The organism is Enterobacter cloacae complex sp. P13B (assembly GCF_014895915.1).
Taxonomy (GTDB): Bacteria; Pseudomonadota; Gammaproteobacteria; order Enterobacterales; family Enterobacteriaceae; genus Enterobacter; species Enterobacter bugandensis.
Map to the genome: position 1 here is coordinate 57,126 of NZ_JADBQN010000041.1, position 55,923 is coordinate 113,048.

Sequence of the window (55,923 nt, forward strand, 5' to 3'; positions counted from 1 at the left end):
GCATTGACCATATTGACGGCCTGGCCGATCCGCTGGGTTATTTGCAGAAGCTGCGGCAGGCAGCCGGACCTGACTGTTACATCACGGTCGAAAAAATTCTCGCGAAGGGAGAGCAGCTCCCCACCGACTGGCCGGTTTCCGGCACCACCGGCTACGAGTTTATCGCCTCGCTGGCGGAGGTGCTGGTCGACGACGATAACCTCTCGCGCCTGGAGACAATCCACGACGAGACGCTGGGCGTCACGGTCGATCGCCACGCCGAACTGCGCGATGCCAAGGGTCTGATGACCGATCGTAATTTTGAGGGCGAGTTCACCACGCTGCTAAACCTTGCGGACGATCTGGCCCGCCGCAATGACGTTGCGCTGCCGCGCGAGGAGATCCGCCACGCGCTGCGCGAGCTGCTTATCGCCTTTCCGGTATACCGCACCTACGGCACTCGCGAGGGATTAACCCCGCCTGATGTGGCGCTGCTTAGCCGCGTGGTCGCCGGCGTAAATACGTCCGAAGCGGCCCTGAGCCTGATTGTCCGCATTCTTACCGGCGATCTGCCGGAAGATTGCCGCGACTGCGCCGCGCTTTTCAGAACCCGCTTCCAGCAGCTGACCGGGCCGCTGATGGCGAAGTCGGTGGAAGATACGCTGTTTTTCCGTCTGAACCTTGAGCTTGCGCTCAATGAAGTGGGCGCTGACCCGACGCCGCGCGCGTTCTCGTTATCCCGCTTTCACCAGGAGATGCGCATTCGTCTCGCCCGTCAGCCCGACGCGCTGCTGGGCACCTCCACGCACGATACCAAGCGCGGAGAAGACGCCCGGGCGCGGCTCTACACCCTGACGGAGGCGCCGGAACGCTGGGGAGAAAATCTCGCCCGCTGGCGGCAGATGAATCAGACCCAGGTGCGTTTTCTCAACGACGGCACCGCGCCGAACGCCGCCGATACCTGGATGATCTATCAGGCGCTGGCGGGCGTCTGGCCCGCCACGCTGTCGCCTGATGATGCCGAAGGGCTTGCATCGCTGGAGACGCGTTTCCTCGGCTTCCTTGAGAAAGCGCTTCGCGAGGCGAAGCAGCGCACCGACTGGATCGACAGCAACGAGGGCTATGAGAGCGTGGTGCTGAGCTACGCGCGGCATCTGCTTTCCCCGGATAACGCCCCGTTCCTGCACGATTTCAGCGAGGCGATGCAGCCCTTTATCCGCGCCGGGCTGATGAACAGCCTCAGCCAGACGGTCATCAAGCTGACGGCGCCCGGCGTGCCGGATATCTATCAGGGCAGCGAGGCGCTCAACTTTAGCCTCGTCGACCCGGATAACCGGCGGGAGCCGGACTTCAACGCGCTGGTGCAAAACCTCAGCGCGGCGGATGCTTCAGTGTTTGAACACCCGGCCTGCTGGCGGGAAGGCAGGGTAAAGCAGTTTGTCACCGCCACGCTGCTGCGGCTTCGACCGCATTACGACGCGCTTTTCCGCTACGGCGACTGGATGCCGCTCAAGGTTTCCGGTGAGCGCGAGGAGAACCTGATTGTCTATGCGCGCGTTAAAGACGAGGAGGCGCTGATCGTTGCCGTGCCGCGTCTGGTTTTTGGCATCACCGATAATCATCAGCTGTGGGTCAATACCACGGTAGCGATACCCGACGAACTGGCCGGGAAGCGCTATCGGGATCTGTTCAGCGGTGAAAGCCGCATTCTGCAAGAGACGCTGGATTTAACGTCAGAAAAGGGATGTGTACTGGTTCTGCTTACCTGCGAATAATCGTGGAGAACGAAAATGGCAAAGGAAACTACGTTTGAAATTCGGGCCGGTCATGGCCAGCAGTTGGGGGCGAATTATGACGGGAAGGGCGTTAACTTCGCGCTGTTCTCCGCGCACGCGGAGCGGGTGGAGCTCTGTCTGTTTGACCCGTCCGGGAAAACAGAAATCGCCCGGCTGGAGCTGCCGGAGTATACCCATGAGGTCTGGCACGGCTATGTGCCTGACCTGAAACCCGGTGCGCTGTACGGCTATCGCGTCTACGGCCCCTACGATCCGGAAAACGGTCACCGCTTTAACCCGCATAAGCTGCTTATTGACCCGTATGCCCGTGAACTGGTGGGCGATATCGACTGGAACGACGCCCATTTCGGCTATGAGCTGGGGCATGACGAACTGGATCTTAGCTTCGATACGCGGGACAGCGCGCCGTTTACGCCGAAATGCAAGGTTATCGACCCGAACGCTTTCGACTGGCAGGACAACAACCGGCCAAACGTGCCCTGGCCACATGCCGTCGTCTATGAGAGCCACGTGAAGGGCTTTACCCAGATGAACCCGGCCATCCCGCCCGAGCTGCGCGGGACGTTCGAGGGGATGGGACACAAAGCCTCGGTCGACTACATCAAAAGCCTCGGCATTACCTCGGTGGAGCTGCTACCCGTTCACTGGTTCCCGGACGACCAGCATCTGCTCGACCGTGGCCTGAAGAACTTCTGGGGCTATAACACGCTCGGCTTTTTTGCTCCGGCGTCGCGCTACTATGGCCCGGCGGGGATCCAGGGCTTTCGCGACATGGTGCGCGCCTATCATGACGCGGGCATCGAGGTGATTCTGGACGTGGTCTACAACCACACGGCGGAAGGTAACGAGCTGGGGCCGACGCTTTCATTCAAGGGCATTGATAACTACAGCTACTACCGCACGCTGCCGGACCAGCACCGGTATTACATTAACGACACCGGGACGGGGAACACGGTGAATACCTCCCACCCGCGCGTGCTGCAGATGGTGATGGATTCCTTGCGCTACTGGGCCGAATCCATGCACATTGACGGTTTTCGTTTCGACCTGGGGACGATTCTGGGCCGCGAGCCTGAGGGGTTCGACCCGCGCGGGGGCTTTTTCGACGCCGTTACCCAGGATCCGGTGCTCTCTAAGCTCAAGCTGATTGGCGAGCCCTGGGATATTGGCCCCGGCGGTTATCAGGTCGGTGGCTTCCCGCCAGGCTGGGGAGAGTGGAACGACAAATACCGCGATACCGTGCGCGAGTACTGGAAGGGGGACAACGTCTCGACGGACTTTGCCGCGCGTCTGCTGGGCTCCGGGGATCTGTACGACCTGCGCGGGCGTCGCCCGTGGGCCAGCGTCAACTTTATCACCGCCCACGACGGCTTTACGCTGAATGACCTGGTGTCGTACAACGAGAAGCACAACGCCGACAACGGCGAGGACAATAACGACGGGCATAACGATAACCGGTCGTACAACTATGGCGAAGAAGGGCCGACGGAGAACCCGGACATTATCGCCACCCGCGAACGGCAGAAGCGTAATTTCCTGACCACGCTGCTTTTCTCCCACGGTACGCCGATGCTGCTGGCGGGGGACGAGTTTGGCCGTACGCAGAAGGGCAACAACAACGGCTACTGCCAGGACAGCGAGATCTCATGGATCGACTGGAAGGGGCTGTCCGAAAACGACGCGGCGCTGCGCGAGTTCACCCGCCGGCTCATTGCCCTGCGCGCGCAGCAGCCGCTGCTGCGTCGTGAGAGCTGGCGCGACGGGCTGGAGATCCGCTGGTTCAATGCCGGAGGCGGTCCGCAGCAGTCCGAGCAGTGGGATGAAGGATCAACGCTCGGGGTCTCCATCAGCAGGCCGGATCTTCAGCAGGAGGACGGTATCTGGCACGACGTGCTGATGCTGTTCAATCCGTTTGAAGGCACCGTGCCGTTCCAGATCCCGCAGTTTGGCGAAGGGGGATGGGTGCTGGAGCTTTCTACGGCGGATGACGCTGCCGCCGGGACAGCGTTCACCGAAACCGTAGAGTACGAACTGGCCGGACGCAGCATTACCCTGTTCAGACGTCCGTAATTCAGAGTGATGCCGCCGCGCGGGCGGCGGTGTCATACAGGGAGGAGATCGCGCGTAGCAGCTGCGCGGTTTCGCCGATGGATTTCCCGGAAATGCCGCTCTCCGCATGAATGGCGATCAGACACGCTTCACGCACGTCCCGGTACTTCATGCACAACGCTTTCCCTTCCTCCGTGGTGGAGAAAAAGAGCTCTTTACCCGCTTTCTCGCTTGTCACGTAGCCCGCTTTGACCAGCTTTTTCAGGGCATAGGTCACTACATGCGTATCTTCCACGTTGAGAACAAAGCAGATATCGGCCAGCTTTTTCTTGCGGTCGCGGTGGTTCACGTGATGCAGCAGCGAGACGTCAAAAGCGCCCATATCCGGCTCTCCGGCTGCGGCCATGCAGCGCACCATCCACTTGTTAAACGCGTTGCCGGTCATGATCAGCGCGTACTCCAGCTCTGACAGTTCCGCGCAGCGCTCCGACACCAGATGGCGGGAGGAGACGATCCGGCCATCGTTGATATCATTGCAATCGGGTGAAGCACTCTTTTTCGAGGTCATAACGTTCCTTAGCCAGAAATGTAAACTCGTCGATAAAATAAGAACATTTTATTGATAATTTGTTTACATGTTTTTGAGGTTCAGATATAGCTTTTTAGCGCAGGTTTTGTGAAGCCTGGCGAAAAACACAACATCGCTCGCCGCAAATTAAAAAAATAGCCGTCGGCGCGCAACGCTCACTTTCGATAGGGTAAACGTTATGGACGGTACTACGCTGTTGCCGCTGATCGGGATACCGATCGTGGTCATTGGTTTTGCACTGCGCTTCAACCCGCTGCTGGTCGTCGTGGTGGCGGGTCTGGCGACGGGCCTGCTGGTCGGGATGGATTTCGGGATGCTGCTGGAGACCTTTGGCGAGAAGTTCGTCAATAGCCGATCGCTGGCGACCTTCATCCTGATCCTGCCGGTAATTGGTCTGCTGGAATATTACGGGCTTAAAGAGCGCGCCCAGGCCTGGGTGGCGAAGATCGCCAGCGCCACCTCGGCGCGTATTCTGATGCTCTACTTCGTGGCGCGTGAAGGCACCGCCGCGCTGGGGCTGATGTCGCTGGGCGGCCATGCCCAGACGGTACGCCCGCTGCTGGCCCCGATGGCCGAAGGGGCAGCGCTGAACGAATACGGCGAACTGCCGCAGCACATTCGCGACAAAATCAAGGCCCATGCCGCGGCGTGTGACAACATCGCGGTCTTCTTTGGGGAAGATATCTTTATCGCCTTCGGTGCGGTGCTGCTGATTGACGCGTTTCTTAAGGAAAACGGGATCGAGGGGATCGAGCCGCTGCATATCGGCCTGTGGGCCATTCCCACCGCCATTGCGGCATTGATTATTCATATGACGCGCCTGCTGCGCCTGGATGCCAGCATCCGCCGCGACGTCATGGCCTGGCGTGCAGAGCAGGGTACGCAGGGGGCCGCGCAATGATGACGCTTATCACCATTAACCGCGTGTATTACCTGATCGGCTTTGTTGTGATGCTGCTGGTTGTCATGACCCTGCGCGACCGCGCTAATCCGAAGCGTTTTACCACCGCGCTGTTCTGGTTTTTATTCGGCGGTATCTTCCTGTTCGGTGACCTGATGGTTCAGGAGCTGGGCAAATCGCTGGCGTACCGGATCGTTGGCGGTTGCGTTATCGCAATCGCGCTGCTGGCGGGTTTTGGCCTGGTCGGGAAAGGCCACTATAAAATGGCCTCCGACGAGGAGCGCATTGCCTCGTCAAACCGCCTTAAAAACTGGCTGTTCCTGCCCGCGCTGATGATCCCGGTGGTGACGGTAATCGGGACGCTGTTCCTGAAGGGGGTGTCGATTGGCGGTGTTTACCTTCTCGACCAGAAACAGCTCACTCTGGCGGCGCTGTGCGTGGCCTGCGTCGCGGCGATCCTTACCGGCTGGTGGCTGACCAAAGGCACGCCGCTGCACGCCATTCGCCAGTCACGTCGTCTTGTCGATACCATCGGCTGGGCGGTGATCCTGCCGCAGATGCTGGCCATGCTCGGCGGCGTGTTCGTGGCGGCCAATACCGGTGATTCGGTGCAGAAGGTGGTGAGCCTGTTCGTGAACCCGGACAGCCGCTTCATGCTGGTGGTCATTTACTGCGTGGGGATGGCGCTGTTTACCATGATCATGGGTAACGCCTTTGCGGCCTTCCCGGTGCTGAGCGCGGGGATCGCCTTGCCGTTCCTGATCAACGTGCATCACGGCAACCCGGCGCCGCTGCTGGCGATCGGCATGTACGCGGGCTACTGCGGCACGCTGATGACGCCAATGGCCGCGAACTTCAATATCGTTCCCGCCGCGCTGCTGGAGCTGAAAGACAAATATCAGGTGATCAAGATCCAGATCCCGACCGCGTTAACCCTGCTGGTGGTGAACGTGTTCCTCATGTATTTCCTCGTGTTTCGCTAAGGAGCTGTTATGGAATTGACGCAACATCAGGCTGACGCGTTTGCCCGCATGCCTTTAACCTATTTGCGCCAGGAATACCCGAACCACATCATGCATCTGCTGAATGATGACGGTGACGTTCTGCCGCCTCGCGAGCTGCACCCGATTTTCTACGGCTGTTTCGACTGGCACTCGGCGGTGCACGGCTACTGGCTGCTGCTGCGCTGCGTGCGCCTCTATCCTGAGCTACCGTGTCGGAATGACATCGTCGCGCTTTTCGACGAGCACCTGACCGACGAGAATGTGGCGAAGGAGCTGGTCTATTTCACCGCGCCGTTCCGCGCCTCGTTTGAGCGGCCGTATGGCTACGGATGGCTGCTGGCGTTGGCCCAGGAGCTGAAGCAATCGTCGCTGCCGCAGGCCGCAGGCTGGTACCAGACGCTGGAGCCGCTAACCCAGGATATTCGCAACCGGCTGGTGGATTACCTCAGCAAGCTCACCTATCCGATCCGCGTCGGAACGCACTACAACACGGCGTTTGCCCTCGCGCTGGGGCTGGACTACGCCCGAGCCGTGGAAGATAGCGCGCTTGAGCAGGCGATTGTGACGGCGGCGGAGCGGTTTTATCTCGCCGACACGCGCTACCCGGCCCACTACGAGCCGGGTGGCGATGAGTACATCTCTGGTGCGCTGACGGAAGCGCTGCTGATGAGCAAGGTCGCAGAGAATTTCCCGGCCTGGTTTGACGCGTTTCTGCCGGATATCGGCTCCATTGCGGCGCTGATGAACCCGGCGGAAGTGAGCGACCGTACCGACCCGAAAATTGCCCATCTGGATGGGTTAAACCTCAGCCGCGCCTGGTGTATGAAGCATATCGCCAGGGCGCTTCCGGTAAACCACCCGGCTCAGCAGGCCCTGCGTGATGCCGTGGCAAAACACCTGGCGGCAAGCGTCGGGCACGTGGTGGGCAGCCACTACAGCGGCGGGCACTGGCTTGCGAGCTTTGCGCTACTGGCTCTGGAGTAAACAAATACGCCGTCTTTCCTGCCGGGTGGCGCTGCGCTTATTTGCCCTAAATTGTGAAATGCACAATTCCTGTAGGCCCGCGCAAGCGTAGCGCCGCCTTAATTTTTTTGATTTTTAATGCGGTTAATACCTTAGTCGGATATTTTTCCGTCATTTCTCTGTAAACAGATATCTTTTTTACCATCGCAAAGGTGTACGATATGCGGCCATATACCCACATGAAATAGGTGGTTAATATGGCTGTTATACCTTTGTTACCCAAAGAAGGAATCGCTCTTGTGTTGGCAAACATGAGGATTGCAAGAGCGCATGGTATGAGCAGAAACATGGCTATCCCTACAACCTATCTTTGGTTTTATCAAAAAGTAAGAAATAAGGGACCGTGGGATTACAAGCAAGGACACCCGGAGTTAGCAAATTTTGGGAACTTCAATTATGGTTCGGCTGGCTATGCTGCCGGGATACCATCAGAAACGCTATTGATGGGTGCTGGATGGGCGCAGGAAAGAGCTAAAACCTCCAAAAAGAAATGGGGGCACTGGTATCAAAAACCGCCTTATGGGGATGATCCACACGATCAGTTTTGGATAAGGCAAGGTATAGAATATGCAAAGAAATACGGTTATTAAACGGCTCCATTGCTTACTCACAACGATTCTGTTGCTCGTTGTTTGTGGGTTTCTGACATATCAATACTATTTTAATGCATCTCCTCACGATAGCTTTGTCAGCAAACAGAAACTCTCTGATACCGTCACACTGTACATAACTAAGTATGATGATGGAGACGCTACGGTGTCGGATGTTTACCGCTTCTATTTAGATAAAGACAACAGCGGGAACATTATGAAAGCCCTTGAAGAACGATCACCCTTCCTGGAAGCCGATACAAGCAATGTCACAGCTTCAGCTTATGGGAACACGGTAAATGTAAAAATCACGGGCAAGGTTTATTCATTCACTAATTCTGATCTGTTCTATGCCGATGGTGTAGCGATCATGCCTGTAATTAATCTCATAGCCAATGGAATAAGAAATTAATTAACATAAGGAGTTTTAAAAATGGCTGTACCAGTACACCTCTTTTTGAAAGACGATGGCGGAGCAATGATCCGTGGTGGTTCTGATGTTGCAAACCGTGAAGGAAGCATAGAGCTTAGAGATCTGATCCATAACCTGAGCATTCCAACAGATGAGGCAACAGGTAAACTTACAGGTACAAGGCAACATTCAGCCTCAGTTTAACAAAGGCAATTGACTCATCTTCACCCTATCTATACAAAGCAGTGGCTACAGGTCAGACGCTTCAAAGTGCCGAATTAAAGTTCTATCACATCAATGATGCTGGTCAGGAAGTGGAATACTTCAACATCCTGATGGAAGGCGTGAAAGTCATTTCAATAACTCTAATAATGCATGATACAAGAGATTGTCCCGGTACTGGTCACATGGAAAATGTATCTTTACGATATGCAAAAATCACATGGAAAATTCTGGACGGAAATATACAGTACACTGATGCGTGGAACGAACGTCCTACAGCGTAGTTGTTATAAACAAGCAGCGCCGAGAGGCGCTGCACAGCGTTACGCTGATGCCCGCACCCCAGGGCGCAGCCTGCTCAGGCTAAACAAAACCGATCCCGTCGAGGCGATGACGGCGATCCACAGTGCCAGATGCACGGCCCGATCGTGGTCTGATCCGGTCGTCGCAAGCAGCACCCCCACCGCGGCGGCCCCCAGACATTGCCCGAACGTCCTGACGATAGACAACACGCCGGAGGCATAGCTGGCATATTCCCGCGCCACGTTAGCGAGCATCTCCCGGTTATTGGGGCTCTGGAAGCAGCCAAACCCAATCCCGCAAACCAGACTGCGCAGGCAGATATTCCATACGGACGGATTTTCCGGCAATGTCGCCAGCAAGACCAGCCCACCGACAAAAATCATCAGCCCGATAGTCGAGATCAGCGGCGCGGAAAGGGTATCTGCCCAGCGCCCCGCGTGCGGCGCGATCAGCACAATGCCAATTGGCCACGGGGTGAACAGCAGCGCCGAAACCACCGGGCTGAAGCCATACACGCTCTGAAACAGGAACGGCAGCGCGACAAAGGTGATGCCCTGGCTGACAAACGAGGCCAGCGAGGTCAGGGCGGCGAGGGTGAAGCGTCCGTTTCTGAACATAACTGGCGGCAGTATGGGACTGCGCGCGCGCCGAATACGCCAGACGAAGGCGATAGCGCTGACCAGCGTGAGAAGCCCCCAGCCTGCGGCTGCCGGGTTAATGCCTTGCGTTATGTGCTGAAGGCTGTCGGCCAGCATGATTGCAGAACCTAACAGCACGGCGGAGAGCGCGGCGCCCGGCGCATCAAAGGGGGAGCGGTCAACGTCCGACTGGCGCGGCAACGCCTGCCATGCCAGCAACAGGGCAATACTGCCCGGAACAAGGTTAATGGCGAACAGCCACTGCCAGCTCAGCGCGTCCAGTATCGTCCCGCCCAGCACGGGGGCAATTGCCGTGCTGGCGGCAATAAGCAGGGCGTGCAGCCCCAGAATGCGGCCAAGCAGTCGCCCCGGAAAAACGGAACGCAGGATCGCCGGGGCGATACTCAGGGTAGCCGCGCCGCCGATGCCCTGCAGAATACGCATCCCGATCAGCATGTCGGGCGTTTTCGCCAGCGCGCAGCCGAGCGAGGTGAGCGTAAAGGTGGCAAGCCCGGCAAGAAAAACCGGTCGAAAGCCCACGCGCGCCGCCAGCGCCGCGAAGATGGCCAGCGTCATTGCCGCCGATAGTAGATAACCGTTGGCAAACCACACCGCAACGTTCGCGGGGACCTGCATCGCCCTTGCCATGGAGGGCAGCGCGATGTTGATCATGGTGCCGTCAAAGACGCCCATCAGCGTGGTGGTCATGACGGCGGCCATCACCCGGGCGCATTCATGACCGGGTAAGCCTTCATCGCCGGGCTGGTTTGAAAAGAGCGTCATCGTCGTTACTCCGCATAAGAATAGTGATGACGAAACTATAATCATGGGGTATACAGGGCGGAAGACGCAGCGCTTGCACTTTATCGTTGCATATAACGCCTTATCTGAGGAGCCATCGTGTCCGATCCTGACTTTAACCTTCTGGTTGCGCTCGACGTTCTGCTGGCCGAAGCCAGCGTGGCTGGCGCGGCGCGGCGCTTAAACCTGAGCACCTCCGCCATGAGCCGTACCCTGAGCAGGCTGCGGGAGGTGACAGGCGATCCTATCCTGGTGCGGGCCGGTCGGCAGATGGTGCTGACGCCCTGGGCCGAAGCCACCCGGGATCGGGCCAGAAGCGCCGTGCATGAGGCAAGGGCAGTACTGCAACCCTCCACGGAAACGCTGAATGTTGAGCGTATGGAGCGCCTGTTCACCATCCGAGCCAACGACGGCTTTGTGGTGGCGTTTGGGCCACTGCTCATTGCCGCAGTGGCGGCAGTGGCGCCCGACGTCTGCATTCGCTTTTCGCCGAAACCTGAGAAAACGTCGCGCTATCTGCGTGAGGGGCTGGTTGACCTGGAGATCGGCGTGCAGAGCAATATGGGGCCTGAAATTCGTCTGCAACGGCTCTTTCAGGACCGGTTTGTGGGCGCGGTACGCCAGGGGCATCCGCTGGCCTCGCTGTCGTCAGTCAGCCTTGAGGATTATGTCGCCTGGGGGCACGTGGTGGCCTCGCCCGACGGCTCGTTACACGGATTTGTCGATGAGGCGCTGGCGGAACGCGGGATGAAGCGCAAAATTGCCAGCGTGGTGCCAGGGTTCCCGACGGCGTTATCGGTGGCGCTGGTCTCCGATCTCGTTGCCATGGTGCCGGCGCTCTATCTGCTCAATCAGCCGATGACCGAGCGCGTGCACGTCTTTGAACTGCCGTTTAAAACCCGGAGCATTATGGTGTCACAGATGTGGCATCCGCGCATGGAAAAGGACCCGGCGCATCGCTGGCTCAGAGAAAAGGTGCTGGAGGTGTGCCGCGCTGTACGCTGACGGCTCAGGCCACTTTTTTCGGCACGGAGAGAATGAAGCGCGTCGATACCGCATCCGATTCCACGCGAACGTTCGTTCTAATTGTGTGATGTGCGTCAGGTTTTAGTGTTCAATAATATTACCTTTTACTCGATGAGCGATTGCTTAATACCTCTCCGACAACAGGAGCAGCGGTAAATGCGTTTGGCCAGCCAGCGTAAAACGCGGCTTGGGTAACGATCTCCCCAGCTTCCTCAGCAGAAAGTCCATTATCCATCGCCCTGTTAAGGTGATAGCCAATCTGCGCACTCTGTCCGGATGCGATTAACGCGCTGACCGTAATCAGGCTTCTGTCGCGGGGTTTCAGCGCGGGTCTTTGCCAGAGATCCAGGAACAGGGGGTCAGCAGTAAATTTAACCACGCCTGGAGATATTGGGCCTACATTTTTTTCCACTGTCTCTGAACGCTGCTTTTCTGCTTCCTGATTGAGAGGAAGCAGGTCCGGAGAAGCTTCAGGAAGTGCATCTGCCGTGACGCCACGAGTTTCAAATACTGCTTTGGTCACGCTGACGGCTGACATTGCATTTGGCCAACCTGAGTAGAACGCCAGATGGGTAATGATTTCTGATAATTCCGCTGGCGTCACGCCGCTATCGAGAGCGACGTCAATATAGTGCTTAAGCTCGGCAGGCTGGTTACGGGCAATCAGCATGGCGACGGTCACCATACTACGATCTCTGGGCGAGAGGGCATCGCGTGTCCACAGATCTCCAGTAATCGCTTCTCGACCAAAGCGCGCAAGAGCCGGTGAGACGGAACGAATATCAGCTTCAGGAATCGCTGAAGGTTCAATTTTCATCATAGCTTTACCTCTTGTTTCCTCAGCATTAGCAAAATCAGAAATAACAAGCGACATGGCCGCCGCTGCAATTACGCTTTTCATGTTAATCCTCACTGGTCAACGGTGCGGATCCTGTTTGATTCCGCCTTTGTTACGAAGAAATACCGGTTTTACCGGGATAGCGTCCTTCCTGGCGCTCATATGCGCCGTTTGCTTGAGATAGTCCAGGAAGTGCGGCGTTTGTCGGTGCAGTTGATAATCCTCCTCACTGGCGTAAATCTCATAGAAATACCAGCGGTTCGGACTCTGTGAGTCTGTAGCGGCATACATGGCTAACACGCCTTTCTCTACTTTGAGCGACTCGGCCATTTCAGGAAGGACGATGTTTTTAAATTCGGTCTGAAATTCAGGCTTTACCTCGACGATCACCAGATTATTAATGGTTCGCTCATTCGGTATGATGTGTTTGTCCCCCAGAAACTGTGGCTCCAGAGTGATTTTATTTTTCCGATCGATAATGTCAGGTGCCCGGGCAGCGAATGCCTTGTATGGTTCGGCATTCAGATGTTTGCGGTAAGCACTCTCGTTTTCATAGAGTTCGACCATGAATGCCTTACGTGGATTGTCGCTTCGTTGCAGGGCGTACATCGCCAGCGTACCTGCTTCATGATCAACCGAAGCGGAAATCGTCTGCCTGGCCACGTCTTCAAACTCTTTGTCCCGATCGGGTCTGACGCCGAGCTCAAAGATATTCATCACTACCTTATCCGGCGCGTCCGGTTTTGTTGCAAAGACAGGGCTGCTTATTAGCATGCAAATTAAAAGCATAAGGGGCTTTTTCACGTTGATCCTTTTACTGAAATGACTGTTTGCTACCGCGTCCAGACCTGCTTAACGTCTTTCGTTTGCGGCGTGTTTTGCGCCATAATCCCCGTCAGAACGTGCGGCTGGTAGGTTTCTTCCAGAAACCGGATTTCCTCAAGGCTCAGTTGAAGATTTACGGCGTTTACCGCGCCATCAACGTGATCTTTTTTTGTGGCCCCTACGACAGGTGACGTGACCTTTGTCAGCAGCCAGGCGAGTGAGATTTCCGTCATGGACACCTGATGTCGTTCAGCAAGTTCGGCGACGCGCTCGATAATGATCCGATCCTGTTCAGCCGTGCTGTCATACTTCCCGCGCGCATAATCATCCTCCGCGGCTCGCCGCGTGTGGCCTTCTTTCCGGGCGAGACGACCGCTGGCCAGCGCGCTATAGGGGGTCATGGCGATATCATCTTCAGCGCACAGACCGAAGAGCTCTCGTTCATCTTCACGCATAATCAGGTTGTAGTGGCTTTGCACGGAAACAAAGGGCGTCAGCCCTTCGCGTTCGGCAAGGGCGTTCGCTTTCGCCAGCTGCCAGGCATAGCAATTGGAAATACCAATAGCGCGCACTTTGCCCGCAGTAACGGCGGCATGCAGCGCTTCAAGCACCTCAATAACTGGCGTGTTGTAATCCCAGATGTGGTAGATGTAGAGGTCGATGTAGTCCATCCCCAGATTCTGCAGGCTCTGGTCGAGCGATCGGGCTATTGCCTCTTTTCCGCCGATCCCCGCGGCAATTTGCGCGGCGGTTCGTGGCAGAAACTTGGTGGCCAGCACCACGTCCTCGCGTTTTGCCATCTCCCGCAGCGCCCGACCAACGTATCGCTCGCTGGAGCCGTTCTGATAGGCGATGGCGGTATCGTAAAAATTGATACCCTTTTCGAGACCGTAGCGGATGATGTCCCGGCTTGCTGTTTCGTCCAGCGTCCAGCGATGCTGGCCCGTTAACGGGTCGCCAAATCCCATACATCCCATACAGATGCGGGAGACCAGTAAGTCACTTTTACCGAGCCGGGTATACTGCATCGTTATTCTCCCTCTGGATTATTCACGACGGAATTGAGCAGATCGACAAGCCTTGAAGCGTGTTCCCGGGCAAGCGTTTTTTGCTGCGCGATTTTGTCGGCATCCCGGTCGGCATAGCTGATACCGCAGGTATAAACCGGCGCCAGGAGCTCAAGATTGCACAGTCTTGCCGTGGTCTCGAACAGAATAAGATACTCTTCAATGGCATGGCCAAAGAAACCGTCAGCGTTATAGAGCGCCTGTGGCGCCCCTGTAGTGAAGGAGAGGATCAGCTTTTTACCGCCCAGTTTCGCCGTTGAGCCATGCGCGAAGCCGTGGACAAAGACCTCGTCCAGCCATTGTTTCATTAACCCGGGCAGCCCATACCAGGAAAAAGGAAACTGCCAGACAATCACATCGGCCCTGAGCAGGCTTTCCTGCTCCGAAGCGATATTGAATTTGCCGTCCGGATAGAGCCAGTCCAGACGACGAATTTCAGCATCGGGAAGGGCGGTCGCCACTTCATCAAGGATAGTGGCGTTGGCGACGGAATGGTTCAGCTCAGGATGACCTGAAATAACAAGGATATTTTTCATTTCAATACGTTAAAGAGGCTGGTGAATTTTCAACCCAGTATAGAGTGACACCATTATTTTTTTTAGAGCAGTAAAGGCTCATTCACTTTTAGACAAAAACTAATAATGGTCGACTGTTCTCATTGTGCCCGGTCATCATGAACCCGTGAACTACGCCATGATGCCCAGTAAACGTTCTGCATTGCGAAACGCGATGGCCTCTTTTTCAGCCTTGTTGACGGGCAGACTGTCGATAAATGTTTTTACACCGTCCAGGGTCTGATAGGGGTAATCAACGGAGAACAGGATCCTGTCTGCCCCCATTAACGCGTAGATAAACTGGAAGTGCGGCAGTGTCAGCATACCTGACGGGGTAACGTAAACGTGTTCCTGGAAGGTTCTCGTTAGCGTGCGTGACAGACCCGTTGCAGCCAGCGGAAGGCTGTCATCAAGACGCTGCAGCCAGAAGGGCAGCATCTCCCCCCAGTGGCCACTGATTACCTGCAGGTGGGGATATTTATCAAATGCGCCCGATAACATCAGCCGTAACAAATGGATCCCGGCTTCGTGATGCCAGCCCCAGCCAAACATAGAGAGCCGGGCGTTGACCTCTGCGCTGAAGCCCGTGAAGTAGGCCTGTTGCACGCTTTTAACCGGTAATCCGGGATGAAGATAGAGTGGCACATTCAGTTTATTAAAGCGGGAAAGCAGGGAGTCATAGGCAGGATGATCGAGAAAGCATGAAGAGGGTCGGCCATTCAGAAGTGCCCCCTTAAACCCCAGTTTTTCAACTGTGCGGACAAGCTCTTTTTCAGCCTCTTCTGGCTGTGCCCAGGGAAGTGTGGCAAATGCCGCGAAGCGATCCGGATGATTTCTTACCGCCCCGGCAAGGCGGTCGTTTGCCGCCGTATTTAATGTTACCGCTTTATCACCGGGAGCCAGCTGGGGGAATCCGCCCACAGAGAGGATCTGCAGGGTAATTCCAGCCTCATCCATATCCCTGAGGCGGCGGCTTCCCAAATCAGCGCCTTTCGCGTTTATCAGCGCATTCTTTTCTATCTGCGGCCGGCTTCGGTCAGGATTATGACCATCAGCGACGGTTTTCCCCCAGTCGCCAAGGAAAGGTGCCTGCTCAAGCGCAACAGGCATACACGCTCGCCCTAACTCGCTGTCGAGATAATGTTCTTCGAGGCAAATGATTTTCATATTCTCACCCTTCATACAAAGCAGTAAAAGTGATGTAGATTAGGATCGCCCGGAACAGCCCGTTCGTGAGTGTCATTCATGACAGTCTGTCCCGGACAGGGTTTACACCATCGGTTTTTCCCAGGCGCCTCGTGTATCCACTCTGGTCTCTGTGGCGAGTTGTTCCAGCAGGATGATTTCCTCATCGCGTAACTGGATGTCTGAAGCGCAGGCGGCGTCCAGAACGTGATGGACTTTAGTCGCACCAACGAGGGGAAAGGTACCTTTTGCAATAGCCCATGCGATGGCTATCTGTGCAACGCTGGCATTCCTTTCGGCTCCCATTTTTTTCATGGCGGCGGTTAATCTTTCTATCTGCGGCAGTACTGCGTTATAACTTTCGGCCCGGCCACTCCCGGCAGGCATGGGATGATTTGAATCATAACGACCACTGAGCGCGCCTTGCTCCAGGACCATGTGCCGAGCGCGACGGGAGGAAGAGTTTTCATATTCAGTTCCTGAAAAAAGGCCGGAACGTTGCTGACGTAAACCGGCCAAAGAGGGTGAGTAACGATGAAAGACAGATGAATGAATTAAGTTGGCTGGCGGAGGGCATTTAACAGCGCCACACCGACACCGTGCGCTGAAGCGGGATTCTGCCCCGTGATAAGGCGTCCGTCGGTAACCACATTTTCAGACCAGTTCGGGGCTTCATGATGAAGCGCGCCATGCTCGCGGAGCGCAGTCTCAAGCAGGTAGGGAACCACATCTGTGGTGTGAACTTCTTCCTCTTCGTTGTTGGTAAAGGCCGCCACGTTTTTGCCTTTCACCAGGTATTCGCCGCTGCTGAGCTTTGCGTCAACCAATGCCGCAGGCCCGTGGCAGACGGCTGAGACAATCCCATCACTTTCATACACTTCGCGGATAATACGCTGGGCATCCTGGCTGTCGCGGAAATCCCACATGGTTCCATGCCCGCCCGCAAAGAAAACGGCGCTGTAATCGGAACCGTTCAGCTCGGATAACGCAGGCGTTGTTGCCAGGCGCTGCTGAAAATCGGTTTCGTTCCAGTACCAGGCGTTGACAGGATCACTGAGGTCAAATCCATCCACCGGCGGCTGTCCCCCGCGAATGCTGGCTATCATCGTTTTTAGTCCGGCATCTTCCAGTACTTTCAGCGGATGCGTCAGCTCAGCCAGGAAAAAACCGGTTGGTACACCGGATGCGCCTTTAATCGGATGGCTGGAAACGACACACAGCACGGGTTTATCTGCAGGTTTCATATCGGGCCTCACTCTTTATTTTTAAATTCAGCGGCAAAGAGATTTTCCCAGTTAATAAAGGAGCCAAGCGGAATGCACTCAAAGCTTAATAAGCCTGCTTTTGCCAGCGGGAATTCGGCCATTACGTTCATCGCTTCATCGACAGAGTCACATTCAAGAAAAATAGCGACGCCAGGTCTGTCCTGACGGAAGTAGATGTCGCGGATGAAGCCGGATTTATACAATCCCCAGGCGTGCAGCGCTTCAGCGTTAAGGTGTGGAGCATACTTTTCCAGCGATGCTCCAGGTGCGGGGATGTCCAGACATAAAATTCGCATAAGTGTCTCTTGTTCTCAGGTTTAAAGGGAAAGAGAGAAGAGTATATGAGCGCCATTTTGAGAAGATTAGGTGGCCATTGGCTTAAGCATATTTAGTCTGTACTTAATAATCAGGTGAGGAGTGCGACAGGGTAAATCTATGCCAGACATATTTGTTCCTGCATCTGTATATGAATAGTCTGGCTTAATCAGTCTAAAACTCGGGCTGGCTTTCATATTCAGAACGTGCCTTTTCAACCTCGCCCTGATGAATCAAGGACCAGTCTATAAGTGTCATAACTGGCCCCATTAATGTCCGTCCAAGTGGAGTTAGCTCATATTCAACACGTGGCGGGATCGAAGGGAATACCGTCCGCGATACTAACCCGTCTCGTTCAAGACTTCTCAGTGTTAACGTCAGCATTCTCTGAGAGACCTGACCGATGGTACGTCTGAGTATATTAAACCGCAAAGGTCCCTCGGCAAGATGAGCAATGATTAAGATACTCCACTTATCACCAATCCGACTGAGCAATTCGCGGGTGAAAATATTGCAGGTGGGTGCTGTCCGTTTATCTGACGGTATCATGAATGTGCCTTCTTGCGGGTAAAATAACGGTATGTAATATAGCCCTGGTTACAAAACAAAACGACTCGTTTCTTACTGAGAATAAAGGTACCGCTCCTTGAAAAATGCACCCCTTACGCTTTTATCCCCATATAACATCGGGGAATTGACACTAAAAAATAGAATGGTAATGGCCCCAATGACCCGCAGTCGGGCCGTTACCGGTAATGTACCTAACCCTCTGGCTCCTGTTTACTATGCGCAGCGGGCGCAGGCAGGGTTGATAATATCTGAAGCTACGCAGGTTAGCCGTCAAGGTACCGGATATATAAGAACACCGGGAATATATTCCCTCGCTCAGATTGAGGCATGGCGTCGCGTAACAGATGCAGTTCATGAAGCCGGGGGAATTATTTTTGCGCAACTGTGGCATGTCGGACGCGTTTCGCATCCTGAGTTCCATGATGGTGTCCTTCCGGTTGCCCCATCTGCAATTAATGCAGAGGCAGACGTTTTTACGTCTAATGGACTAGCACAAACTCCTGTTCCTCGCGCGCTTTTAACAAGTGAAATCGCCGATGTCGTCTCACAGTTTCGTCAGGGTGCTGAAAAAGCTTCTGAAGCCGGTTTCGATGGAGTAGAAATACATGGTAGTTCAGGATATCTCCTTGACCAGTTCCTTCGTGACGGTTCTAACAAACGAGAAGATCATTATGGTGGGACTATTATAAACCGTGCACGTTTTCCTCTGGAGGTCGTCAGTGCAGTGAGCGAAGTGCTCGGCGCCGATCGCGTTGGTTTCAGGGTTGGTCCAAACATGTCGCTACATGGTATGTCTGATTCTTCGCCGGTTGAAACATTCAGTTATTTAGCGACTCAACTCGACGCTATTGGCATCGCCTACCTTCACGTAACAGAAGGTATTGCCGGGCCCGATGCTCCGCTCGCAGGTTCACAGCGGATTGCACCTTATCTTCGTCAGTGTTTCTCGCGAACTTTTATTCTGAATGGTGGATATGATGCTCAGACCGGTGAGGATGCAATTAACAAGGGTGAGGCCGATCTCATCGCCTATGGTGTTCCATTTATTGCCAATCCCGATTTACCCGCAAGATTTGCGTGCGGCAGCGATCTCAACGTTCCGGACCCTGCAACCTTCTATGCGCCGGGACAGAACGATGCGGTGGGCTACACTGACTATCCCGCACTAAACAATAGTTAAAAAACATGAATACCTTAATGTCTTATGCCTATTGGCATCCATTCTGTGCCGTGAATGTCATCTGAATGAGTACAGGTGTATTTCAAAATACGTGGTTAACAGTGGATCGCAGCATCAGTAAAAACGAACTAAAGGGATATTATTGACTTAAGCATCTTTAGGCTGTAGTTAACAATTAAGCAGTGATTGCTTAAGGAACACATTATGAATAACGCCCTGTATAACCAGATACGGATCTTTCAGAGCATTGCACGTGAGAGCAATATTTCGGCAGCCGCAAGAAAACTGGAAATTACGCCTCCCTCCGTCAGCAATGCGCTTAAGCTGCTGGAAGATCATATTGGCCATCCGCTTTTTGTGCGTACGACCCGCCGTATTGAGCTGACGGAAACCGGGCAACTGTTGCTGGAACAGACCGCTGCGGCGGTGGAGTCGCTGGAAAATTCGCTTGAAAGCATTCGCGACCAGAATCAGGAGCCCTCTGGTATCGTGCGTATCACGCTCTCGCGTTTTGCCTATCTGTTAATTCTCAAACCTGCAATGGCGGAATTCTGTCAGCAATACCCGGGTATACAGCTGGAAATTTCGGTTTACGACGGTACCGTGAATATCATCGAAGAACGTTTTGATCTTGGGATCCGTTTTGGCGATATCCTCGAGGGTGGGGTGGTAGCGCGGCCGTTAATGAAACCCTTTCGTGAAGGGTTATATGCATCCTCAGCCTATCTCCGCGAGCATGGAACGCCTGAGGTGCCGTCAGATCTCAGTCAACACAAGCTGATTGGCTACCGTTTTATTACTAACAACCGCATCCTTCCGTTGATCCTGAACGACCGCGGAGAGCAGTTGACGGTTGAGATGCCCGGGCAGTTAATCAGCAACGATATTGACGTTATGGCAGACGGGATCCGTAACGGCCTGGGAATTGGACGCCTGTTTGAACCCATCTGGCAGTTACAGCCCGACAGGGAGCGCTTTATCCCCGTGATGGAGAGCTACTGGAAAACCTACCCGCCAGTGTATCTCTATTATCCCAAAAACGCGGGCAAAACGAAAAGAGTGAAGGCCCTGATTGATTTTCTGATATCCGCTACGGGGCGATAAAGACGATAACGCCTCGTTCAGTATGGAGGTGCTATTTCACAACCCCAGCGGCCTGGCCTCCTGTATGAACTCAATCAGAAGGCGAAGCCCGGTCGGCAGTTGCCGGCGGCTTGAATAATAGATATAAAAACCTTCCTCCAGCGGGGACCATTCCGTAAGCACCAGGCGGAGCCGTCCATCCTTCACATAGGGTGCAACAAGAGGCTCCGGAAAATACATCAGGCCGGCCCCGCCTAATACGGCCACAAGACCCGTTTCAGCCTGGTTGACCGTCACTGAGCCAGGCACAGTGATTTGGTACGTTTCGCCATCTCGCTCAAGTTCCCAGCGATAAATCCGATCGTCGCCGAGACGATTGCTTATACAGCGATGGTGTAACAAATCATCCGGATGTTCAGGCGTTCCGTAGCGTTCAAGGTAGTCGGGGGATGCGGCGATAACCCAGCGAATATCGGCAGATAAACGCCGGGCAACCATGTCTTCCGGGACGGTGCCACCATAGCGGATACCGGCATCGAAGCCCGCATCAGTGACGTCAACCATACGGTTGCTGGCCACAATATCGATTTCAATATCGGGATAGCGATCCATAAACGCGGGCATAACCGGTGCAAGCAAAAGATTGGCCGCTTCAACGGCTGCATTGATGCGGATACGCCCGGTAGGCGTATTACGATACCGGTTAAGCGATTCAAGCGCGCCTTCTATCTTGTCGAAAGGCTGAAGGACAGACTGAACCAGTTCTTCACCTGCAGCCGTAGGGGTAACGCTCTTGGTCGTGCGATTAAGCAGGCGAACCCCGAGCCGGGTTTCCAGTCCCTTCAGGGCATGACTAAGCGCTGATGCACTGACACCTAATTCAATCGCCGCACGGCTGAAACTGCGATGACGTGCAATAGCCATGAAATAAATGAGATCGGCGACATCAGCTCTGCTTATTTGCATACAGAATCGTTTTCCTTGTGCGTTAAGGCCCGAATGCGTTGATAGGGAAATGATATACACCATAGACCGACCACGGCTAATCCGTTGCTGAATTTTTTTCACAAGTCCATCCACCCATCGCCTCTCACTGAACATATTGTGCTTCGTTATTCTTGAAAATTATGCGCTCTGGCCGTCGGTCAGGGCGGAACATTCACCTAACGGAGCCGTGTATGAACTATACGCATCTTGGCCGCACCGGCCTGAAAGTCAGCCGCCTTTGTCTCGGAACCATGAATTTTGGTGATGTCACCGACGAGAAAACCAGCGCCCGCATTCTGGATGAAGCGCTTGAGGCGGGTATCAATTTCATTGATACAGCAGACGTGTATGGCACCGAGCAATCACCCGATATCCAGCAAGGTTCGGGGCTGTCTGAAGAGATTATTGGTCGCTGGCTCCAGCAGGGTGGCCGCCGTGACCGTATCGTTCTGGCGACGAAAGCCTATCAGCCTATGGGACCGGGTCCGAACGATCGCCGTCTTTCTGCTTACCATATTCGCAAGGCCTGCGAGGACAGCTTGCGACGGCTTAAGACCGACCATATTGACGTCTATCAGATGCATCACATCGATCGTTATACACCATGGGAAGAGGTCTGGCAGGCCATGGAGCTCCTTGTTCAGCAGGGAAAAGTGCTTTATATCGGTAGCAGCAATTTCGCAGGCTGGGACATTGCGACTGCGCAGTCAGTTGCCACGGCTCGTCATTCCCTGGGCCTGGTTGCTGAGCAAAGTCTCTACAATCTGACTGCCCGAACCGTTGAGCTGGAGGTCATTCCCGCATGCCGTCATTTTGGCCTGGGACTGATTCCCTGGAGTCCACTTGCCGGAGGGTTGCTTGGCGGCGTACTGAAAAAGATGGCAAGCGGGCGCCGTGCGAGGCCCGCGTTTGCCCGTCTAATCGAACAGTATCGTCCGCAGCTGGAAGCCTACGAAGGATTATGTGAGGACCTCGGCGAAACCCCTTCCGATGTGGCGCTTGCGTGGCTCCTGCAGAATCCTGTTGTTACTGCTCCACTTATCGGGCCTCGTACGGTCGAACAACTCCGGGAGGCGCTTCACGCAACGACAATCACGCTATCAGACGACACCATGAGCTGTCTCGACGAAATCTGGCCCGGACCCGGGGGAGAAGCGCCCCAGGCTTATGCCTGGTAATGACCACATTAATGAATCCTTTCTTCGCTATAGGGGGTTCCAGTTTATGAGCAAGATGATGCATGACCAGCATTCTGCTTCCGTACCCGCTTCCCGGGATCGTCGCAATTTTCTGATCGCCGGCGCCGGTCTGGCGTTGGCCGCTACCACCCTTGGCAGGAGCGGTGCAGTGATGGCGAACCCGGCTGGTCAGGACTCGTCGAACGCCCCTTCGGATGCTGTTCCCGTCCAGAAGGAGACCTTAACCACGCGTAAACTCGGCTCGCTGGAGGTTTCCAGCATGGGACTGGGGTGTCTGCCTATGGTGGGGTATTACGGCGGTGGTCCGCGCGATCGTAAAGCCATGGTGTCGCTCATCCGGGCCGCCTTCGAACAAGGCATTACGTTCTTTGATACTGCCGAGGTGTATGGTCCCCATCTCAGTGAAGAATTTGTCGGGGAAGCACTGGCCCCCGTTCGCGATCGTGTGGTGATTGCCACTAAGTTCGGTTTCGGCGTGGAGGAGGGGAAGCCAACCTCTCTTAACAGCCATCCTGATCATATCCGCCGCGCCGTAGAGGGCTCGCTAAAGCGTCTGAAAACGGACCATATCGATCTGCTTTATCAGCATCGCCCCGATCCGAATGTGCCGATCGAGGATGTGGCGGAAACCGTGAAGGCGTTGATCCAGGAGGGTAAAGTGAAACACTGGGGATTGTCGGAAGCGAGTGCCAGGACAATCCGCCGCGCACATGCGGTACTCCCTGTGACTGCAGTGCAGAGTGAGTATGCCATGTGGTGGCGTGAACCGGAGACGCGGATATTTCCAACGCTCGAAGAGCTGGGTATCGGCTTTGTACCTTACTGCCCGACCGCCCGGAGTTTCCTTGCCGGGGCAGTCAATCCAGATCAGCGGTTCGACAGCACAGATCGGCGGCATAACCTGCCACGTTTCCAGCCCGATGCCCTGGCCAAAAACATGGTACTGCTTGAATTTGCGCAATCGTGGGCCCGCCGCAAAAACACCACTCCGGTTCAGTTCGCGCTGGCCTGGGTGATGGCTCAGCGGCCATGGATAGTCCCCATCCCGGGTACGACGCAATATCCGCACCTGATAGAAAATAGCGGTGCACCGCAAGTCCGGTTGACGGACAGCGAGTTACGCGAAATCGATGCAGCGCTTGCCAGGATCCCATTGCAGGGTGGTCGCGCAGATCCGTTTACCGAAAGTCAGTTTGATAAAAGTTAAACGGTGATGGCCACCTTTATACTTACTGTCACAGGGAGACTGTAGGTAAAGTCTCCCTGTCTGGCGATCCGACCCGGACATCAAGAGTTGTTCATTGTCACCAACAGCGGGACCGAACCAACGCCGGGCCAGGGTAGGGCATTAACAGTCCTGTATTGCTGAAGGCGGCGTGAGTGAAGGTGGCGTATCCGGAAGCGGGGGAATGATCCCGTCGACGGGGTGCGGCAGATAGCGTGCCTCGAGTTCCATGATTTCGGCGTCGCTAAGTGAAAAGTCCAGCGCGCTGATAGCCGTGGAAAGATGTTCTGGTTTCGTCGCGCCGATGATCGGTGCTGTGATGACCGTTTTTGATAGCAACCAGGCAATTGCAACATGGGCTCTTGGCACATCGTGCTTTTCAGCAATGCTGGCAACAACATCAATAACGGGCTTATCCAGAAGGGCTGCGTTCTCATACATTTTTAACGCAAAGGCATCGTTTTGCGTTCGTCGGGACGTGACACTCCAGTCGCGCGTGAGCCTGCCGCGTGCCATCGGACTCCAGGGGATCACACCAACGCCCTGGTCTTCACACAGGGGCAGCATCTCGCGCTCTTCTTCCCGGTAAAGCAGGTTGTATTGCGGTTGCATCGTAATAAATCGGGTCCAGCCGTTACGCTCTGCCGTATGCTGCATTTTTGCAAAGCGCCAGGCTTCCATAGATGATGCGCCGATGTAACGTACTTTTCCTGATTTAACGAGGTCATGCAGAGCCTCCATGGTCTCTTCAACAGGCGTGGAGTGGTCAAAGCGGTGAATCTGAAAGAGATCCACGTAATCCATGCCTAAGCGCATCAGGCTATCGTCAATAGACTGAAAAATGGCCTTGCGGGAAAGAAACCCGGTATTGGGGGAGTTGCGCCACGGAAAGAAGGTCTTTGTCGCCACAACGATCTCATCGCGTCTGGCCATTTCTCTCAGCGCTTTTCCAGTGATCTCTTCAGAACTTCCGCCCGAGTAGATATTCGCGGTATCAAAAAAATTAATTCCTGCTTCAAGCGCCTGACGGATGAGCGGACGTGACGCCTTTTCATCCAGGGACCAGGGTTGAGGCAGACGTTCAGGTTCACCATAGCTCATACAACCGAGACAAAGACGGGAGACTTGCAAACCGCTACGACCCAGATTCACATACTTCATTCTGTGTTCCTTCTTTTATTGCCAGCAATTCTGTATGTGAAAGGGTATTGCACTGACATGAAGGGAACCAGCATGCGCCATCGAATGGTGTTATGAGTTTTTTTCACAGATGGGCGTAATCGTCAGTGGGTTTTACATACAAACTGCGTGGCCAACGGTGAATCCTCAAGACTGAGGAGGGATACCTCCTGAGGCACGGCAATATTCTTATTTAACATAATATACATTATGCGCACCAACGTAATGCCAGTCAAAATCTGCCTTCCTACGGTCGTGATTCCCCTGGGCATTGATAGTTTGTGAAATCCCAACTTCTACGTTTATCCAATGTTAAAAGACGTTTTGATATACTCTTGGCTTTGACCACCGCTGTGTAGACTTATGGAAATCGAGCTCAATAAAAGCTTCAAAGAAAGGATTTTCCACGCTGTCATTTTTGAAGTGACGGCCAACGTTATCATCGCTCTGTCTCTTGCGTGGCTGATGAACGTTTCGGTACTCCAGTCGGGTTCGTTGTCGGTGATATCAGCGCTTACCGCAACGGTCTGGAATTTTGTCTTCAATAAGTTCTTTGACTCCCTTCAGAAAAAACATCAGTTCCAACGAACGTTTCTCGTTCGCGCCATCCATGCCGTTGGGTTTGAAACGGGCCTTATCATCTCCTTAATCCCTGTGGCCATGTTCATGCTGAATTTAACGATCGCGGAGGCATTTTTTGTTGAGATTGGCCTTGTACTGTTTTTCCTGCCATACACGATGCTTTTTAACTGGCTCTATGATTATCTGCGTTGGATATTCGTAGGGAGTAAACGGTCTGTTGTGTAGCGAGTATTGATATCGGTCACATTCGCAACCCCTTGATCGTGTTGGACTCCACTCTCTTTCTATACTTCTCATTTCACCATCACTTTTGAGGAGTCCATAATGTTTGATCATGTAAAATTCGGCGTCAGCGATTATGAGAAAAGTAAAACCTTCTTCCTCATGTCGCTTCAACCGCTCGGTGTCGAACTCGTCGATGAAGGCTCTCCAGACTATGGCGTCGAAATGAGTTCCGGCGATGTTTCTCTTTGCCTTTTTCAGTCGAATGATAAACCCGCTCCGCTTCATCTGGCCTTTGTGGCCACGACACGCCAGCAGGTTGATGACTTTTACCATGCCGCACTGCGCGCAGGCGGACGCGACAATGGCGCACCGGGATTGCGCTCCTACGGTAAAAATTACTATGCCGCATTTGTCATTGCGCCTGATGGTCATAATATCGAAGCGGTATGCCATGCCCCCGAAGAAAGATAACTTAATTTCACCCGCTTGCGAGTACCCGCGCCAGCCAGTTTTCTGGCTGGCTCACGCTCAGGCCAATACGACCGATACCCCTTTTTCCGATATCGCATTGACCCAGCCGCGGTCGGTATCGCCTTCGACGACAATCGTATTCGCCAGCGCCACATCGCCAATAACAAATGATGACGCCGTATTTATTTTTTCCGGCGACGCCATGACAACCGTCTCGGCGGCTCTGCCGGAAAATGCACGTTTGATGCACGCCTCTTCGAAATCTCCGGTCGTCAGCCCTGCTTCCGGATGGATACCGGTCACGCCCATAAAGAACAGATCCGCATGAATGTTTTCGATTCCTTCGATGGCCGCCGCGCCGACGGCGACAATCGAGTGTTTATACAAACGGCCGCCGATCAGAATCACCTCAATAAAAGGATGATTAACAAGCCCCAGGGCAATGCTCGGACTGTGCGTCACCACGGTAATACGCAGGTCATGCGGTAAAAAGGCGATCAGTTCTGAAGTGGTAGTTCCACCGTCAACGATCACCACCTGGCCCGAAGAAATCAGCTGCGCCCCCTTCTGCGCCACCTTTCTTTTGGCATCCATTTTAACGGACTGTCGTTCCGCGAAAGGCACAGTAGCGGAAGACGACGGCAGCGCGCCGCCGTGAACCCGCTGTAAACGCCCTTCTGCCGCCAGCTCGCGCAAATCGCGTCGGATGGTGTCTTCAGAGACGTCGAAGAGAACGCTAAGCGCTTTAGACTGGACCTGTCCTTCGGCGCCGAGTTTTTCAAGGATCAACTGTTTTCGCTGACTGGTGAGCATGACGTATTCCTGATGTTGCATGTTTAATCTTGAAAATGCACGATAATGCTGATATTGATAGTTACTCTACGTAAGGAGGACGAAACGTGCAATCAAAACGTGCAGATGTGCGCATCATTGACAGTGAAACCCTGTCCGATAACTGGTACTTACTTAAAAAATATACCTTTGACCTGCAAAGACGCGATGGCGAATGGCAGCGGCAAACGCGTGAAGTTTATGACCGGGGGAACGGCGCCACGATCCTGCTCTACAACCGTGACCAAAAAACGGTGATTCTGACCCGCCAGTTCCGCTTCCCGGTCTTCATAAATGGCCATGAAGACAATCTGATTGAGGCAGCGGCCGGCCTGCTTGATAACATGGATCCGGAAAGCCGCATTAGAGCAGAGGCGGAAGAAGAGACCGGGTTTAACGTGTCGAGCGTGCAGAAAATCTTTGAAGCCTACATGAGCCCAGGCTCCGTCACGGAGAAACTCTATTTCTATCTTGCCGAGTATCAGCCGAAGGACAAAACCAGCGCAGGCGGCGGGATCAAAGCGGAGGGAGAAGATATCGACGTGCTGGAAATGCCCTTTGAAGAGGCCTTGCGGGGAATTGATACGGGCAAAATCGTCGACGGAAAAACCATCATGCTGCTCTACCATATTGCACTGAAAGGCATTCTGTAACCTGCCGGTCGCCCGACGCCTGTCCAGGTGCAGGTGTCGGCCTGTGCTATCCTTGCTGAAACACGCAAAACGGAGATCTGAAGATGGCCGACTGGAACCCTTCGCTTTATCTGCAATACGGCGCTGAACGAACGCGCCCTGCCGCCGAGCTGCTTGCCAGAATTCCCCTGAGTGACGTTGCCACCATCGCCGATTTGGGCTGCGGGCCGGGAAACAGCACCGCGCTGTTGCAGCATCGCTGGCCTAAAGCGCAGATTGTCGGCGTCGATAACTCACCGGCTATGCTGGAAGAGGCGCGCAGCGCACTGCCCGACTGTCAGTTCGTTGAGGCCGATATCCGCCAGTTCAGGCCAGGCCAGCCGTTGAACCTCATCTATGCGAACGCATCCCTACAATGGATACCTGACCATTACGATCTCCTGCCGCATCTGGCGTCACTGCTCGCGCTCAATGGCGTGCTGGCGATCCAGATGCCGGACAACTGGCTTGAGCCCACGCATGTGGCGATGCGTGAAGTGGCGCTGGAGCAAGGCTACCCGGACCGTGGGCGCGAGCCGCTGCCTGGCGTGCATGCCTATTACGATATCCTGTCGGAGGCCGGCTGCGATGTGGATATCTGGCGGACAACCTATTTCCATAAAATGAGTTCGCACCAGGCCATTATTGACTGGGTCAGCGCGACCGGTTTGCGCCCGTGGCTCCAGGAACTGAACGAGAGTGAGCAGCAACGTTTCCTGAAACGCTACCATGAACTGCTGGAAGAGCAGTATCCGCTCCAGGAAAACGGGCAGATACTGCTGGCTTTTCCTCGACTGTTTATGGTTGCCCAGCGCCAGCCCTGAACGGCGCTATGAACGGGCCTCTTTGAGCAGCTGCTGGATAATCTTTTCCTGCTGCTCATAATTCCCTTCGCCAAACGAGGTATAGCGTAGCTGACCTTTAGCATCGAAATAGTAGTGCGCGGGCCAGTACTGGTTGCCAAAAGCGTTCCAGATCTGATAGTTGTTGTCCGTCACAACCCGGTACGGCAGTTGCCATTTATTTACCGCGTTTTTCACCGAGGCGATCGGTTTCTCCCAGGGGTATTCAGGCGTGTGTACCCCTATGACGACCAGGCCCTGAGACTGGTATTTTGTTGCCCAGTCGCGCACGTGCGGAAGCGTATGCTGGCAGTTAATGCAGTCCCAGGTCCAGAAATCGATCAGAACCACCTTCCCGCGCAACGATTCAGACGTGACAGGGTCACCATTTACCCACCCTGTTCCACCGCTTAATGAAGGCAGCTGGCTGCTGGGCTCGGTCATGACGACCGGTTGAAGCTTCGCCGGTTGCGCGGCGGGCTTTGCCAGATTCAGCAGCGCGATTTCAAGACGATTCGCGACGCCGTTTGCGCCTTGCAGAGCAGACGTCATCCCCGTTGCGTTGAAGACGACTGCCGCTAACATCACCACGCCTGCCCCCTGACGTAATTTTTCCATCAGCGCCGATCTTGCTCTCAGCGGCGCCATCAGCGTGCGGCCTCCGAAAACGAGCAGGCCCAGCATCAGCGCGCAGCCGCTACCATAGGCGGCCAGCAAGGCTCCTGTGGCAATGGCCGAGTGTCCGGCAATATTGATGCTGAAAATGGCGCCCAGAATCGGTCCCGCGCAGGGAGACCAGAGCAGCCCGACGGCAAGGCCGGCCAAAAAAGCCGATGCCATACCACGCGTTTGCCCGCTTCGGGTGTTGAGGACATTTCCCGCGCAGACTGCCGGCCCGGCGATACGCTGGGCAAAGACCGGAAAAATTAAGGCCAGCGCGGCCGTGGCCAGGACGATAAGCGCGATCCAGCGCCCGACGATAGTTGCCTCTGCTATCCACTCGCTGGCGACGGTGACGACCATCGCCACCAGGGTGAACATGACGATCATCCCCGCGAGCAGCGCCAGAATATGTCGCCGCTGCCCCTGAAAACCGGCGAACAGGAGAGGAATTACCGGGAGCGTACATGGACTGAGCAAGCTTATCATCCCGCCCAGGAAAGCAATTATCAGAAACATAGACACCTCACAATACAAGTCCTGCGACGCTGCAGTGAGGCTATTTCATCGTGCGGATGTGTTCAGCATATGTGTAAAAGCGTGGGTTTTGTCTGGCTCTGTATCGGCCTCGCGGGGAGATACAGAACCGTACAATTAAAGGCGCGGGAGAGTAATCGAAACGTCCAGCCCGCCCTCTGCGCGGTTCTCCAGCTTTAGCTTTCCGTCCAGCTGAGCGGTAAGCTGCGCTGCGATCGCCAGGCCGAGCCCTGTCCCGCCGGTGTCGCGGTTGCGTGATGTTTCTACCCGATAAAACGGCTGTAATACCGCCTCCAGCTCGGCATCCGGTATCCCCGGCCCGCCGTCCATGATGTGAATCACCACCTCTCCGGCAACCGAGTCATCAATGCTAATGATGGCGTAGTCGCCAAATTTCAGGGCGTTATCCAGCAGGTTGGTCAACACCCGGCGCAGCGCCTGTGGACGCGTGACGATGGGCAAACGGTTTTCGCCTGCCTGAAACTGCACGTTTTTACCGATGTCCTGATAATCGCAGGCGATGCTGTTTATCCAGGCGTTCAGCTCCAGCTTCAGCGAGGTCTCTTCCAGTGATTCTGATGACCGGGCATACGCAATACCCTCCCGCACCAGACGCGACATGTTATCAAGGTCGTTTAAGAGCTTGTCGCGCAGGTCAGGCTGATCCGCCATTTCAACACGAAGCTTCATGCGGGTAATGGGCGTCTGGAGATCGTGCGATATGGATGCCAGGATCTGCGCCCGCTCCCTGAGATAGGACTGAATGCGCGCCTGCATCGCGTTGAAGGCATGTGCTGCCCGCTGCACCTCGACTGGCCCCTTTTCCGTCATTGGCGTGTTGGCGGCCGGGTCCAGGGAGTCTACCGCGCGGGTAAACTGTGAAAAAGGCCGTATCACCTGGCGTACGGCGATCCAGGAGCAGGCAGCCAGCACGAGCAGCTGCAGAATAAGAACAACGGGCAGCCAGCTGGCGACCGGAGGCATCCGAGGGATCAGGTCAATGGTCAGCGGCGCGCCATCATGTAACGTTAGATGCGCCTGGATATGTGAAATGGCGCCGGGAACGGCGGTGAAGCTGAGCGGGTACTGTGCTGCAAGCGTCGCTTTTAAGGTTCGGATGGCGTCCCGGGAGCGCTTGTCCGTCGGCGCGTTGCCAGGATCTCCCGGCCCCAGAATATAGCGGTAGTTACCCCGTTCAAGGCGCGGCAACCAGGCCGCGCGCTCGCTGGCGGGTAAGCGGTCTAAAATAGCCACGCTGGTCGCGACATCGTATTCCAGATTACCGAGCATCACCGTTCGGGCGCTGTGCATTCGCTCTATCATGACCAGCGTCAGGCTCAGGGCATTGGCGAGCAACAGGCCGGGCAGCACGACGATCAGCAAGCGGGCCAGCAGCGAGCGAGGCCAGAGCGTCATTCGTTAGCCTCTATGATGGTGACCGGCATGGTAAACACATATCCCTCGCTGCGCACGGTTTTGATATACGCGGGCGTGCGGGCATCTTCATTCAGACGCTGGCGAACCCGGCTAACCAGCAGGTCGATTGAGCGTTCAAACAGCTCGGCGTCACGGCCCTGCGTCAGGTTGAGCAGCTGATCGCGGGTCAGCACCCGCTGCGGGTGGTCAAGGAAAACGCGCAGCAGGCGATACTCCGCCCCGCTGAGCGCCACAATCACCCCTTCCGGATCGATCAGGTGGCGGGCAACGGTATCGAGCTGCCATTCGCCGAACGTTACCAGCCGCCCTGCTTCCGTCACCTGTAAATTGGGCGGCATCGTGCGAAAACGGCGTAAAATCGCTTTGATACGCGCCAGCAATTCTCGCGCGACGAAAGGCTTTACGACGTAATCGTCGGCTCCCATTTCCAGACCCAGGATCCTGTCCGTCTCCTCGTTGCGCGCCGTCAGCATCAGGATGGGCAGATCTTTATATTTCCCGACGCGTAATTGCCGACACAGCGTAAGCCCGTCGTCGCCGGGCATCATAACGTCCAGCACCACCAGGTCGATATGCTGCTTGTCCAGCACGACGCGCATCTCTTTGCCGTTTGCCGCGCCAGAGGCGCGATAACCGGACTTAACGAGATAGTCGATAATCAGTTCACGAATATCCCTGTCGTCATCGACGACAAGGATATGATCAATATGCTCCACCGAAATCTCCAGACCGAAGGGTAACGTACTGAAAATAGCACATTTCAGAGTTTGTCAGCGTCAACAACTGCCTTGACGAAATCCTGCGGATCTTCCTGAGGCGGATTGTGCCCCACGGTTGCGCCGAAGGTACGGTGTTCATACTTACCGGTGAATTTTCCCGCGTAGGCCTGCGGTGCCGGATGCGGCGCCCCGTTGTTTCCGCCTTCGATGGTGATCGTCGGAACGGTGATATTCGGCAGCGTGGCCAGTTTTTGCTCGTAGGCGTCGTATTTGCGCTCGCCTTTTTCCAGCCCTAAGCGCCAGCGATAGTTGCTGAGCGTTACCGCAACGTGATCCGGGTTATCAAGGGATTTGGCGCTGGCGTTAAAGACAGCGTCGCTAAATTTCCAGTCAGGTGAGGCCTGAGACCAGATCAAACGAGCGAAGTCATGCGTGTTTTTGGCATAGCCTTCAGCGCCGCGCTCGGTGGCGAAATAGAACTGATACCACCACTGCTGCTCCGCTTTTGGCGGCAACGGCTGTTTACCAATCTGCTGGCTGCTGATGAGATAACCGCTTACCGAAACGAGCGACTTAACGCGCTCTGGCCACAGCGCCGCAACGATATCGGCCGTACGGGCACCCCAGTCATAGCCTGCAAACACCGCCTGCTTGATATTCAGGGCGTCCATCAGGTTCACGATATCTTTCGCCATCGCGGAAGGCTGGCCGTTGCGCGGCGTTTTTGCCGACAGGAAGCGCGTAGTACCGTAGCCGCGCAGAGAAGGCACAATCACGCGATAGCCTTTTGCCGCCAGCGCAGGCGCGACTTCAGCGTAGCTGTGAATATCGTAGGGCCAGCCGTGTAACAGAATGACCGGTTGGCCGTCTTTAGGACCAATGTCGACATACCCGACGTTAAGATCGCCGGCGTTAATTTGCTGTGGACGATCGAAAGCCGCCGCTAAGTTAGTGCCGGTGACTTCGGCCTGACATGACATGACGGTGCCAAGGGAAACGGTGAGAGCAAGCGTTGAATAAGCGAGTTTGCTGAACATGTTGGTATCTCCGGTTGAGTACAATTCACGGGGATATAACAACAGTTCAATGTATAGCGGATATGTGCGGAAACGCGTTTATTGCAAGCCTGTGTATGTATCTGGAACACGGATACAGTGTGATACAAACACAGGCATTTTTGCCTTAAAGGGAGAGACGATAGCGGACGTAATCGTCAGCGTCACCGTATCGATCGTAGAGTTTACGTGCCGGATTGTTCTCCCGGGTAACCCAGTAGAGCTTTGACCACCCTTCGCGCTTGCCTTCCGCTATCAAGGCATCAATCAGCGCCTTACCCGCTCCCGCGCCGCGCTCGGCTGCATCAACAAACAGATCTTCCAGGTAGCAGATGGGCGCGGTTGACCAGGTTCCTTCGTGCAGAACACACATTGCGAAACCGATGACCTTTGCGTCTCTCTCTACCACGCGGCAGAACATCGGTGAATGCGCTGAGAGCGCCCTTTCCCATGTCGATGCGGTAACGGACTCCTCGAGGTAGCAATCATAAAAATGGGTATAGCCATCCCACAGCGGTCGCCACTGGGGATAGTCGTCTTCGCGTAGAGGTCTTATCGTGACAGCCATGCGTTCCTCACATTACAAGTCGATTGCCATTTCAAAACAGCGTAAATCAGCCCCCGCCATACGCGAGTGATGATAGTTTCCATTTCTGGTAGTGAATAACCACAGCACGCCTCACCAGAATGTGATAGAGATGAAAATACCAGAACGCAAACAAAAACATAACGCTTAAATAAGGAGATCCGCAGATGACAATACCGACCCTCACGACAGAACGTCTCCTGCTGAAACCGCTGGTCGCCGAAGATGCGGTTCAGATTCAAAAGCTGTATCCGCGCTGGGAGATCGTTCGCTATTTGGTCTCTTCCGTGCCCTGGCCCTACCCGGATAATGGCGCGGAAAACTATGTGAATAACGTCGCGCTGCCGGATATGGCAAAAGGGATAGCCTGGATCTGGAGCATCCGCCGTCGTGAGGTGCCGGATGCGTTGATGGGGATTATCTGTCTGTACGATGTTGACGATAATAACCGCGGATTCTGGCTGGCGCCGGAGTTTCAGGGACAGGGATATATGCGTGAGGCCAGCATTGCCGCGACGGATTACTGGTTTAATACGCTCAACAAACCCGTTTTGCGGGCGCCGAAGGCCGCCGCGAACAGCCGCTCCCGTCGTATTTCAGACAGCAGCGGCATGCGGCTCATCAGAACGGAAAAGAAAGCCTACGTCAGCGGGATATTGGACTCCGAACTGTGGGAGATCACCCGCGACGAGTGGAACGCCAATCAGGTCAGCTGATAGTACTTATCCGGCATCAGCCTTTCCGGAATGTTCTCTTCATCGTTCATCTGCAGCAGATCGCGTTCCATCATGTTGCAGATGGCGTCCAGCGGAAGGTCGTTATCTTCTGTGCCAAACGGGTCTTCCAGCTCTTCCGCCAGGGTGTCCAGCGAGATAAAGGTGTATGAGATCAGCGCCGAGACAAACGGCGTCATGTAGTGCAGATCCACAACCAGCGCGAACGGCAGCATGATGCAGAACAGATACACCGTGCGGTGCAAAATCAGCGTATAGGCAAACGGCACTGGCGTTGTCGCAATCCGTTCACAGCCGGAAAGGACGATGGACATATCGTTCAGGCGGTTGTTAAGGCTGTGGAACAGGATGTCCGAAAGCTGCCCGTTACGCCGCCGCACGGCCAGCCACTCCCCCATGACCAGCAAAATACGGTTCGCCGGCGAGTTGGCGCCCATTACCTGAGCTAAAACGTCCGGGGCAAGATAGCGAGAGAGCTGATCAGCGTTCATTTCCCGGCGCAGGGTCATGCGCAGGCAGTTGGCAAAGGCGATCTGCAGGCGGACAAATTCCCCCAGGTGCTTATCGTCCGGCAAGGTGTTTTTTACCTCGCGAAACAGCGAGCGTGCCGCTATCATCAGTTGCCCCCACAGCTGGCGAGCTTCAACGTAGCGTGAATAGCAGGCGTTGTTTCTGAAACCAAGAAAGATTGCGATCGCCACGCCGAGAATGCTAAATGGCGCCACGGTAAATTTGATGCCCAGCGAGGTATACCACGGCAGCATCAGGATAACGGCGATAGAAAGCAGGAAGTTGAGCAGCAGTCGGGTATAGATTTTGGGGAGTACCGAACCGTGCCAGACGAAAATCAGTTGTAGCCAGTGCTGTTTAGGACGAACAATCATAGTGAGTTTCAGGCAAGAAAAGAGCGTGGCTATTAAACGTGATCCCCATCACGGTTGCAAGCATGTTAACGGAACATTGCATTCTCTCACCTGAAGAATGAAAACCGCACGGTGCTGCATTTGATTTTAAAAACAGGGCAAATAGTATGTTGTAACTAAAATAATGCCTGTTTAAACCCGGCCGAAGCCGGGTCACGTAATTAGCAAAGCGGCTTCACCGCTGCGCGCATGCCCTTCAGCAGAATGGCATCAAGATCCCGCGTCACCTGGTCAACCAGACCGTCCACCTTCGTCAGGTCCTGCTCCCAGTGCGCTTCTACGCTCAGCACGGCGTGCACCAGTTCGCGGGTAGCGAGCTGATTATCGCGATGCTGCGCCCATAGCTGTTGATAACGTTCCAGCCAGAACGCATCATCCTTCACCGGATAGTTCTCTCCGTTACGCTCCGCGCGATAAAATGCGATCAGTGCCGCTAACGCAAACGTCAGACGCGCTGGCAGTTGACCTGAGGCCTTCTGCCCTGCCAGCAGCTGCGGCAGAATACGCGTGCGATACTTGGTCATGCCGTTGAGCGCGATGGAAAGCAGCTGGTGTCTGATGTAGGGATTTCGAAAACGCCCCGTTACCGCGCTGGCGAACGACTCCAGTTCGTCGCAGGGCAAATCGAGAACCGGAATAATCTCCTCATAAATTGCTTTTTCGACGAAAGCGCACACGTCTTCATCATTCATCGCCTCGCCAACCGTATCCAGCCCGGCCTGATAGGCCACTGGTACCAGCGCCGTGTGCGCACCGTTGAGAATGGCGACTTTACGCTCTTTATAGGGCTTGATGTCGTCGACAATCAGCACGTTTAACGGGTACTTATCCAGGCGCAGTTCACCAGCCAGCGAGGCTGGCCCCTGAATTACAAACAGATAAAAGTGTTCAGCCGTGTCCAGGAACCCATCGTGATAACCCAGCCCGGCCTCAAGCGTGTCCACTTCATCGCGCGGGTAACCGGTTACGATACGGTCAACCAGCGTTGAGCAGAAGTGGTTTACCTCGTTAAGCCACTGGATAAAGGCGGCAGGCAGCGCCCACTCCTGGGCATAGCGCAACACAAGTTCACGCAATGCGTCACCGTTGTAGTCAATCAGTTCACACGGAATGATAACCCAGCCCTTGTCAGGCGCGCCGTTAAAGTGGCTAAAGCGCTCAAACAGCAGGCGCGTTAGCTTCGCCGGGTAGCTGACGGCAGGCGCATCGTCGAACTTATCCCCCGCGTGATAGCTGATACCGGCTTCGGTGGTGTTCGAGAAAACAAAGCGCATATCCGGACTGTGTGCCAGTTTCAGAAAGGCGTCGTAATCGTCGTAGACGCTGATTTCACGGTTAACAGAGCGGATAAGTCGGGCTTCGCTCACCTCTTCGCCCTGCTCATTCAGGCCACGAATGATGGTGGTGTACAACCCATCCTGCGTGTTCAGCGACGGCGGGAAGTCGCTCTGAATAGGACGAACGATAACCACACCGGCGTTGAGATCGGTATGTTCATTCAAAAGGTCAATTTGCCAGTCGACAAACGCACGCAGGAAATTGCCTTCGCCAAACTGAATAATGCGTTCGGGATACTGCGCACCGGGAAAATCACGACGGTTGAGCGTGTTCACAAGAGGGTTCCTTTTATGATTAGTCATACAGCCTGATAAGATTGGTACGATAACTTATCAAAACTTTACGACCAGAAACCCTGTTTCGATCAATCCCCGGCGTGGTTGTGAAAAAATTATAAGAATTTATAGAACACCGACGTGGCCGTCATAGCGCCGTCCGGCATCAGGGCGTAGCGCGGGATCTCACCGACCTTTTGCCAGCCGGCACGCTGGTAGAAGGTTTCGGCGCCGCTGCCGGTGGAGGTATCGAGCACCAGAACCGAAATGTTTCTGGCCTGGGCCTCAGCTTCCAGCGCTTCCATCAGCGCCATTGCGGCCCCTTTTCGACGCGCTTTTTCATGAACCAGCAGCTTTGCCACGTCCGCACGGTGCGGCTGGTTTTCCGGCTGGTCGGTAATCAGTTGCACCGTGCCAATGACGCCCTCCTGCGGATCAATACTGGCCAGCACCACGCGCTCGTTGCGCCCTACGCTGTCAGCTATGCCGAGCCAGAATGAACGGGCCTTCTCCAGGTTAAAGGGCAGCATAAAGCTGACGGATGCGCCGCCGTTTACGCAGTTTTCGAGGATCCCGGCCAGCGCATCAAGATAGGTGAGAATGTCGTCGCGGGTGAGGTTTTTGATTTGCAGTGAGGTATTCATTTTTTTGTCCTTAGGATGAATACCCTCACTTTGCATTTAACATTTCATTAACGCAAACGGAACGGTCATACGCTTTTGTTATGTCATCTGGCCCGCTGCCGCTGCTGCTTCATGGCATACATTTTTTCATCGGCATCTTTGAGCCACTGCTGCAGGTCGTTGCCGTTATGATCGAATTCGCTCAGCCCCCAGGAGAACAGAAGCGACCACGGATGTAGCTTGCGTGCATTGTAGTTTTCGACCTGCTCGGCGAGATACTGCATGGCAATCCACGCGCCCTTCTCATCCGTATCAGCAAACAGCACGGCAAACTCATCGCCACCAAAACGAACCAGCATATCCGCTTCGCGGAAAGAGGCGCGCATCAGCTGCGCCATGGTCTTTAACGCCTTATCCCCCTCTTCGTGCCCGTAGCGATCGTTAATCTCCTTGAAACGATCCAGATCCAGCCAGCCGAGCGTTAACGGCTCCGCCCGGCGACGGGCGATGGAGAGCGTGAACCGCACGAGCTGGTTAAAGCCCCGTCGGTTGAATAATCCGGTCAATTCATCCGTGGTCGCCGCGCTGATTGCCGCAAACTCATCTTCAGCCAGCGCGCCCAAATCCCCCAGCACGGCGAGATCGGTCGCTGAGAACTCCCGCGGTGCGTAGTCAATCAGGCAAAGCGAGCCAACGCTTGCGCCGTTGCGTAAACGCAGCGGAAAGCCTGCGTAAAACCGCACGCGAGGTTCGCCGGCCACCAGCGGGTTATCCGCAAAACGATCGTCCTGAAGCATATCCCCGACGATCAGCGGTGCTTCGGTGAGGATGGTATGGCCACAAAAAGAGATGTTGCGCGGAACGGAATCGGGTGCCTGCCCATCCGCCGACTTAACGATCAGCGTATGCTCATCAATAAGGTTGACCATGGCCAGCGGTACCTGGAAAAAACGTTTTGCCAGACGCGTTAAGCGGTCAAACGCCGGGGAACTGTCAATCTCAAGCAGACCCGATTCGCGCAGCGCGTTAAGTCTGTCAATTTCATTTTCAGGTGTTGCAGGTGCTTTCATAATGTCTCCTGACGTAAAGCGTTACTCAAAGCGTAGCTTAAACCGAGACATTGTCAGCGTTCGACGTCCTGTTAAGCCGCTATCCATTTCACGTCAATGCGTTATGACGATTTGCTCGTCCGCTAGCCGGGTACGAAGCTGCAGGCGGTAAGCGCAGAACGCATTAAATATCATTTTTGGGCGTTCATCTGTATCACCAGCCAGCGGTGGATCACGCTGACGATATAATGTTGCTGCTGCGCGCTCAGCTGCACGCCCTGGGGAATGTTATGCCATTTTGTCAGACAGCCCCGGCAGCAGGTCGCGGTGGCATGCTGGGCGATAAACACCGGGTGGCCACGCATGGGCGTCTGCTTGCCGTCGTTTACGGGTTGCGCGGGTGCAAGGCGTTTAGCGACAAAATCGGCGGCATGCTGGTCAATGGTTTCGGGGCCTTTGTCCCAGCAGTAATGTCGTTCCTTATTGCCTAAGCGGAAGCGCGAGCGAAACGTCGATCGCGCCAGGCGGGAAAAAAGGGGATCCAGGTCAGACATCAGTATACAGAACGTCCCAGGCGCTGGGTCAGCTTCTCCAGAACCGCCACGCCGGCAAGTGAATTTCCCGTTTCATCCAGCTCCGGGCTCCAGACGGCAATCGCCATTTCATGTGGCACAATCGCCACCACCCCGCCGCCAACGCCCGATTTGGCCGGAAGGCCAACCCGCCAGGCAAACTCCCCGGCGTTCTGATACATGCCGCTGGTAGCCATCAGGGCGTTAACCTGACGCGCCTGAAGCGGGGAAACCACCTCCTGATCGAGATGCGGTGCGTGCCCCTGGTGCGCAAGGAACAGAAACGTCTGGGCCAGCTCAACGCAGTTCATCTTCAGGGCGCAGTAATGGAAGTAGTTTTGCAGCACGGTCGCCACGTCGTTGTGGAAGTTACCGAAGGATTTCATCAGCCAGGCGATAGCCGCGTTGCGGGCGGAGTGTTCAAACTCCGAGCGCGCCACCACTGAATCATAGGCAATGTCGTCCACGCCAGAAAGCTGACGAACAATCTCAAGCATTCGCTGACGCGGTGCGCTGAGGCGGCTTTGCAGCATATCGCAGACCACCAGCGCCCCGGCGTTGATAAAGGGGTTACGCGGTTTACCCTGCTCGATTTCGAGCTGAAGCAGTGAGTTAAAGGGCTGGCCGGACGGATCTTTTCCCACGCGCTGCCAGATCTCTTCTTCCTCATACTGGCGCATCGCCGCGACCAGACTCAGCACTTTAGAAATAGACTGAATTGAAAAGCGTTCAGTGGCATCGCCTGCCTGATATCGCTGTCCGTCTATGGTACAGATAGCGATGCCCAGCTTATTCCCGCTCACCGAGGCAAGGGCCGGAATGTAGTCGGCCACCTTCCCCTTTCCCAATAACGGACGAACCTGCGCCAGAATCTCGTCCAGCATCTCATTATGGATGACCGCAGCCACTCTTTGCTCCTTGCCCTCAGGCTAAAACGGGCTGCGAGTATAACAGAGGCTAATGTATTGCGTCAGGCGCTAAGACGAAAACGCGAAACGGCCTGCAATAAAAGCTCGGACTGCTTTTGCAGGCGTTCAGAGGCCTCCGAGGCGTCAGACACCAGCAGATCCGTCTGGCGCGAGACCTGATTCAGCGCCTGAAGCTGGCGCGTCATCTGGTGAATACTTTCTCCCTGACTGAGCGTGGCGGTCGAGATTTCATTCAGCAAACTGCTTAAATTGCCCACCAGACCGGTGACCTGCTGCAGGTTCTCTTCCATCAGATTCACGGCGCGGGAGCCGTCTTCAATGCCCTGCACGGAGCGGTTGATCAACTCCTGAATGGTCTGCGTCGAGTGGCTGCTCTTTCGCGCCAGGAGCCCGACTTCCCGGGCGACGACGGCAAACCCGCGCCCCTGGTTTCCGGCATGGGCGGCCTCAATGGCGGCGTTGAGCGCCAGAATGTTAGTCTGAAACGCCACGCTGTCGATCATCGCCACGATCCCGCGCATCTCTGACGATCGCTCGACGATCGCCTGCATGGAGGCATTCACGGTCGACATCATCTGGTCGCCTCCTACGGCAGCCTGACGCGCTTCATCCGCGCGCGAGCTGGCGAGGCGGGCATAGCCGGTATTCCCTTCCACGTGGGTTTCCAGCGCCGCGATATGCGCTGTAACCTCCTCCAGCTCCTTTGCCTGACGCGCCGACTGCTGGTACAGCTTCTGGTTTCCCTCCGCGAGGGAGCCAATGTTCTCCACCATCGTGGCTGTGGCGTGGCTGACCTGCGTCACCAGCTGCTGCAAGCCGCGCTGCATGGTGGCCACGCTGTCGCTAAGCTGCCCCGTCTCCCGGTTAAAGCGCATCACGTTTGGCGGCGTGCCGGAGAGATCTCCAGCGGCCAGCCGGTTAATATGCGCAATAAGCCGACGCAACGGCGTAATCACCCACCTGGACATGCCGAACCAGACGGCTGCGGCGATGGCGAGTAGCAGAACCGGCGCCAGCAGGAACAACGTTTGCAGACCGGAGAGCTGCGCCATTAAGGCCTGACGCCCCTGCATGGCCTGCTTCTCGCTGGCCTGCTGATAGCGCGCGTAGTTGTCGTTAAAGTCGGTCTGAAACGCCTGTGCCGGCACGGCAAAAAAGGCATCAATCGAGTTGGTTCTGACAAGCGCTTCCGATTGCTCCTTAATGGCATCGTAGAAAAGCTGGTAACTGTTAATCAGCGCCTCATCTTTTGGCGGGCTGAGCGCCAGCCAGGCCTTCCATGCCTGCTGAGAAACCGCCAGCGACTTTTGTGCGTCGTCCATCAGGCTGTGCCAGCTTCCTTCCGAGCCGGTTTCTTTATCCTGCATAAACCAGACGCCGGAGCGGTTGAGCAGATCGCTCGCCGCCAGCAGGGAGACGCGCGCCAGATCCAGCTTGCTCTGCTGCTGATACGCCAGCAGGTTTTGTCGTTCATTGCGCTGAGCTTCCTTCAGGGAGGCGTTCAGCAGAAAGGATGAGGAGAGCTGCAGCGCGGAGAAAAGGCCAATAATACAAAAGATACCCGTCAGCAGGCCAAACTGGCGAGGGATAAGACGCTGCGCAATACGGCGAAAAATTTGCGTTAGGTTCATAATTTTCTTCAGTAACAAGACGTTAGACGCGTGCGAGTCTACGAAACGAAAATGACAGAACCATTGCAGATAAATGACAACGGCCCTCGTAATGAGGGCCGAATAAATTACACGCGATCCTTCCACACCGTCTGCACATTACAGAATTCGTGCAAACCAAAATGGGAAAGTTCGCGGCCAAAGCCACTTTTCTTCACGCCACCAAAGGCCACGCGCGCGTCGCTGGCGCTGTATCCGTTGATAAACACCCCACCGCACTCCAGCTCGCGAGAGAATTTATCCGCAAGCGCTGCGTCGGAGGTGAAGACCGTGGCAGACAGGCCAAAGTCGCTGTCATTGGCAAGCGTCAGGGCGTGCGCCGCGTCTTTCGCAACGGTAATGGCCGCGACCGGACCAAACAGCTCCTGGCGGAAGGCCGTCATCGACGGGGTGACGTTCGCCAGCACGGTTGGCGCGTAATAATTCCCCTCACCGCTGATTTTCTCTCCCCCCAGCAGCAGCGTTGCCCCTTCTGCCAGGCTCGCCTGCACCTGCTGATGCAGTTCATCGCGCAGATCATAGCGCGCCATCGGGCCAAGGTAGTTCTCTTCTTCATCCGGCGAGCCCATCTTTAACGCGGCGACGGCGTCAACGAAGCGTCGGGTAAAGGTGTCTGCAATACCCTCTTCCACAATGAACCGTTTGGCCGCCGCGCACACCTGCCCGGTATTCTGGTAGCGCCCTGCTACCGCCGCCTTCACGGCAAGATCCAGGTCGGCATCGTTGAGAACGATGAACGGGTCAGAACCCCCAAGTTCAAGAACGCATTTTTTCAGCGCCGCCCCCGCCTGCGCGCCAATGGCTGCCCCGGCGCGCACGCTGCCGGTGACGGTTACCGCCGCAATGCGACGATCGTTAATCGCCTGGCTTACGCCGTCATTGGTGGCGTTCACCCAGCCGAATACCCCTTCAGGGAAGCCGGCGTCCGCAAAAATCTGCGCGATAAGTTCCGCCGAGCCGAGCACGTTGGGCGCGTGTTTGAGCAGATAGCTGTTACCTGCCAGCAGGATCGGCACCGCGCCGCGCAGCACCTGCCAAAGCGGGAAGTTCCACGGCATCACCGCCAGAATTGGCCCCAGCGGACGATACTCGATGACCGCGTTGTTATTCTCGACCTGCGTGGGTTCAGCATTCAGCATCGCCGGGCCATGTTCGGCATACCAGTCGCAAAGGCCCGCTGATTTCGCCACTTCCGCCCGCGCCTGCTGAATGGGTTTTCCCATCTCGCGGGACATCATCCGGGCCATCTCTTCCGCGCGACCGCGCAGCGCGGTGCCGAGATCGCGCAGCTTCTGCGCCCGGTGGGCTACGCTTTCGCACCGCCAGTGACGAAAGCCCGCATCAGCCAGCGCGATGGCACGTTCAACCTCTTCCTGCGTCGCCCACGGATACGAGGCGAGCGTTTCGCCCGTTGCAGGGTTAACGGACAGAGCATGTGTAGCAGATGAATATTTCATGATGTTCTCCACGCATTTCGGTTGATTAAGTGTGGCTCACTCTGCTATTTCTTAAAAATGAATAATACTGACCACCTTATTCACGAAACGAGAATACTATGGACTTAACCCAGCTTGAAATGTTCAACGCCGTCGCGCTGACGGGCAGCATCACCCAGGCGGCGCAGAAGGTGCATCGCGTTCCTTCGAATCTGACGACCCGCATCCGCCAGCTGGAGGCCGATCTTGGCGTGGAGCTGTTTATCCGTGAGAACCAGCGTTTGCGCTTATCTCCCGCCGGACATAACTTCCTGCGCTACAGCAGGCAGATCCTGGCGCTGGTGGATGAAGCGCGCATGGTCGTCGCGGGCGATGAGCCGCAGGGGCTGTTTGCCCTCGGCGCGCTGGAGAGCACCGCCGCCGTGCGCATCCCTGAGACGCTGGCGCAGTTTAACCAGCGCTATCCGCGCATCCAGTTTGCCCTTTCTACCGGGCCGTCCGGGACGATGATTGATGGCGTACTGGAGGGAACCCTGAGCGCCGCCTTTGTCGACGGGCCGCTGTCGCACCCGGAGCTGGAGGGGATGCCGGTCTACCGGGAAGAGATGATGCTGGTCACCCCTGCCGGGCAGACAGAGGTAACGCGCGCTGCGCAGGTGAGCGGCAGTGATGTTTATGCCTTTCGCGCAAACTGCTCGTATCGCCGACACCTGGAGAGCTGGTTTCATGCAGACAGAGCCGCGCCGGGACGCATTCATGAGATGGAGTCCTATCACGGCATGCTCGCCTGCGTCATCGCGGGCGCGGGCATCGCGCTGATGCCGCGCTCAATGCTGGAAAGTATGCCGGGCCACCATCAGGTTGAAGCCTGGCCGCTGGCGGAAAACTGGCGCTGGCTCACTACCTGGCTGGTGTGGCGACGCGGGGCGATGACCCGCCAGCTGGAAGCGTTTATAGCGCTGCTAAACGAACGTCTTCAACCAGCGCCTTCTCCATAAAAAGGCTAAGCGGATCGTCCACATACGGGGCAAACGCCGGACGCCGATCGTAGCCGCTTCGTTCATAAAGACGAATCGCGGCATGCTGTTTGATGCCCGTTTCCAGCCGTACGGTATGGCAGTGACGGCTCAGGGCCTCATCTTCCAGCGCGGCCAGCAGCTTCTCAGCCAGATGTTGCCCGCGATGGGCCGGATCGATATAAACCCGCTTCATCTCCCCCGTTCCGTCGCCGTTGAGCACGATAGCTCCACAGCCAACGGCCTGAAGCTGCGGGTCGCGGACGATCATCAGGATAAGGGATGCCGCGGGCAGTTCTGAAAGATCGAGCAGATGGTTGCTTTCGGCGGGATAGAGTTCGCTCTGATAACGGTCGAGGGCCGCAATCAGCATAAGAATGTCCGGATGACGTGCAGATTCAGAGGTAATGGAATACATGGCAGGCTCCTTGCTTTATTTGTGAAACTCAATGTCAACATAGCGCAGGCCTGCCAGGCTGCTTCATAGTATTAACTTATCGCGCAGCCGCTAGCGTAAAAAGATCCGCCCTTTCAGGTACAGGGTGGCCTGACCGGCAATGAGTACCCGGTCGCCCTTCAGCTCGCAGCGAAGATCCCCGCCGCGGTACGACACCTGGCGGGCGTTAAGCGACGTCTTACCCAGCCTTTCACTCCAGTAAGGGATCAGCATGCTGTGCGTGGACCCGGTAACCGGATCTTCCGGCACCCCTTCGCCCGGGCAGAAAAAGCGGCTGACGAAGTCATATTCCCCTTCGCCCGGCGCGGTTACGCAGACCATTTTGCCCAGCGGAACCATCGCGCCAATATCCGGCATTAATGCCTCCACCTGCTGCTGGCTCTCCAGCACCACGCAGTAGTCTCGCCCGACGCGCACCTCTTTTGCCGCCGGGATGCCCAGCGCGCTAAACAGTGCAGGCGGTGGGTTATCGACGACCTCCGTGGACCATGCGGGGAAATTCAGCGTCAGCCAGTCGCCGCTGCGTTTGACCGTCAGCTCCCCAACGAAGCGCGTGGTAAAGTGGATTTCCGTATGCGGATAGTCCAGATACTCAAAAATGACGTGTGATGCCGCGAGGGTCGCATGGCCGCAGAGGTTAATTTCATGCAGTGTGGTGAACCAGCGCAGTTCAAATCCACCGTCGGTTCGCACAAAAAACGCGGTTTCCGACTGGTTATGCTGCTGTGCCATTTTGAGAAGCGTCTCGTCCGGCAGCCACTCTTCCAGAGGACATACCGCTGCCGCGTTGCCGCCAAAGGTTTTGTCGCTGAAGGCATCCACCAGATAAAAATCAATTTCCCGCATTGTCTCTTCCTCTTTTGTTATCAGTTTTAGCGCAGATACACAGTGCCTTTCAGGTAGCACGACGCCTGACCGCTCATCAATACGCGCTCCCCTTTCAGCTCGCAGCGCACATCCCCGCCGCGCGCCGAAACCTGACGGGCAAACATTGCCGTTTTCCCCAGCTTTTCGCTCCAGTAGGGGATCAGCATCGTGTGCACGGATCCGGTCACCGGATCTTCCGGAACGGCAACGCCCGGTGAGAAGAAGCGGCTGACAAAGTCATATTCCCCTTCACCCGGTGCCGTCACGCTCACTTTATGCTCGCCCGGCGTCATTGCCGAAAAGCGCGGCGCAAGTGCTTCAACCTGCCGGGGATTTTCCAGCACAATCACCCAGGCGCGGCCTTTACGGGCTTCAACGTAATGGCGGATACCGAGCGCCGCGAGCATCTCCGGCGGCGGCGTCTCTTCTCGGGTCGGACACGCCGGGAAGTCCAGCGTCATCCACTCTCCCTCCCGGCTGACCGTCAGTCGGCCAGAGGCGGTATCAAAGTGGATCCGCGAGTCGGGGTAATCGAGTTCATTAAACAGAACGTACGCGGCGGCCAGGGTGGCGTGACCGCAGAGATTGACTTCAGTGAGCGTGGTAAACCAGCGTAGCTCAATGCCGCCCTTAGTGCAGACGAAAAATGCGGTTTCCGACTGATTATGCTGCTGCGCCATTTTCAGTAACGTTTCATCCGGCAGCCATTTGTTCAGCGGGCAAACCGCTGCCGGATTGCCGCCGAACGAGATATTGCTGAATGCATCTACCAGATAAAAATCAATCTCCTGCATTGTCTTAACGCCTGTTTTTGCTGTGTCGTACTTTTATATTCAATGAAAACAACGCCCCCGGCTACCGCTTTCATAAGGTAAATATTGAGATCTGCGTCACATAATGGTTGAGTTTTCGCCGTATGGCGTTTTAAGATCGCCTTCTCATCTTTCCAGCAACGAATCTCCGACATCCCTATGACAACGAACACAGTTTCCCGCAGGGTCGCGTGGCTACGCGTGGTCACGCTGGCCATTGCCGCATTTATTTTTAACACCACAGAATTTGTTCCGGTTGGGCTGTTGTCTGACATAGCAGAAAGCTTCCAGATGGAAACGGCGCAGGTGGGGATTATGTTAACTATCTACGCCTGGGTGGTGGCGCTGATGTCTTTGCCGTTTATGTTGCTGACCAGCCAGATGGAGCGGCGCAGGCTGTTGATCGGCCTGTTTGCCCTGTTCATTGCCAGCCATGTCCTGTCGTTTATGGCGTGGAATTTTACGGTGCTGGTCATTAGCCGCATCGGCATTGCCTTTGCCCACGCGGTGTTCTGGTCGATCACCGCGTCGCTGGCTATTCGGCTCGCGCCGGCGGGTAAACGCGCCCAGGCCTTGAGCCTGATTGCCACCGGCACCGCGCTGGCGATGGTGCTGGGGCTGCCCATTGGCCGCATCGTAGGACAGTACTTCGGCTGGCGTACCACCTTCTTTGCCATCGGCATGGGCGCGCTGGTGACGCTGGTGTGTCTGATTAAGCTGCTGCCCGCGCTGCCAAGCGAACACTCCGGCTCGCTGAAAAGCCTGCCGCTGCTGATGCGTCGCCCGGCGCTGCTGAGTATCTACCTGCTTACCGTTATCGTGGTCACCGCGCATTACACGGCGTACAGCTACATTGAACCGTTTGTGCAGGTGGTCGCGGGCTTTAGCGCAAACTTTGCCACCCTCTTACTGCTCATTCTCGGCGGCGCGGGCATTATTGGCAGCGTGCTGTTTGGTAAACTGGGTAACCAGCATGCCTCCTTGCTGGTGAGCAGCGCCATCGGCCTGCTGCTGGCGTGCCTGGTGCTGCTGCTGCCTGCGTCAGGCAGCGAAAGCCAGCTGGCGATCCTGAGCCTGTTCTGGGGCGTGGCGATCATGATTATTGGTCTCGGCATGCAGGTGAAAGTCCTGGCCCTGGCGCCGGATGCCACGGACGTGGCGATGTCGCTGTTCTCGGGGATATTCAATCTGGGGATTGGCGCGGGGGCGCTGGTGGGCAATCAGATTAGCCTGCACGTATCGATGTCGGCGATTGGCTATCTGGGGGCGATTCCGGCGCTCGTCGCGCTCGTCTGGTCGGTACTCATCTTCCGCAAGTGGCCGGTTGCGCTGGAGGAACAGGGGCAACACGGGTGAGGTACGCTTGTGCCGGGCAAGGCGTAGCCGCCACCCGGCAATGACATCAGTGGTAGGTCTTAATAATCTCCAGCACGCCGTTAATAATAAACTGCACGCCCATACAGACCAGTAAGAAGCCCATCAGACGGGAAATCGCCTCGATTCCGCCCTTGCCCACCCAGCGCATGATCGCACCGGAACTGCGCAGAGACGCCCACACGATAACCCCAATAAGCGCAAAAATTAGCGGTGGCGCAACGGTGAGTACCCAGTCCGGGAAGGTAGAGCTGTCGCGCACCGTCGATGCAGAACTGATGATCATCGCGATGGTACCCGGCCCGGCCGTACTCGGCATGGCCAGCGGTACAAAAGCAATATTCGCGCTCGGTTCGGACTCCAGCTCTTCAGATTTGCTGGTTGCCTCCGGAGACTCGTGCGCTTTCTGCGCCGGGAACAGCATGCGGAAGCCGATAAAGGCCACAATCAGCCCGCCCGCAATACGCAGCCCGGGAATTGAAATCCCGAAGGTGTTCATCACCAGCTGTCCGGCGTAGTAGGCCACCATCATAATGGCAAACACATACACCGAAGCCATCATCGACTGATGGTTGCGCTCGGCGCTGTTCATATTCCCTGCCAGCCCCAGGAACAGCGCCACCGTCGTTAACGGGTTAGCTAACGGCAGCAGTACCACCAGCCCGAGACCAATTGCTTTAATCAAATCCAACATAGTGCGTTGTTGTCCTTATCCATGTTTAACATCGCAATTATAGGGTGAAAGTGTGACGTTCAGCCATCGGCGCAACGTAACGATAGTTTTCCTTTGGGAACGATACTCATTAGTTATCTTCCTGATTTGAAAGGTTGCAAAAATCGTTCATGAAACGTTTTAGCAATTCGTGGCATCGGCTGATTCATTCAGTTGACTTATACTTGCCTGAGCAATAATATCTGCCGTGATTAAACTACTTGCCAGGGCAACCATTGTGAAAAGCACCAGTGATATCTTTAACGACGTTGTTCCGCTGGGTCGTCTTATTCATATGGTTAACCAGAAAAAAGATCGCCTGCTCAATGACTACCTGTCACCGCTGGATATCACCGCAACACAGTTCAAAGTGCTGTGTTCCATTCGCTGCGAAGTGTGTATCACGCCGGTTGAGCTGAAAAAGGTGCTCTCTGTCGATCTGGGTGCGTTAACCCGCATGCTCGATCGTCTCGTCTGCAAAGGATGGGTAGAACGAAGCCCTAACCCGAATGACAAACGCGGCGTACTGGTCAGGCTCACCAGCGATGGTGCGGCTATGTGCGAGCAATGTCATCAATTAGTAGGACAAACACTGCATCAGGAACTAACAAAAAACTTAACGGCAGATGAAGTGGCTACCCTTGAGCTTTTGCTGAAGAAAATACTGCCGTAAACAGAAAAAGAGGTATGACGATGTCCAGACGCAATACTGACGCTATCACTATTCATAGCATTTTGGACTGGATCGAAGATAACCTGGAATCGCCGCTCTCCCTTGAAAAAGTGTCTGAGCGTTCAGGTTACTCCAAATGGCACCTGCAACGGATGTTCAAAAAAGAGACCGGTCATTCATTAGGTCAATATATTCGCAGCCGCAAGCTGACGGAAATTGCCCAGAAACTGAAAGAAAGCAATGAACCGATCCTTTATCTGGCGGAGCGTTACGGATTTGAATCACAGCAAACCCTCACGCGTACGTTCAAGAACTATTTTGACGTGCCGCCTCATAAGTACCGAATCACCAGCGTGCCGGGTGAATCCCGTTACCTGTATCCGTTAAAACACTGTAGTTAATCATCGCCTGTAAAAGACGTAACCGAGGAAAAAATGAAAGTTACCGCCTCCGCCGCCCTCGCCTTGCTGGTGCTGTTTTCCAGCCAGACCTTCGCGGAGCAAACCCCAGGTGCAACGCAGCAAAATAATCATGACACGATGATTTTGCCGTCAGCACATGACCAGTCGCCTTATGATTTCAACCACATGGGTGCTGGTAGCGACAAATCCGACGAATTAGGCGTGCCTTATTATAATCAGCACGGCCTCTGATTCGTTTTTGCCCCGCAGCCGCGGGGCTTTTTTATGCCCTATCCCCTTACCCGCGCCGCCCGGCGAACCCGCAGGCCAAACACGTTGATGTACAGCCCGGCCATGATCAGCACGGCACCGAGCAGCTGCAGCGCGCTCAGCGTTTCATCCAGCAGTATCGCCGCACTGGCAAGCCCCACTACCGGAACCAGCAAAGACAGCGGCGCGACGCGCCAGGTCTCATAGCGCCCCAGCAGCGACCCCCAGATCCCGTAGCCCACGATGGTGGCGACAAACGCGAGATAGATAAGAGAAAGGATCGTGGTCAGATCGATCTCGACCAGGCTGTTCAGCATCACCTCCGGGCCATCCAGAATAAACGACGCCACCAGAAACGGGATTATCGGAATCAATGCGCTCCAGACCACCAGGGACATCACCTGAGGCCTCGCCTCGTGCTGCATAATCAGCTTGTTGAAAATATTGCCGCACGCCCAGCTCAGCCCCGCCGCCAGCGTGAGCATAAACCCGAGCAGCGCCACATCCTGACCGTTCAGGCTGGCTTCAATCAGCACCAGCACGCCAAATACCGCCAGCGTTATCCCCGCCAGCTGCTTGCCCTGCAGGCGTTCGCCAAACACAAATGCGCCGAGAATAATGGTAAAGAACGCCTGCGCCTGTAACACCAGCGAGGCCAGACCGGCCGGCATGCCGAACTTGATGGCGCAGAAGAGAAACGCGAACTGGCCAAAGCTGATGGTCAGACCGTAGCCCAGCAGCAGTTTTAACGGGATTTTCGGACGGGCGACGTAAAAGAGCGCCGGGAACGCCACCAGCATAAAACGCAAACCGGCCAGCATCAGCGGGGGCATGTTGTGCAATCCCAGCTTGATGACCACAAAATTGAGTCCCCATACCACGACCACCAGCAACGCCAGCAGTCCGTCTTTACGCGTCATACCCTGCCCCTGAATTATTAATAATTTGTTAACACTTCAAGGTAACAGAAAAAAGTGTGCCGCGAGAAGATCATTATTTCTGGCAGGCAGCTGAAGCACTTAGGGATAAATCGGGTGCTATACAAGCCCATTATGTCATGGTAATCCTGTTAACACTCGTCTAAAAAAAGCATAAGCAACCGTCGGGAAGGAATATGAAACCATCTCTCAGGCGCTCAACCGCAGCGCTGCTGGCATCGTCATTGTTATTAACCATCGGTCGGGGGGCAACGCTGCCGTTCATGACCATTTATCTCACGCGCGTGTTTAATATGAGCGTCGAGAATATTGGTTATGCCCTGACGATTGCGCTGACCGTTGGCGTGGTGTTCAGCCTGGGATTTGGCATTCTGGCCGATAAGTTTGATAAAAAACGCTATATGCTGATCGCGATCGTGGCTTTTATCGCCGGTTTTGTCGCGATTCCGCTGGTGGATAACGTCACCCTGGTAGTGCTGTTCTTTTCCCTGATTAACTGCGCCTATTCCGTCTTTTCGACGGTGCTGAAAGCCTGGTTCTCGGACGTGCTGACCTCCAGCCAGAAAGCGCGCGTCTTCTCGCTCAACTACAGCTTCCTGAACATTGGCTGGACGATAGGGCCGCCGATTGGCACCCTGCTGGTGATGTACAGCCTGCAGCTGCCGTTCTGGCTGGCGGCCTTCTGCGCCGCGCTGCCGCTCGGGTTTATACATTTCTTCGTGCAAAAAAGCGTCGCGCTGGATACCGCCGAGGAGAAGATGCCCTGGCAGCCGTCGGTGCTGCTGAAAGATCGCGCCCTGTTCTGGTTCACCCTCTCCGGCCTGCTCGCGTCTTACGTGGGTGGATCGTTCGCCAGCTGCATTTCGCAATACGTACTGGCCGCCAATGCCGACAGCGATTTTGCCCAGAAGGTGGTCGCCGTGGTGCTGCCCGTTAACGCCGCCGTGGTGGTAACGCTGCAGTACGCGCTGGGGCGGAAGATCTCCGCCAGCAATATTCGGCCTTTAATGACCGCCGCAACGCTGTTTTTTATCCTGGGGCTGGGAGGCTTTATGCTCTCCGGGGAGAACCTGATTTACTGGGGCATCGCCGCCGCCATCTTTACGCTGGGTGAGATTATCTACGCACCGGGTGAATACATGCTGATCGACAACATCGCCCCGCCGGGGATGAAGGCGAGCTATTTTTCCGCGCAGGCGCTGGGCTGGCTCGGCGCGGCGGCAAACCCGATGATCACCGGCATTATCCTGACCAACCTGCCGCACTGGTCGCTGTTTGCAATCATGATGGTTGCCATCGTCGTTGCCTGGCTGATGATTTTGCGGGGAATGAGCGTGAAGGCGTGGAACGAATCCCCCAAAGCGGCGTAAAAAATAGTGGCCGGGTAAGGCGAAGCCGCCCCCCGGCAATAACGCATCAGTGGTGCAGCATCTCCTCCACCACCTGCTCTTTGTACATCTCGTTTGGATAATAGGTCGGCCAGTTGTCCATCTCTTTTAGCAGCGCCTCGTGGGAGGTATTGCCCATAAAAATATGGAAATGCGATGAGGCTTTCGGCCCGATGATGTGGTCGCTGAACTGCACGAACTTCGGCGCCTTGCTGTCGGCATCCTTACACTCAAACAGATAGCGAACGCCTTTTTTGCCCGATGCGTAGGTCAGAATTTTGTAGCCACTGTAGTCATACTGACAGCTGCTGACCGCCTTGCCTCTGTGGAATTCCATTACGTTATTTTCAATGCCGATGGCATCCACGTCCGTGGCATATCCCTTGCGGTAATACGCTTTCACCTCGTCAAAGGTTTTGCTTTTATCCTTCTGCGCTTTCTGTTTGAAGACCGGATCCAGCGAACCGTCCAGCAGGAACGGATACACCGACTGCCAGGTGCCGTCCCAGTCGGACAGCGTTCTGTCCTTCACGTATTTATCCTCAAACACGCCGTTCGCCGCTTTCTGTTCCGCTTCGGTCATCTGATGGCCGTGCGAGTGAGCAAACAGCTGGCCACTGACCAGCAGCGCCCCCAGAGTCATGGCAAATTTTCCAATATGTGCAGCCAAAGTAACGCCCTCATTCCGTTTTATAAGAATGAGGATGTTATATTATAACATTTCAGATCGCAACCAGCCCGCGAACGCCCTCCTGCTCCATATTTTCGCCCCTCCCGCGCTGAATGATAGTGCCGCGGGACATCAGGAGATAGCTGTCGGCCAGCTCGGCGGCAAAGTCGTAAAACTGCTCGACGAGCAGGATTGCCATGTCGCCTCTGTTTGCCAGGGTGCGGATCACCTGGCCAATCTCTTTGATGACGGAAGGCTGTATGCCTTCCGTCGGTTCGTCCAGAATCAGCAGCTGCGGACGGCTCGCCAGCGCGCGACCAATCGCCAGCTGCTGCTGCTGCCCGCCGGAGAGATCGCCCCCGCGGCGGTGCTTCATCTCTTTGAGAACCGGAAACAGCTGCCAGATCTCGTCAGGAACCTGCTTTGCCTCGCGGGCGGAAAAACGCGACAGCCCAAGCAAAAGGTTCTCTTCCACGGTCAGGCGCGGGAAAATCTCGCGGCCCTGCGGGACATACGCCACGCCGGACTGCACCCGCTGGTGCGGCCTGCTGTGGGTGATCGTTTTACCCTGCCAGATGACCTCCCCGGTTTTCGCCGGGATCAACCCCATCAGGCACTTCAGCAGCGTGGTTTTCCCGACGCCGTTGCGTCCCAGCAGACAGGTGACTTCACCGGGAGCGGCTTCGAAGCTCACGCCGCGCAGGATATGGCTGCCGCCGTAGTACTGATTCAGTTCGTTAACCTGTAACATCATCGCTCCTTAGCGGCCCAGATAGACCTCAATCACCTGCTCGTTGGCCTGCACCTCGCGAAGCGAGCCTTCCGCCAGCACGCGCCCCTGATGCAGCACCGTGACGTGGTCGGCAATCGTTTCAACAAAGCCCATGTCGTGCTCCACCACCATCAGCGAATGCTTGCCCGCCAGGGTTTTGAACAGCTCGGCGGTGTATTCCGTTTCCGCATCGGTCATCCCGGCGGCGGGTTCATCCAGCAGCAGCAGGTGCGGGTCCTGCACCAGCAGCATGCCGATCTCCAGGAACTGTTTCTGCCCGTGCGAAAGCAGCCCGGCGCGACGGTCCCGCTCGCTACCAAGACGCAGAAGAACCAGCATCTCGTCAATGCGGTCCCGCTGCTCGCCGTTGAGTTTTGCCCGCAGGCTCGCCCAGACGGATTTATCGGTTTTCATGGCGATCTCAAGGTTCTCCCACACCGTCAGCGCTTCAAAGACCGTGGGTTTCTGGAATTTTCGGCCAATCCCCTGACGGGCAATGGCCGCAGGCTCCAGCCCGGTCAGGTCGATAGACTGGTCGTAAATCGCTCTCCCGCTTTTGGGCCGGGTTTTGCCGGTGATCACGTCCATAAGCGTGGTTTTACCCGCCCCGTTGGGGCCAATCACGCAGCGCAACTCGCCCACCCCGATATTCAGGGTGAGATCGGTCAGCGCCTGGAAGCCGTCGAAACTGACGTTAATAGCCTCAAGCTGAAGCACCGGGTCAGTCTGGTCCCGGTAGCGATCGCCGGGCAACTGGCGGGTAAATAACTCTTCCGTTGGCTGCATTATTTCTCTCCCTTACGCAACAGACCGTAGACGCCGCGCGGCAGGAACAGCGTGACGGCGATAAAAATCAGCCCCAGAAACAGCTGCCAGTACTCCGGCATGGCAACGGTAAAGAAGCTTTTCGCCCCGTTAACCAGAGCCGCGCCAATCACCGGCCCCACCAGCGTGCCTCGCCCGCCCAGCGCCACCCAGATGGCGGCTTCTATCGAGTTAGTCGGCGACATTTCACCGGGGTTAATGATGCCCACCTGCGGAACGTACAGCGCCCCCGCCAGGCCGCACAGCACGGCGGAGAGCGTCCACACCAGCAGCTTGAACCCGCGCGGATCGTACCCGCAGAACGTCAGGCGGTTTTCCGCGTCGCGCACGGCGGTCAGGATGCGGCCAAACTTGCTCTTCGCCAGCGCAAATCCGGTGCCCAACGCCAGAAGCAGCAACAGCACCGTCGCCAGGAACAGCGCGATGCGGGTGGTCGTTTCCGTCACCGAAAACCCGAGCAGCGTGGTGAAGCCGGTAAAGCCGTTATTGCCGCCAAAGCCGGTTTCGTTGCGAAAGAACAGCAGCATGCCCGCGTAGGTTAGCGCCTGGGTCATAATCGAGAAGTAAACCCCTTTGATCTTCGAGCGGAAGGCAAACCAGCCAAACACCAGCGCCAGCAAACCCGGCACCATCACGATCAGCACCAGCGCCCAGGCAAAGTGCTGGGTGCCCCACCAGAACCACGGTAGCTCGCTCCAGGAGAGAAACGACATAAACGCGGGCAGGCCGTCGCCTGACGCCTGGCGCATCAGGTACATGCCCATCGCATAGCCGCCCAGGGCGAAGAAGATGCCGTGTCCAAGAGAGAGCATGCCGGCGTAGCCCCACACCAGATCCAGCGCCACCGCAACGATGGCATAGCAGAGGATCTTGCCGATGAGCGTCAGCATCCAGGTCGACAGCGCCAGCGGATGCGTGGCGGGCAGCAAGGCGAAAAACGGTAATATCAGCAGACACGCCACCAGCAGGCTGCCTGCAATCTGTGTCGTGCGCGGCGCTTTACGCGCCAGCGTTAAGGTCAGCGGCTGGCTCATCAGTCAATCACTCTCCCTTTCAGCGCAAACAGCCCCTGAGGGCGCTTCTGGATAAACAGGACGATCGCCACCAGAATCACGATCTTGCCCAGCACCGCCCCCATCTGCGGCTCAAGGATTTTATTGAAAATGCCCAGCCCGAACGCGGCAGCCACGCTGCCTGCCAGCTGGCCTACGCCACCGAGAACGACTACGAGGAACGAGTCGATGATGTACCCCTGACCAAGCTCCGGCCCGACGTTCCCAAGCTGGGATAAGGCCACGCCGCCTAACCCGGCGATCCCTGAGCCCAGCCCAAACGCCAGCATATCGACGCGCCCGGTCGGTACCCCGCAGCAGGCGGCCATGCTGCGGTTTTGCGTCACCGCGCGCACGTTCAGACCAAGACGGGTTTTATTCAGAATCAGCCAGGTGAAGAACAGCACCAGCAGCACGAAGCCCAGCACCACAATGCGGTTCCACGGCAGGGTCAGGTTGGCAAAAACCTGCACCCCGCCGGAAAGCCAGGCCGGGTTTGCCACCTCCAGGTTCTGGGCACCAAAGGTCATGCGTACCAGCTGGATGAGCATCAGGCTGATCCCCCAGGTCGCCAGCAGCGTTTCAAGCGGACGACCGTACAGGTGACGGATCACGGTGCGCTCCAGCACCATTCCAATGCCCGCCGTCAGGCAGAATGCCACCGGCAAGGCGATAACGGGATAGAGCGCCAGCCACTGAGGGGCAAGCCCGGCCATTGCCTGCTGC

Annotated in this window: 59 protein-coding genes and 2 pseudogenes (2 of these 61 running past the window's edge); 24 read left to right on the forward strand and 37 right to left on the reverse strand. The window is 55.8% G+C overall.

Annotated features, from left to right (window positions below; genetic code table 11):
• Positions 1-1,754: the 3' portion of a malto-oligosyltrehalose synthase gene (gene treY / locus IM273_RS17395; RefSeq protein WP_193049949.1), read on the forward strand. The gene continues 715 nt to the left of window position 1, outside the view; 1,754 of the gene's 2,469 nt are visible here — the last part of the coding sequence; its start codon lies beyond the left edge, outside the window; the stop codon is at positions 1,752-1,754.
• Positions 1,755-1,769: 15 nt separating this feature from the next.
• Positions 1,770-3,845, forward strand: coding sequence for a glycogen debranching protein GlgX (glgX, locus tag IM273_RS17400; RefSeq protein WP_193049951.1), 2,076 nt, complete (start codon positions 1,770-1,772; stop codon positions 3,843-3,845).
• Between the two features lies 1 nt (position 3,846).
• On the opposite strand, the gene IM273_RS17405 is transcribed toward glgX, so the two are convergent.
• Entirely contained in the window at positions 3,847-4,392 is a 546-nt protein-coding gene (locus tag IM273_RS17405) for a winged helix DNA-binding protein (protein WP_041909953.1), read from the reverse strand.
• A gap of 199 nt (positions 4,393-4,591) precedes the next feature.
• Between IM273_RS17405 and IM273_RS17410 the strand changes: the two genes are divergently transcribed.
• The 6 genes and pseudogenes from IM273_RS17410 (at position 4,592) to IM273_RS17435 (ending at position 8,849) form a co-directional block, all read left to right on the forward strand.
• Positions 4,592-5,314: a DUF969 domain-containing protein gene (locus IM273_RS17410; protein ID WP_028013182.1), complete on the forward strand. Its 723-nt coding sequence runs from the start codon at positions 4,592-4,594 to the stop codon at positions 5,312-5,314.
• The gene (locus IM273_RS17415) at positions 5,311-6,297 is read left to right on the forward strand and encodes a DUF979 domain-containing protein (protein WP_041909955.1); all 987 of its coding nucleotides are present in this window, start codon (positions 5,311-5,313) and stop codon (positions 6,295-6,297) included. Before IM273_RS17410 ends, IM273_RS17415 begins: the two co-directional genes overlap by 4 nt.
• 9 nt (positions 6,298-6,306) lie before the next feature.
• Complete coding sequence (locus tag IM273_RS17420; protein WP_193049953.1) at positions 6,307-7,302, forward strand: DUF2891 domain-containing protein; 996 nt, start codon at positions 6,307-6,309, stop codon at positions 7,300-7,302.
• A gap of 236 nt (positions 7,303-7,538) precedes the next feature.
• Positions 7,539-7,931 (forward strand): polymorphic toxin type 44 domain-containing protein, encoded by a 393-nt coding sequence (locus IM273_RS17425; RefSeq protein ID WP_032623152.1) that lies wholly within the window; start codon positions 7,539-7,541, stop codon positions 7,929-7,931.
• The gene (locus IM273_RS17430) at positions 7,909-8,343 is read left to right on the forward strand and encodes a hypothetical protein (RefSeq protein WP_048958788.1); all 435 of its coding nucleotides are present in this window, start codon (positions 7,909-7,911) and stop codon (positions 8,341-8,343) included. Before IM273_RS17425 ends, IM273_RS17430 begins: the two co-directional genes overlap by 23 nt.
• A gap of 21 nt (positions 8,344-8,364) precedes the next feature.
• Positions 8,365-8,849, forward strand: a pseudogene (locus tag IM273_RS17435) (Hcp family type VI secretion system effector).
• 39 nt (positions 8,850-8,888) lie between these two features.
• Here IM273_RS17435 and IM273_RS17440 read toward each other — a convergent pair.
• Entirely contained in the window at positions 8,889-10,289 is a 1,401-nt protein-coding gene (locus tag IM273_RS17440; protein ID WP_193049955.1) for an MFS transporter, read from the reverse strand.
• 117 nt (positions 10,290-10,406) lie between these two features.
• Between IM273_RS17440 and IM273_RS17445 the strand changes: the two genes are divergently transcribed.
• The gene (locus tag IM273_RS17445; protein WP_193049958.1) at positions 10,407-11,312 is read left to right on the forward strand and encodes a LysR family transcriptional regulator; all 906 of its coding nucleotides are present in this window, start codon (positions 10,407-10,409) and stop codon (positions 11,310-11,312) included.
• A gap of 118 nt (positions 11,313-11,430) precedes the next feature.
• Here IM273_RS17445 and IM273_RS17450 read toward each other — a convergent pair whose 3' ends face one another.
• The 9 genes and pseudogenes from IM273_RS17450 to IM273_RS17490 all read right to left on the reverse strand — a co-directional run bounded on the left by IM273_RS17450 (position 11,431) and on the right by IM273_RS17490 (position 17,931).
• Complete coding sequence (locus tag IM273_RS17450) at positions 11,431-12,234, reverse strand: carboxymuconolactone decarboxylase family protein (RefSeq protein WP_193049960.1); 804 nt, start codon at positions 12,232-12,234, stop codon at positions 11,431-11,433.
• 15 nt (positions 12,235-12,249) lie between these two features.
• Positions 12,250-12,945 (reverse strand): putative quinol monooxygenase, encoded by a 696-nt coding sequence (locus IM273_RS17455; protein WP_193050165.1) that lies wholly within the window; start codon positions 12,943-12,945, stop codon positions 12,250-12,252.
• Positions 12,946-13,004: 59 nt separating this feature from the next.
• Complete coding sequence (locus tag IM273_RS17460; RefSeq protein WP_063438001.1) at positions 13,005-14,024, reverse strand: aldo/keto reductase; 1,020 nt, start codon at positions 14,022-14,024, stop codon at positions 13,005-13,007.
• 2 nt (positions 14,025-14,026) lie between these two features.
• The gene (locus IM273_RS17465) at positions 14,027-14,599 is read right to left on the reverse strand and encodes an NAD(P)H-dependent oxidoreductase (RefSeq protein ID WP_193049962.1); all 573 of its coding nucleotides are present in this window, start codon (positions 14,597-14,599) and stop codon (positions 14,027-14,029) included.
• 150 nt (positions 14,600-14,749) lie between these two features.
• A complete protein-coding gene (locus IM273_RS17470) occupies positions 14,750-15,784 on the reverse strand; it encodes an amidohydrolase family protein (protein ID WP_193049964.1) in 1,035 nt (344 codons plus the stop codon).
• 102 nt (positions 15,785-15,886) lie between these two features.
• A pseudogene (locus tag IM273_RS17475) lies at positions 15,887-16,243 on the reverse strand (aldo/keto reductase); the annotation flags it as partial.
• A gap of 113 nt (positions 16,244-16,356) precedes the next feature.
• Positions 16,357-17,046 carry a type 1 glutamine amidotransferase domain-containing protein gene (locus IM273_RS17480; RefSeq protein WP_193049966.1) on the reverse strand — a complete coding sequence of 230 codons (690 nt, stop codon included), beginning with the start codon at positions 17,044-17,046 and terminating at the stop codon, positions 16,357-16,359.
• An 8-nt stretch (positions 17,047-17,054) separates the two neighbouring features.
• Complete coding sequence (locus tag IM273_RS17485) at positions 17,055-17,363, reverse strand: hypothetical protein (RefSeq protein ID WP_014831950.1); 309 nt, start codon at positions 17,361-17,363, stop codon at positions 17,055-17,057.
• Positions 17,364-17,556: 193 nt separating this feature from the next.
• Positions 17,557-17,931, reverse strand: coding sequence for a helix-turn-helix domain-containing protein (locus IM273_RS17490; RefSeq protein ID WP_193049968.1), 375 nt, complete (start codon positions 17,929-17,931; stop codon positions 17,557-17,559).
• A 97-nt stretch (positions 17,932-18,028) separates the two neighbouring features.
• On the opposite strand from IM273_RS17490, the gene IM273_RS17495 reads away from it, so the two are divergent.
• A complete protein-coding gene (locus IM273_RS17495; protein ID WP_193049971.1) occupies positions 18,029-19,132 on the forward strand; it encodes an alkene reductase in 1,104 nt (367 codons plus the stop codon).
• A 204-nt stretch (positions 19,133-19,336) separates the two neighbouring features.
• Positions 19,337-20,236: a LysR substrate-binding domain-containing protein gene (locus tag IM273_RS17500; RefSeq protein WP_193049973.1), complete on the forward strand. Its 900-nt coding sequence runs from the start codon at positions 19,337-19,339 to the stop codon at positions 20,234-20,236.
• Positions 20,237-20,272: 36 nt separating this feature from the next.
• Here the strand turns inward: IM273_RS17500 and IM273_RS17505 are convergent, their stop codons facing one another.
• Complete coding sequence (locus IM273_RS17505; RefSeq protein WP_014831948.1) at positions 20,273-21,181, reverse strand: LysR family transcriptional regulator; 909 nt, start codon at positions 21,179-21,181, stop codon at positions 20,273-20,275.
• 212 nt (positions 21,182-21,393) lie between these two features.
• On the opposite strand from IM273_RS17505, the gene IM273_RS17510 reads away from it, so the two are divergent.
• Both IM273_RS17510 and IM273_RS17515 read left to right on the forward strand, forming a co-directional pair.
• On the forward strand, positions 21,394-22,380 hold the full coding sequence (locus IM273_RS17510; RefSeq protein WP_048240786.1) for an aldo/keto reductase: 987 nt from the start codon (positions 21,394-21,396) through the stop codon (positions 22,378-22,380).
• A gap of 46 nt (positions 22,381-22,426) precedes the next feature.
• The gene (locus IM273_RS17515; RefSeq protein ID WP_045260683.1) at positions 22,427-23,608 is read left to right on the forward strand and encodes an aldo/keto reductase; all 1,182 of its coding nucleotides are present in this window, start codon (positions 22,427-22,429) and stop codon (positions 23,606-23,608) included.
• 141 nt (positions 23,609-23,749) lie between these two features.
• On the opposite strand, the gene IM273_RS17520 is transcribed toward IM273_RS17515, so the two are convergent.
• Positions 23,750-24,787, reverse strand: a complete 1,038-nt coding sequence (locus IM273_RS17520; RefSeq protein ID WP_049137954.1) for an aldo/keto reductase — start codon at positions 24,785-24,787, stop codon at positions 23,750-23,752.
• 381 nt (positions 24,788-25,168) lie between these two features.
• On the opposite strand from IM273_RS17520, the gene IM273_RS17525 reads away from it, so the two are divergent.
• Together IM273_RS17525 and IM273_RS17530 are read left to right on the forward strand one after the other, a co-directional pair.
• Positions 25,169-25,612: a PACE efflux transporter gene (locus tag IM273_RS17525; RefSeq protein ID WP_193049975.1), complete on the forward strand. Its 444-nt coding sequence runs from the start codon at positions 25,169-25,171 to the stop codon at positions 25,610-25,612.
• 99 nt (positions 25,613-25,711) lie between these two features.
• Positions 25,712-26,083, forward strand: coding sequence for a VOC family protein (locus IM273_RS17530; protein WP_028013164.1), 372 nt, complete (start codon positions 25,712-25,714; stop codon positions 26,081-26,083).
• 57 nt (positions 26,084-26,140) lie between these two features.
• Here the strand turns inward: IM273_RS17530 and IM273_RS17535 are convergent, their stop codons facing one another.
• Positions 26,141-26,896, reverse strand: a complete 756-nt coding sequence (locus IM273_RS17535; protein WP_193049977.1) for a DeoR/GlpR family DNA-binding transcription regulator — start codon at positions 26,894-26,896, stop codon at positions 26,141-26,143.
• 86 nt (positions 26,897-26,982) lie between these two features.
• Here IM273_RS17535 and IM273_RS17540 point away from each other — a divergent pair, with 86 nt between their 5' ends.
• The gene (locus IM273_RS17540; RefSeq protein ID WP_049137814.1) at positions 26,983-27,567 is read left to right on the forward strand and encodes an NUDIX domain-containing protein; all 585 of its coding nucleotides are present in this window, start codon (positions 26,983-26,985) and stop codon (positions 27,565-27,567) included.
• An 83-nt stretch (positions 27,568-27,650) separates the two neighbouring features.
• Positions 27,651-28,409 carry a trans-aconitate 2-methyltransferase gene (gene tam, locus IM273_RS17545; RefSeq protein ID WP_045260523.1) on the forward strand — a complete coding sequence of 253 codons (759 nt, stop codon included), beginning with the start codon at positions 27,651-27,653 and terminating at the stop codon, positions 28,407-28,409.
• A 6-nt stretch (positions 28,410-28,415) separates the two neighbouring features.
• Here the strand turns inward: tam and IM273_RS17550 are convergent, their stop codons facing one another.
• The 5 genes from IM273_RS17550 to IM273_RS17570 form a co-directional block, all read right to left on the reverse strand.
• On the reverse strand, positions 28,416-29,606 hold the full coding sequence (locus IM273_RS17550) for a cytochrome c biogenesis protein/redoxin (protein WP_193049979.1): 1,191 nt from the start codon (positions 29,604-29,606) through the stop codon (positions 28,416-28,418).
• A gap of 135 nt (positions 29,607-29,741) precedes the next feature.
• Complete coding sequence (locus IM273_RS17555; protein WP_193049981.1) at positions 29,742-31,040, reverse strand: ATP-binding protein; 1,299 nt, start codon at positions 31,038-31,040, stop codon at positions 29,742-29,744.
• Entirely contained in the window at positions 31,037-31,777 is a 741-nt protein-coding gene (locus tag IM273_RS17560) for a response regulator (RefSeq protein WP_049137820.1), read from the reverse strand. Before IM273_RS17560 ends, IM273_RS17555 begins: the two co-directional genes overlap by 4 nt.
• 44 nt (positions 31,778-31,821) lie before the next feature.
• On the reverse strand, positions 31,822-32,817 hold the full coding sequence (locus IM273_RS17565; protein WP_048958215.1) for an alpha/beta fold hydrolase: 996 nt from the start codon (positions 32,815-32,817) through the stop codon (positions 31,822-31,824).
• A 145-nt stretch (positions 32,818-32,962) separates the two neighbouring features.
• Positions 32,963-33,403 carry a GNAT family N-acetyltransferase gene (locus IM273_RS17570; RefSeq protein WP_193049983.1) on the reverse strand — a complete coding sequence of 147 codons (441 nt, stop codon included), beginning with the start codon at positions 33,401-33,403 and terminating at the stop codon, positions 32,963-32,965.
• Between the two features lie 185 nt (positions 33,404-33,588).
• Between IM273_RS17570 and IM273_RS17575 the strand changes: the two genes are divergently transcribed.
• Positions 33,589-34,137, forward strand: a complete 549-nt coding sequence (locus IM273_RS17575) for a GNAT family N-acetyltransferase (protein ID WP_193049985.1) — start codon at positions 33,589-33,591, stop codon at positions 34,135-34,137.
• Here IM273_RS17575 and IM273_RS17580 read toward each other — a convergent pair.
• The 8 genes from IM273_RS17580 to sad form a co-directional block, all read right to left on the reverse strand.
• A complete protein-coding gene (locus IM273_RS17580) occupies positions 34,125-35,039 on the reverse strand; it encodes a bestrophin family protein (RefSeq protein WP_045260518.1) in 915 nt (304 codons plus the stop codon). The genes IM273_RS17575 and IM273_RS17580 overlap by 13 nt on opposite strands.
• A gap of 200 nt (positions 35,040-35,239) precedes the next feature.
• On the reverse strand, positions 35,240-36,691 hold the full coding sequence (locus IM273_RS17585; protein WP_193049987.1) for a tagaturonate reductase: 1,452 nt from the start codon (positions 36,689-36,691) through the stop codon (positions 35,240-35,242).
• A gap of 116 nt (positions 36,692-36,807) precedes the next feature.
• Positions 36,808-37,335 carry a GNAT family N-acetyltransferase gene (locus IM273_RS17590; protein ID WP_193049989.1) on the reverse strand — a complete coding sequence of 176 codons (528 nt, stop codon included), beginning with the start codon at positions 37,333-37,335 and terminating at the stop codon, positions 36,808-36,810.
• Positions 37,336-37,418: 83 nt separating this feature from the next.
• The gene (locus IM273_RS17595) at positions 37,419-38,384 is read right to left on the reverse strand and encodes a sensor domain-containing diguanylate cyclase (protein WP_028013150.1); all 966 of its coding nucleotides are present in this window, start codon (positions 38,382-38,384) and stop codon (positions 37,419-37,421) included.
• 170 nt (positions 38,385-38,554) lie between these two features.
• Positions 38,555-38,917, reverse strand: coding sequence for a DUF4186 domain-containing protein (locus IM273_RS17600; protein WP_193049990.1), 363 nt, complete (start codon positions 38,915-38,917; stop codon positions 38,555-38,557).
• Positions 38,917-39,843: a glutaminase B gene (glsB, locus tag IM273_RS17605; RefSeq protein ID WP_028013148.1), complete on the reverse strand. Its 927-nt coding sequence runs from the start codon at positions 39,841-39,843 to the stop codon at positions 38,917-38,919. The genes IM273_RS17600 and glsB overlap by 1 nt, the downstream gene beginning before the upstream one ends.
• 62 nt (positions 39,844-39,905) lie before the next feature.
• Positions 39,906-41,495, reverse strand: a complete 1,590-nt coding sequence (locus IM273_RS17610; protein ID WP_193049993.1) for a methyl-accepting chemotaxis protein — start codon at positions 41,493-41,495, stop codon at positions 39,906-39,908.
• A 107-nt stretch (positions 41,496-41,602) separates the two neighbouring features.
• A complete protein-coding gene (sad, locus tag IM273_RS17615) occupies positions 41,603-42,991 on the reverse strand; it encodes a succinate-semialdehyde dehydrogenase (RefSeq protein ID WP_193049996.1) in 1,389 nt (462 codons plus the stop codon).
• Between the two features lie 98 nt (positions 42,992-43,089).
• Between sad and IM273_RS17620 the strand changes: the two genes are divergently transcribed.
• Positions 43,090-43,968 (forward strand): LysR family transcriptional regulator, encoded by an 879-nt coding sequence (locus IM273_RS17620; protein WP_028013145.1) that lies wholly within the window; start codon positions 43,090-43,092, stop codon positions 43,966-43,968.
• Here the strand turns inward: IM273_RS17620 and IM273_RS17625 are convergent.
• From IM273_RS17625 to IM273_RS17635, 3 genes are all read right to left on the reverse strand, one after another.
• Positions 43,922-44,404 (reverse strand): GNAT family N-acetyltransferase, encoded by a 483-nt coding sequence (locus IM273_RS17625; RefSeq protein WP_045260512.1) that lies wholly within the window; start codon positions 44,402-44,404, stop codon positions 43,922-43,924. The genes IM273_RS17620 and IM273_RS17625 overlap by 47 nt on opposite strands.
• Positions 44,405-44,494: 90 nt before the next feature.
• Complete coding sequence (locus IM273_RS17630) at positions 44,495-45,289, reverse strand: PhzF family phenazine biosynthesis protein (RefSeq protein ID WP_045260511.1); 795 nt, start codon at positions 45,287-45,289, stop codon at positions 44,495-44,497.
• 26 nt (positions 45,290-45,315) lie between these two features.
• Complete coding sequence (locus IM273_RS17635; protein ID WP_193049998.1) at positions 45,316-46,104, reverse strand: PhzF family phenazine biosynthesis protein; 789 nt, start codon at positions 46,102-46,104, stop codon at positions 45,316-45,318.
• A gap of 177 nt (positions 46,105-46,281) precedes the next feature.
• Here IM273_RS17635 and IM273_RS17640 point away from each other — a divergent pair, with 177 nt between their 5' ends.
• On the forward strand, positions 46,282-47,478 hold the full coding sequence (locus tag IM273_RS17640) for a sugar transporter (RefSeq protein ID WP_041909997.1): 1,197 nt from the start codon (positions 46,282-46,284) through the stop codon (positions 47,476-47,478).
• Positions 47,479-47,524: 46 nt separating this feature from the next.
• Here the strand turns inward: IM273_RS17640 and IM273_RS17645 are convergent, their stop codons facing one another.
• On the reverse strand, positions 47,525-48,190 hold the full coding sequence (locus IM273_RS17645; protein ID WP_041909999.1) for a MarC family NAAT transporter: 666 nt from the start codon (positions 48,188-48,190) through the stop codon (positions 47,525-47,527).
• 256 nt (positions 48,191-48,446) lie between these two features.
• On the opposite strand from IM273_RS17645, the gene marR reads away from it, so the two are divergent.
• From marR to marB, 3 genes are read left to right on the forward strand one after another with little or no spacing between them, the layout of a single operon-like run.
• Positions 48,447-48,881 (forward strand): multiple antibiotic resistance transcriptional regulator MarR, encoded by a 435-nt coding sequence (gene marR / locus IM273_RS17650; protein ID WP_028013139.1) that lies wholly within the window; start codon positions 48,447-48,449, stop codon positions 48,879-48,881.
• A 20-nt stretch (positions 48,882-48,901) separates the two neighbouring features.
• The gene (marA, locus tag IM273_RS17655; RefSeq protein ID WP_008502237.1) at positions 48,902-49,282 is read left to right on the forward strand and encodes an MDR efflux pump AcrAB transcriptional activator MarA; all 381 of its coding nucleotides are present in this window, start codon (positions 48,902-48,904) and stop codon (positions 49,280-49,282) included.
• 33 nt (positions 49,283-49,315) lie between these two features.
• Positions 49,316-49,534, forward strand: a complete 219-nt coding sequence (marB, locus tag IM273_RS17660) for a multiple antibiotic resistance protein MarB (RefSeq protein WP_028013138.1) — start codon at positions 49,316-49,318, stop codon at positions 49,532-49,534.
• A 38-nt stretch (positions 49,535-49,572) separates the two neighbouring features.
• Here marB and eamA read toward each other — a convergent pair whose 3' ends face one another.
• Positions 49,573-50,472: an O-acetylserine/cysteine exporter gene (eamA, locus tag IM273_RS17665; RefSeq protein ID WP_193050000.1), complete on the reverse strand. Its 900-nt coding sequence runs from the start codon at positions 50,470-50,472 to the stop codon at positions 49,573-49,575.
• A 194-nt stretch (positions 50,473-50,666) separates the two neighbouring features.
• On the opposite strand from eamA, the gene ydeE reads away from it, so the two are divergent.
• Positions 50,667-51,860, forward strand: a complete 1,194-nt coding sequence (ydeE, locus tag IM273_RS17670) for an efflux MFS transporter YdeE (RefSeq protein WP_028013136.1) — start codon at positions 50,667-50,669, stop codon at positions 51,858-51,860.
• A 46-nt stretch (positions 51,861-51,906) separates the two neighbouring features.
• On the opposite strand, the gene zinT is transcribed toward ydeE, so the two are convergent.
• The 5 genes in view from zinT to urtB are tightly spaced (at most 52 nt apart) and all read right to left on the reverse strand, a layout consistent with a single transcriptional unit that may run on beyond the window.
• Positions 51,907-52,548: a metal-binding protein ZinT gene (gene zinT, locus IM273_RS17675; protein WP_193050002.1), complete on the reverse strand. Its 642-nt coding sequence runs from the start codon at positions 52,546-52,548 to the stop codon at positions 51,907-51,909.
• Positions 52,549-52,600: 52 nt separating this feature from the next.
• Positions 52,601-53,299 (reverse strand): urea ABC transporter ATP-binding subunit UrtE, encoded by a 699-nt coding sequence (gene urtE / locus IM273_RS17680; protein ID WP_028013134.1) that lies wholly within the window; start codon positions 53,297-53,299, stop codon positions 52,601-52,603.
• A gap of 9 nt (positions 53,300-53,308) precedes the next feature.
• The gene (urtD, locus tag IM273_RS17685) at positions 53,309-54,106 is read right to left on the reverse strand and encodes an urea ABC transporter ATP-binding protein UrtD (RefSeq protein ID WP_059357535.1); all 798 of its coding nucleotides are present in this window, start codon (positions 54,104-54,106) and stop codon (positions 53,309-53,311) included.
• Positions 54,106-55,179, reverse strand: a complete 1,074-nt coding sequence (gene urtC / locus IM273_RS17690; protein WP_045630411.1) for an urea ABC transporter permease subunit UrtC — start codon at positions 55,177-55,179, stop codon at positions 54,106-54,108. Before urtC ends, urtD begins: the two co-directional genes overlap by 1 nt.
• Positions 55,179-55,923, reverse strand: partial view of an urea ABC transporter permease subunit UrtB gene (gene urtB / locus IM273_RS17695; protein WP_193050004.1) — the 3' portion only. It continues 830 nt past the right edge of the window; only the last 745 of its 1,575 coding nucleotides appear in the window; its start codon lies beyond the right edge, outside the window; its stop codon occupies positions 55,179-55,181. Before urtB ends, urtC begins: the two co-directional genes overlap by 1 nt.

Coding starts and splice junctions, on each gene's coding strand:
- IM273_RS17405 (WP_041909953.1), bottom strand. CDS start 4,392: ATGACCTCGAAAAAGAGTGCTTCACCCGATTGCAATGATATCAACGAT.
- IM273_RS17625 (WP_045260512.1), bottom strand. CDS start 44,404: ATGTATTCCATTACCTCTGAATCTGCACGTCATCCGGACATTCTTATG.
- sad (WP_193049996.1), bottom strand. CDS start 42,991: ATGAAATATTCATCTGCTACACATGCTCTGTCCGTTAACCCTGCAACG.
- urtC (WP_045630411.1), bottom strand. CDS start 55,179: ATGAGCCAGCCGCTGACCTTAACGCTGGCGCGTAAAGCGCCGCGCACG.
- urtD (WP_059357535.1), bottom strand. CDS start 54,106: ATGCAGCCAACGGAAGAGTTATTTACCCGCCAGTTGCCCGGCGATCGC.
- urtE (WP_028013134.1), bottom strand. CDS start 53,299: ATGTTACAGGTTAACGAACTGAATCAGTACTACGGCGGCAGCCATATC.
- IM273_RS17520 (WP_049137954.1), bottom strand. CDS start 24,787: ATGAAGTATGTGAATCTGGGTCGTAGCGGTTTGCAAGTCTCCCGTCTT.
- IM273_RS17465 (WP_193049962.1), bottom strand. CDS start 14,599: ATGAAAAATATCCTTGTTATTTCAGGTCATCCTGAGCTGAACCATTCC.
- IM273_RS17640 (WP_041909997.1), top strand. CDS start 46,282: ATGACAACGAACACAGTTTCCCGCAGGGTCGCGTGGCTACGCGTGGTC.
- IM273_RS17440 (WP_193049955.1), bottom strand. CDS start 10,289: ATGACGCTCTTTTCAAACCAGCCCGGCGATGAAGGCTTACCCGGTCAT.
- IM273_RS17570 (WP_193049983.1), bottom strand. CDS start 33,403: ATGGCTGTCACGATAAGACCTCTACGCGAAGACGACTATCCCCAGTGG.
- ydeE (WP_028013136.1), top strand. CDS start 50,667: ATGAAACCATCTCTCAGGCGCTCAACCGCAGCGCTGCTGGCATCGTCA.
- IM273_RS17515 (WP_045260683.1), top strand. CDS start 22,427: ATGAGCAAGATGATGCATGACCAGCATTCTGCTTCCGTACCCGCTTCC.
- IM273_RS17565 (WP_048958215.1), bottom strand. CDS start 32,817: ATGTTCAGCAAACTCGCTTATTCAACGCTTGCTCTCACCGTTTCCCTT.
- IM273_RS17505 (WP_014831948.1), bottom strand. CDS start 21,181: ATGCAAATAAGCAGAGCTGATGTCGCCGATCTCATTTATTTCATGGCT.
- IM273_RS17460 (WP_063438001.1), bottom strand. CDS start 14,024: ATGCAGTATACCCGGCTCGGTAAAAGTGACTTACTGGTCTCCCGCATC.
- IM273_RS17500 (WP_193049973.1), top strand. CDS start 19,337: ATGAATAACGCCCTGTATAACCAGATACGGATCTTTCAGAGCATTGCA.
- glgX (WP_193049951.1), top strand. CDS start 1,770: ATGGCAAAGGAAACTACGTTTGAAATTCGGGCCGGTCATGGCCAGCAG.
- IM273_RS17580 (WP_045260518.1), bottom strand. CDS start 35,039: ATGATTGTTCGTCCTAAACAGCACTGGCTACAACTGATTTTCGTCTGG.
- IM273_RS17450 (WP_193049960.1), bottom strand. CDS start 12,234: ATGAAAAGCGTAATTGCAGCGGCGGCCATGTCGCTTGTTATTTCTGAT.
- IM273_RS17510 (WP_048240786.1), top strand. CDS start 21,394: ATGAACTATACGCATCTTGGCCGCACCGGCCTGAAAGTCAGCCGCCTT.
- IM273_RS17425 (WP_032623152.1), top strand. CDS start 7,539: ATGGCTGTTATACCTTTGTTACCCAAAGAAGGAATCGCTCTTGTGTTG.
- IM273_RS17410 (WP_028013182.1), top strand. CDS start 4,592: ATGGACGGTACTACGCTGTTGCCGCTGATCGGGATACCGATCGTGGTC.
- IM273_RS17490 (WP_193049968.1), bottom strand. CDS start 17,931: ATGATACCGTCAGATAAACGGACAGCACCCACCTGCAATATTTTCACC.
- IM273_RS17420 (WP_193049953.1), top strand. CDS start 6,307: ATGGAATTGACGCAACATCAGGCTGACGCGTTTGCCCGCATGCCTTTA.
- IM273_RS17550 (WP_193049979.1), bottom strand. CDS start 29,606: ATGTTTCTGATAATTGCTTTCCTGGGCGGGATGATAAGCTTGCTCAGT.
- IM273_RS17555 (WP_193049981.1), bottom strand. CDS start 31,040: ATGACGCTCTGGCCTCGCTCGCTGCTGGCCCGCTTGCTGATCGTCGTG.
- marA (WP_008502237.1), top strand. CDS start 48,902: ATGTCCAGACGCAATACTGACGCTATCACTATTCATAGCATTTTGGAC.
- IM273_RS17600 (WP_193049990.1), bottom strand. CDS start 38,917: ATGTCTGACCTGGATCCCCTTTTTTCCCGCCTGGCGCGATCGACGTTT.
- tam (WP_045260523.1), top strand. CDS start 27,651: ATGGCCGACTGGAACCCTTCGCTTTATCTGCAATACGGCGCTGAACGA.
- IM273_RS17630 (WP_045260511.1), bottom strand. CDS start 45,289: ATGCGGGAAATTGATTTTTATCTGGTGGATGCCTTCAGCGACAAAACC.
- IM273_RS17620 (WP_028013145.1), top strand. CDS start 43,090: ATGGACTTAACCCAGCTTGAAATGTTCAACGCCGTCGCGCTGACGGGC.
- IM273_RS17535 (WP_193049977.1), bottom strand. CDS start 26,896: ATGCTCACCAGTCAGCGAAAACAGTTGATCCTTGAAAAACTCGGCGCC.
- IM273_RS17415 (WP_041909955.1), top strand. CDS start 5,311: ATGATGACGCTTATCACCATTAACCGCGTGTATTACCTGATCGGCTTT.
- IM273_RS17530 (WP_028013164.1), top strand. CDS start 25,712: ATGTTTGATCATGTAAAATTCGGCGTCAGCGATTATGAGAAAAGTAAA.
- IM273_RS17485 (WP_014831950.1), bottom strand. CDS start 17,363: ATGCGAATTTTATGTCTGGACATCCCCGCACCTGGAGCATCGCTGGAA.
- IM273_RS17430 (WP_048958788.1), top strand. CDS start 7,909: ATGCAAAGAAATACGGTTATTAAACGGCTCCATTGCTTACTCACAACG.
- IM273_RS17470 (WP_193049964.1), bottom strand. CDS start 15,784: ATGAAAATCATTTGCCTCGAAGAACATTATCTCGACAGCGAGTTAGGG.
- IM273_RS17455 (WP_193050165.1), bottom strand. CDS start 12,945: ATGCTAATAAGCAGCCCTGTCTTTGCAACAAAACCGGACGCGCCGGAT.
- IM273_RS17590 (WP_193049989.1), bottom strand. CDS start 37,335: ATGAATACCTCACTGCAAATCAAAAACCTCACCCGCGACGACATTCTC.
- IM273_RS17595 (WP_028013150.1), bottom strand. CDS start 38,384: ATGAAAGCACCTGCAACACCTGAAAATGAAATTGACAGACTTAACGCG.
- eamA (WP_193050000.1), bottom strand. CDS start 50,472: ATGACGCGTAAAGACGGACTGCTGGCGTTGCTGGTGGTCGTGGTATGG.
- IM273_RS17645 (WP_041909999.1), bottom strand. CDS start 48,190: ATGTTGGATTTGATTAAAGCAATTGGTCTCGGGCTGGTGGTACTGCTG.
- IM273_RS17480 (WP_193049966.1), bottom strand. CDS start 17,046: ATGAAACCTGCAGATAAACCCGTGCTGTGTGTCGTTTCCAGCCATCCG.
- marB (WP_028013138.1), top strand. CDS start 49,316: ATGAAAGTTACCGCCTCCGCCGCCCTCGCCTTGCTGGTGCTGTTTTCC.
- IM273_RS17575 (WP_193049985.1), top strand. CDS start 33,589: ATGACAATACCGACCCTCACGACAGAACGTCTCCTGCTGAAACCGCTG.
- IM273_RS17610 (WP_193049993.1), bottom strand. CDS start 41,495: ATGAACCTAACGCAAATTTTTCGCCGTATTGCGCAGCGTCTTATCCCT.
- IM273_RS17525 (WP_193049975.1), top strand. CDS start 25,169: ATGGAAATCGAGCTCAATAAAAGCTTCAAAGAAAGGATTTTCCACGCT.
- IM273_RS17635 (WP_193049998.1), bottom strand. CDS start 46,104: ATGCAGGAGATTGATTTTTATCTGGTAGATGCATTCAGCAATATCTCG.